Origin of the sequence: Alicycliphilus denitrificans (genome assembly GCF_044792555.1) — a bacterium.
GTDB classification, from domain to species: Bacteria; Pseudomonadota; Gammaproteobacteria; order Burkholderiales; family Burkholderiaceae_C; genus Alicycliphilus; species Alicycliphilus denitrificans_A.
Window position 1 is genome coordinate 1,796,009 of the sequence record NZ_CP126238.1, and the last position, 54,472, is coordinate 1,850,480.

Genomic DNA, 54,472 nt, shown 5'->3' on the forward strand with positions numbered 1-54,472 from the left:
GAATACCGGCGCCGCGGCTTGCACGCATACGCTATGCCTGCGCCGCAGCGCGCCCGGCGCGGCGGCCCGAGAACACGCAGTCCGCCAGCGACAGGCCGCTGATGTAGCGCGACGAGGGCAGGCCTATGGCGCTGCGCCCGGCGGCGTACAGCCCGGGAATGGCCAGGCCCGTGCCGCCCAGCACCTGGCCGTTGTCCTCGTCCACGCGCAGGCCGCCCAGGCTCAGCGTGGCCAGGGGGAACAGCGGATTGCCTATGGAGATGTCCATGGCCAGCAGCGGCCCCCGCAGCGCGTGGCACATGTCGGTGGATTTGCCAAAGGCGTCCTCGCCTTGGCCCTGCGCGGCGGCGTTGGCCGCATGGATGCTGGCCGCAAGCCGTGCCGGGTCGGCGCCTATGCGCGTGGCCAGCACCTGGGCGTTGGGCGCCTTCGCCGCCTTGAGCCACATCATCGCCAGCGCGGGCAGGGACTGGAAGGCCCACAGTCCGCCAAACAGGCATTGGCGCGTGGCCTGGCGGCGCAGGCGGGCATCCAGGATCAGCCAGGCCTTGCCGCCCTGGTGCTCGACCAGCTCGTGGCCCAGGGTGGCGCCGTAGACCTGTTCGTTGCAGAAGCGCTCGCCCCGGCGATTCACCACCAGGCCTTGCGGCCACACGGCGGGCGGGGTGATGAAGCGCCAGCAGGAAATGTTGTCCAGCCCATCGCTGGCCGCGCCCACGCTCTCGCCCAGGCGCAGGCCGCTGCCGTCGCAGCCCGCGTCGCCAATCGGCCAGCCCTTGCGCGTGTGCGGCGCATGCTGCGTGACGAGTTCGGGGTTGAAGACATAGCCGCCGGTGGACAGCACCACGCCGTGGCTCGCGCGCACCAGGCGCGGCTGGGCGGCCTGCTGCTCCAGCTCTGCGGCTTGGCGCAGGCAGGCCATGGCCTTGGCGGCGCGGAAGGTGCGGTGGCGCACATACTGGCGGTGCAGCTCGGCGTGGCGGGCGGTGCGCGGGTCGCCCGCGGGCATTTGCCAAACTTCCACACCCAGCACGCGCGCGGCCTGGCCGTCCCGCCCTTTTTCGCACACCAGGCGGCGCACCGTGGCCTGCAGCAATGTTGTCGCACCGGCGCGCAGCGTCGCCGCCTGCAGCGCGGCAAACAGCGCGGCGCCCGACTGGCCTTTGGCGACGACGCGGTGGCCGCGCGGAGCGGGCTTTTGCCCGGCGCTCAGGTGCTGGCCGTAGGCGGGCACCATTTCGTTGCCCGAGTAGTAGAGGTACTTCCCGTCCGGCGGGTAGGAGGTCTTGTGGTCGGGCATGGTGGCGTCAAAGCGCACGCCATGGCCCTCCAGCCACTCCAGGTTGGCCACGCTGTCACGGCAGAAGCGCGCCAGAGTGTCGTCGTGCACCACGCCGTTGACCTCGTGCCGCAGATAGGCGTGCATGGCCTTGGGGCTGTCGCTGAAGCCGGCCTGGCGCTGCTGCGCCGTGCCACCGCCCGCGTACACCACGCCGCCCGAGAGTGCGCTGGCGCCGCCGCCCTCGAAGCGGTCTATGACCAGTACGCTTGCGCCCTCGTGGCGCGCCTCTAGCGCGGCGCAGGCACCGGCCGCGCCCCAGCCGACGACGACCACATCGGCGCTGTCGCTCCATGCCGCGTCCTGCGCATCGCCCAGCAGCAGGGGCGGGGCGATGGGGGTGACGGTGAAGCCGCGCTGGGTGTGTCTCATACGGCCTCCAGCAGCTCCGGGTGCTCCAGCGCGATGGGCTTGCCCACGATGTGGGCGATGGCGCGGAAGGCAAAGGTCATCGCCGGGCCCAGGGTGGAGCCCGCGCCAGGGTAGGACGGGCCCATCACGGAGGCGCTGTTGTTGCCCACGCAGTACAGGCCGGCTATCGGTTGGCCGTCCTCCGTGAGCACGCGCGCATCGCGGTCGGTCAGCAGCCCGCCCTTGGTGCCTATGTCACCGGGGTGCAGCTTCATGGCGTAGAACGGGCCCTTCTCTATGGGCGCGAGGTTAGGGTTGGGCTTGACGTTGACGTCGCCGTAGTAGCGGTCGAACACGTTGTCGCCGCGGCCAAAGTCCAGGTCCTTGCCGGTGCGGGAAAATTCGCTCATGCGCCGGGCGCTGGCCAGCAGGCCCTGGGGATCGATGCCGATCTGCCCGGCCAGCTCTTGCAGGGTCTCGCCCTTCCAGTACACGGTGTTCAGCCAGCTCTTGCGCAGCTTGGCGTCGGGCACGGCGGCGGAGGGCATGAGGGGACCAATGGGGTAGTTGGCGCGGAAGGTGGCGTCAAACACAATCCACGCAGGCACAGCGCCGCCGGTCTGCGCGTGGTTGGCGTACATGGCCTGCTGGAACTCGGGGTAGGGGCCGGATTCGTTCAGGAAGCGCTCGCCGCGTGCGTTCACCACCATGCAGCCGGGCATGGAGCGCTCGACGAACATGGCGCGGTATTTTTCTTCCTTGGGCACGAACAGTGTGGGCGCGCCCCAGGTGTGGGCCATCAGGTGCAGCGCGCCGCCCACGGCGGCGCCGGCGCGGTGAGCGTCGCCGGTGTTGCCTTCGGGCGGGGTGGCGGTCCAGGCCTGGTCCGTGGGCTGGGGCAGGTATTGCTCGCGCATCTGCTGGTTGCGCTCGAAGCCGCCCGCGCCCAGCACCACCGCGCGGCGCGCGCTCACAGCCATGTCCTGGCCGTTGCGGCGCACCACCAGGCCGGTCACGCGCCCGCCCTCCTGCGTGAGCGACTGCATGGGCGTATCCAGCCACAGCGTGATGCCGCGCTGGCGCAGCGCGGCAAACAGCCCGCCCAGCAGTGCCTGGCCGCCGGTCAGGCGCCGGTCGCGCCGCGTCTTGTTGCGCCAGGGGTAATCAAGGAAGTAGCGTGCCATGATCCACATGAGCACGAACTTGCCCTTGCGCTCGCGCGCCAGCAGTGAGCGCGCCTCGAAGGCGTTGATGTGCATGCGGCCAAAGATCAACTGGCCGGGGCAGGTGGGGCGCAGCAGCTCCAGGTCCTGCGGGCCGAGCTTGCCGGCGTTGAAGTCGATCGGATCCATGGTGCGCCCGCCGGGCATGGCCCCGGCTAGCGTGGGGTAGTAGTCGGCGTAGGAGGGCACGCAGCGGTAGGGTACGCCGATGCCGGCCAGGTAGCGCGCCATGTGGCGCGCGGTCTCGACGTAGGCCAGGATGCGGTCGTCGCTGGCCAGGCCGCGTGCGCAGGTCTTGACGTAGCGGAACGCCGCCTGCACGCTATCGCTCAGACCGGCCTTGCCCATGTCGTGGTTGTCCGGGATCCAGATGCCGCCGCCGCTGGTGGCCGAGGTGCCGCCCAGCAGGGGCATCTTCTCCACCACCAGGGTCTTGAGTCCCTCGTCGGCCGCGCGGATGGCGGCCAGCAGCGCACCGGCGCCCGAGCCAACCACGACGACGTCAAATTCGTTCTGTTCCACCTTGTTTCCTTGCGTTGGTTCTTTGGGGGTGGGTTTTCCACTCCCTCTCCCCCTCGTGGGCGAGGGAGGTGCTGCTCCTGGCGCGCGCAGCGTCAGATATACGGATCGGCGTTGGGCAGGCCCAGCATCACGCCGCCGTGCGCGCGCACGTAGGCGTCGGTGTTGTTCGCGATATGGCCGCGTCCGGTGGCGATGTCGCGCAGCACGCGCTCGATGGGGTTGGTCTTGAAGGTGCCCGAGGCGGCGCAGGCACGCATCAACTCGTTGGCGCAGTCAAAAGTCAGCTTGGGTACGCTGGCCGCCTGCGCGCGCTGCAGCAGGCGCTCTTCCACGGACATGGGGTCGCCCGTCTTGGCGCAGTGCACGATGCGCGCATAGTTGCGAAACAGCACCAGCTTGAGTTGGTCGGTGGCCATCATGGCCTCGGTCACGGCCTGCTGGGCGTTCACGTCCTCGGCCATCTTGGTGCCATGCTTGCCGATGTGCGCCGCCGCGCGCTGGCGGAAGCTGTTAACCGCGCCGTCCAGGGCGCCGATGCAGGCCGACGACACGGCGCGCTGGAACACCTGGGTGAACGGGATGCGGTAGAGCCAGCCGGGGTTGGTCTCGCGCCCGGGGCAGCCTGCGTCGCTGTGGTCGTTGGTGCGCTGGGTGCGGTGCTCGGGCACGAATACGTCTTCCACCACGATGTCGTGGCTGCCCGTGCCGCGCAGGCCGATCACGTCCCAGTTTTCCTCGATGCGGTAGTCCGACTTGGGCACCAGGAAAGTGGTGTGCTCAAGCTGGCCAGAGCCGTCCTTCCTGGGCAGCAGGCCGCCCAGGAAGAGCCAGTCGCAATGCTCCGACCCCGTGGAAAAGCCCCAGCGGCCGCTGAAGCGGTAGCCGCCCTTGACGGGCGTGGCCTTGCCCGTCGGCATGTAGGTGGAGGCGATGCGGGTGCCGTTGTCCTGGGCCCATACGTCCTGCTGCGCCTGCTCGGGGAACAGCGCCAGTTGCCAGGGGTGCACGCCCAGCACGCCGTACATCCAGGCGGTGGACATGCAGCCCTCGGCCAGCGTCATCTGAATGGTGTAGAACACGCGCGGGTCGAGTTCGTAGCCGCCCCAGCGCCTGGCCTGCAGCACACGGTACAGGCCGGCATCGGCGATTTCGGCGATGGTCTCGGGCAGCACGCGGCCGTCGCGGTCTGCGGCCTGGGCGCGCTCGGCCAGTTTGGGCACGAGGGCGCGGGCGCGATCGATCAGGGTGATGGCCTCGGGGGTCAGGTAGTCGTCGTGGGCGGTGCTCATGCAATGGTCTCCGGGGATTGAAGCCATGGCAACCCAGCATCGCCATGGTGGTGCGGCTATCGTCCGCGTTGCGCGGGCTTTGCTCATCGTCCGGACGGACTAACGGGAAAAATCCTGGGTAGTCCAAGTGAGGGATTCGGGCGCCTTGCGCCGCGGGCATGCTGCATGTGCATTGGCCATAGGAGCGCACATGGAGCAACCGCAACACTTCGACCCCAAGGATTTCCGCCAGGCGCTGGGCATGTTTGCCACCGGCGTCACCATCGTCACCACCACCGCGCCCGACGGTACGCCCGTGGGCGTGACGGCCAACAGCTTTAATTCCGTCTCCATCGACCCGCCGCTGGTGCTGTGGAGCCTGGCCAAGAACGCGCGCAGCCTGGAGGCCTTCACCAGCGGCGCACACTGGAACGTGCACATCCTGGCGCAGGAGCAGGAGGCGCTGTCCAACCTGTTCGCCCGCGCGGGCGAGGACAAGTTCGGCCAGCAGCAGCTCGAGCCGGGCGTGAGCGATGCGCCCCTGCTGCCCGGCTGCAGCGCGCGCTTTCAGTGCAAGACCATGTTCCAGTACGACGGTGGCGACCACACCATCTTCGTCGGTGAGGTACTGTCCTACGACCGCACGCAGCGCCCGCCGCTGCTCTACGTCACGGGGCAGTACGCGCTGGCCTCGCGCAAGGCGCTGGCTGTTTCCACCGAGCCCCAGGCGGATACGGCGGCGAGCCTGTATTCCGAGAACCTGCTGGGCTATCTGCTGGGCCGCGCGCACTACCAGTTCCTGGGCGGCATCCGCGCGCAGCTCAACGAGCGCGGCCTGTCCGATGCCGATTTTTTCGTGCTCTCGCTGCTGAGCGTGCGCGCGCCCTTGGCTGGCGCCGACATTGCCGCGCACATCGCCTACACCGGCATCGACGTGGGCGCCGTGCTGCTGCAACAGCTGTGCGACCGCGGGTTGCTTCAAAAAAAAGAGCGTGATGCGTATGTCCTGACTTTCTCAGGACGCGATTCGATATTGCATGTGATCGCCGCCGCCAAGGCCGAGGAGGCCGACGTGGTGGAGCGCATGGGCGAGGCCGAGGCGGCCCTGCTGCGCAACCTGCTCAAGCAGTTCATCCGGGTCACCGACCCCGGCCTGCCCAAGCTGTGGACGGCCCCCGTTTCGCAATGATTCCCTACTAAGCATCTTCATGACGCATAACAGTCCCATCCCCATCGGCAAATTTGCCGACATCGCACCCGTCGCGGGCGCCGCGCAACGCATCCACTATCACGAGCAGGGCCAGGGCGAGGTCGTCATCTTCCTGCATGGCGCGGGCGGCGGCGCCAGCGGCTACAGCAACTTCAAGGGCAACTATCCGGTGTTCGCGCAGGCGGGCTACCGCTGCATCGTGCCCGACCTGCTGGGCTACGGGCTGTCGAGCAAGCCCGACATCGCGCAGTACGACCTGGACTTCTTCGTCGCCGGCCTCAAGGGCCTGGTCGATGCCCTGGGCCTGAAAAACATCACGCTGCTGGGCAATTCGCTGGGCGGCGCGGTGGCGCTGGGCTATGCGCTGGCCTACCCGGAAGAGGTCAAGCGCCTCATCCTCATGGCGCCGGGTGGCGTGGAGGATCTGGATACCTACCTGGCCATGCCCGGCATCGCCAACATGTTCAAGATCTACCAGTCGGGCAAGACCGGCGCCGCCGCCATGCGCGATGTGATGACCATGCAGCTCTTTGACCCCACGCTGCTGACCGACGACATCATCAACGAGCGCGCGCCGATTGCCGAGACGCAAACCCAGGCCGCGCGCTCCATTCTCAAGGTGCCCAACATGACGGCGCGCCTGCACGAACTCAAGTGCCCGGTGTTTGGCTTCTGGGGCGTGAACGACCAGTTCAACCCCGTGAGCGGCACCACCAAGCTGGTGGGTCATTGTCCCCAGGTGCGCATGGTGGTGCTCAACCGCTGCGGCCACTGGGTGCAGGTGGAGCACCGCGATATGTTCAACCGCGCCTGTATCGACTTCCTGCAACACGGCTGAGCCTCCACCATGGATTCCAGCCTCATCGAACAACTGGGCGATACGCTCTACCAAGCGCTGCGCGGGCGGCGCAGCCTCGCGCCACTGACGAATAGCTACCTGCTGAGCGTGGAAGACGCCTACCGCATCTCGCTGCGCTTTCTCGCGCGCCGCCAGCAGGACGGCGAGCGCGTCATTGGCAAGAAGATCGGCGTCACCAGCAAGCCGGTACAGGACATGCTGGGCGTGCACCAGCCGGACTTCGGCTTTCTCACCGACACCATGCAGTATGAGGACGGCGCCAGCGTGTCGCTGTCTGCCGCCGGCCTGATCCAGCCGCGTGCCGAGGGCGAGATCGCCTTCATGCTCAAGCGCGACCTGCAAGGCCCGGGCGTGACGCGGGACGATGTGATGGCCGCTACCGAATGGGTGGCGCCTTGCTTTGAAATCGTCGATTCGCGCATCCAGGACTGGAAGATCAAGATTGCGGATACCGTGGCCGACAACGCCAGCTGCGGCGTCTTCGTCGTCGGCCGCCAGCACACCGACCCGCGCAGCCTGGACCTGGCCGCCGCGGCCATGCAGATGTGGAAAAACGGCGCGCCCGCGGGCGGCGGCCTGGGCAACGCCGTGCAAGGCCACCCGGCCGAGGCCGTGGCCTGGCTGGCCAACACCCTGGGCGCCTTCGGCATCCCGTTCAAGGCGGGCGAGCTGATCCTGTCGGGCTCGCTGGCGCCGCTCGTGCCCGCGCAGGCGGGCGACCGTTTTCACATGGCGATCGATGGCCTGGGCGAATGCTCCATCGCCTTCACCGAATGACACAGGAAAGGATTTTCATGACACGCAAAATCAAATGCGCCCTGATCGGACCGGGCAACATCGGCACCGACCTGCTGGCCAAGCTGCAGAGGAGCCCGGTGCTGGAGCCGGTGTGGATGGTGGGCATAGACCCCGAATCCGACGGCCTGAAGCGCGCGCGCGAGATGGGCATCAAGACCACGCATGAGGGCGTGGACGGCCTGATCCCGCACATGAAGCAGGACGGCGTGCAAATCGTCTTCGACGCCACCAGCGCCTACGTGCATGCCGAGAACTCGCGCAAGGTCAACGCCGAAGGGGCGCTGATGATCGACCTCACGCCCGCGGCCATCGGCCCGTTCTGCGTGCCGCCGGTGAACCTGCCCGAACATCTGGGCAAGCGCGAGATGAACGTCAACATGGTCACCTGCGGCGGCCAGGCCACCATCCCCATGGTCGCGGCGGTGAGCCGCGTGCAGAGCGTGGTATACGGCGAAATCGTCGCCACCGTCTCCAGCCGCTCGGCAGGGCCCGGCACGAGGAAGAACATCGACGAATTCACCCGCACCACGGCCGGCGCCATCGAGAAGGTCGGCGGCGCCAGGAAAGGCAAGGCCATCATCGTCATCAACCCGGCCGAGCCACCGCTGATCATGCGCGACACCGTGCACTGCCTGACCGAGGACGAGCCCGACCAGGCGGCGATCACCGCATCCATCCACGCCATGATCGCCGAGGTGTGCAGAAATACGTGCCCGGCTACAAACTGGTCAACGGCCCGGTGTTCGACGGCAAGCGCGTCTCGGTCTACCTGGAGGTCGAGGGCCTGGGCGACTACCTGCCCAAGTACGCCGGCAACCTGGACATCATGACCGCCGCCGCCGCGCGCACCGCCGAGATGTTTGCCGAAGAGATTTTGGCCGGCAAGCTCCAACTGCAATCCGCCGCTGCCTGAAGGAGCCACACCTCATGACCAAGCACATCACCCTGCACGACATGACGCTGCGCGACGGCATGCACCCCAAGCGCCACCTGATGACGCTGGAGCAGATGAAGAGCGTGGCCCAGGGCCTGGACCAGGCCGGCGTGCCGCTGATCGAAGTCACCCATGGCGACGGCCTGGGCGGCGCCTCGGTCAACTACGGCTTTCCCGCGCACAGCGACGAGGAATACCTGGGCGCCGTGATCCCGCTGATGAAGCAGGCCAAGGTCTCGGCCCTGCTGCTGCCCGGCATAGGCACCGTGGACCACCTGAAGATGGCGCACGGCCTGGGCGTGCACACCATCCGCGTGGCCACGCACTGCACCGAGGCCGATGTCTCCGAGCAGCACATCACCATGGCGCGCAAGCTGGACATGGACACCGTGGGCTTTCTGATGATGGCCCACATGAACAGCGCGGAAGGCTTGGTCAAGCAGGCCAAGCTCATGGAAGGCTACGGCGCCAACTGCATCTACGTGACCGACTCGGCCGGCTACCTGCTGCCCGAGCAGGTGAAGGAGCGCATTGCTGCCGTGCGCGCTGCGCTCAGGCCCGAGACCGAGCTGGGCTTTCACGGCCACCACAACCTGGCCATGGGCGTGGCCAACAGCATCGCGGCGATCGAGGCCGGCGCCAACCGCATCGACGCGGCGGCCGCCGGCCTGGGAGCGGGCGCGGGCAACACGCCCATGGAGGTGCTGGTGGCCGTGCTCGACCGCATGGGCATCCAGACCGGCGTGGACGTGTGGAAGATCCAGGACGTGGCGGAAGACCTGGTGGTGCCGCTGATGGACTTCCCCATCCGCATCGACCGCGACGCGCTCACGCTGGGCTACGCCGGCGTGTACGGCAGCTTCCTGCTGTTTGCCAAGCGGGCCGAGAAGAAATACGGCATCCCCGCGCGCGACCTGCTCGTGGAGCTGGGCCGCCGCGGCATGGTCGGGGGCCAGGAAGACATGATTGAAGACACCGCATTGACCATGGCGCGCGCACGCAAGGCGGCTTGAGTCGCTCGACTCCGATAGGGACAAAGGGGCCTGAAACAGGCCCCTTTGTTATTTAAAAATCTAGATAAAAAGCCTTGAAAAGCTTTGCAGTAAAGCGCTTGAAGCTATTAAATAAGGAGTGCTGAAGTCGGACTTGCTACAGCACCTGCCGGTGGAGGCGAAAAGCCGATAGCCGCCCACGCGCCAGGTACAGCGCCTGCACGGTCGGTAGCTGTGCGCTCAGCGCAAAGCAGATGGAGCCCCGCCGCCCCACCTGCTCGGCGGCAGGGCCAGGCTGGCCGCCTGCATGAGCGTCACCAGGGAGCGTTGGGGGTGGTGGCGTTCATGCGGGGTGGCTTACATGTAGAGCATGACCAGGTCGTTGATGACCGAGGGTCTGTCCTGGCCTACGACATGGATGTTGATTTCCATGGTTACCTGCGTGCCGCTCTTGGCCTGCTCGACCGACTTGATGCGGTAGCGCGCATGGATGCGGCAGCCCGAGGGCACGGGCGTGGGAAAGCGCAGGCGGTCCGAGCCGTAGTTGACGATGTTGTGGTAGCCCGTGACCTCGAAGGCCATGGGGAGCTTGAGGCGGCTCATCAGCACCTGCACCAGAGCGCCATGGGCGATGGTGGTGCCAAACGGGCTTTCGCGGCGCGCGCGCTCGGGGTCGGTGTGGATCCAGTAGTCGTCGCCCGAGAGCGCGGCAAACTGGTCGATCAACTCCTGCGTGACGGTGATCGCGTTGGACCAGTCGGAGTAAGTCTCGGACACCAGGGCGCGCATGGCGGGCAGGTCCTTGCAATCGACCTGGGGCAGCTGCCGTGCCGGTGCGCAGGCAGCGGCCGCCTCGGGTTCGGCGTCGGCGTGGATGACGCCGGGATGGTTTGACTCCACCAGGGTGTAGCGCAGCAGGGTGGCGCTGCCCGGGCGCTCGTCGAACACCGGACGCAGGCGCTGGCCCACGCGGATCTCGCCGGGTTCCACGCCCACCAGGGTGGTGTTGATGTGTACGCCTTCGTCAAGCTCGACCACGGCCAAGAGCTGCGGCATCTCGTCGGTGAACTCGGGCAGCGTGGGCACGCGCGCCACGGTGTAGGTGTAGAGCTGGCCCGCGCCGCTGACCTGGCGCCATGCCAGCTGGCGTGAGCCGCAGGTGGGGCAGTGCGTGCGCGGGAAGAACAGCCAGTGGCCCTGCTCGCACTGCTGCAGGCGCACCTCGTGCGCCTGCAGGCCTTGCCAGTAGGGGGCGGAAATGTCGGTGGGGTGGGGCAGGGGTTTGTTCCAGGCCATGGTCTCAGGCTCCCTTCAGAATCAATGCGCCTTGTTCGCTCATCACGCCGCCGGTGCCCGACACATAGGCCAGGTCGTTGCGGCCCAGCTGGCGTGCGCCCGCGCGGCCCTGGATTTGCTGCATGGCCTCGATCACCTGCGTCATGCCGCCGGCGCTGCCGGTCTGGCCAAAGCTCAGCTGGCCGCCGTGCGTGTTCATGGGGAAGTTGCCCTTGAAGGTGAAGTCGTGCTCGCGCACGAAGCGCATGCCCTGGCCTTTGGGGGCAAAACCGGCGTCCTCCAGCGTCAGCAGCACGGTGATGGTGTAGCAGTCGTAGATTTGCGCCATGTGCATGTCGCTGGGCGACAGGCCCGCCATGGCAAAGGCCTTGCGCGAGGCCGGGCCTATGGGCGTGGCCAGCATGTCGGCGGCGTAGCTGGGCGACTTGGTCTGCACATGCTCGCCGCAACCGACGATGTGCACCGGGCGGTGCTTGCAGCCACGGGCCTTGTCGGCACGCGTGAGCACCATGGCGCCGCCGCCGGCCACGGGCATGACGATCTCCAGCATGCGCAGCGGCTCGGCCACCATGCGCGAGGCCAGTACATCGTCCACCGTGATCGGCTGGCCGTAGAACATGGCGCCGGGGTTGTGGCAGGCGTTGAAGCGCTGATCCACCGCGATGCGCGCCAGCGTCGCCGCGTCGTAGCCGTGGATGGCGGCATAGCGCTGCGCGATCATGGCGTAACCGGTGTTTTGCGCCATGTGGCCGTAGGGTAGATCCATCTCGGCCTCGGGTGCGCCAAAGCGCGTGCTGTGGCCGCCAAAGCGCGAGGCTTTCATCACCTCGGCCATGTGGTCGTCATGTTCGGACATGGGCGTCATGCGCGCCGGAATGACGCACACCACCGTGTCGCACAGGCCTAGCTCGATGGCCGCGGCCGCGCGCCAGACCATGCCCACCGAGCTCGCGCCGCCCAGGTCCACGACCTCGGCAAAATTCAGTGCCACGCCCAGGTATTCGCCCGCCATGGCGGGCACGAAGCTGCTGGCCTCATGAAAGTGTGGTCCGCTGGTGATCAGGCCATCCACGTCGGCCAGCGTAAGCCCCGCGTCGGCCAGCGCCTGCGTGGTCAGGTCCGCTACCTGCTCCAGGTGGAACATGCGCGGCGCGCTGCCGTATTTTTCCGGTTTGTACTGCGCGGCACCCACCAACGCCGCCTTCCCTTGGAGTCCCATATGAAATCCTCTCAGAATGGAGTCAATCCATTGTGAAGAAGGATGGCCGGGGTCCCATCGTCAAAGCGGACTAGCCGTTATCAAATCCTGCAGATGGGTGTTGGTGTGAAAAAGTGGCAATAACGTATATTGGTAAATCGCTGATAGCTATATTTATATGAGCGACTCGCCGGGTTTGCCGCGTGGCATTCAATCGACTTCCTCAAACACCAGGGGCGGGGGTGTTATCACGCGCGCCGTGTCGCCCAGGTGGCCGATGAGGTGATTGGCAAAGTAGCTGTTTTGCGTGTCGGGCTCCAGGGCGGCCACGGCCAGGTTGGCCAGGGGCTGGTTCAGCGGCACGTAGTAGCTGCCGGCGGGCACGTCGATGACGCTGCGTGTGGGCGTGACCTGTACGCGGATGATGGCTTGGTCACCGGCCACGCTACCGCGCACATCCTGGCGCTCTGTGGTTTCGCGGCTGGTTTCCAGGTAAATGTCGGCCAGCACGGACCCAGGCTCGGCCACGCGCATGACCTGCACGCCCAGGAGTTTCAGGCGCTCCACGGCATCGCCTGCACGGCCCGCGAGCCAGTAGCCGCAGGGGCGGGGGCGTTTTTTCAAGGTTTTCAGCTGCAGCGATGAGTTCCAGTCCACGCGCAGCGTGCGGTCGGCGCCGCTCTCGGGGTCGAGCATGATCAGCTCATGCTGGGTCGGCGTGGGGCCGGCCTCGACCACGATGTCACCGCGGCAGGCCTGGGCGGCGATGTCGCGCGCCTCGTAGGAGCGCACCTGCGCCAGGTTGTCGGCACGCTCCACCGTGCTGCGCAGAGCGCTGGAAACGGCCGTCACATGCGAATGCACGCGGCGCTGGATATGGGCGCGGCCAATGCCCACGCCCCGGGTCTCCAGCAGCATGCTGACGGCATTCTTCAGGCCGTTGACATTGCGCCCGGTGTCGGGCTGGGTGCCGCCCATGGACAGGCGCAGGTCGTCCATGCGCGTGGAGGTGGTGTAGTACCACTCCTGGCTCAGGTTCTGGGCGTCCAGGGCCTTGAGCATGGGGGCGCGGTACCACTCCAGAGCGGCCTTGGTCATGAATTCGGGCAGGTTGGCCGTGGTGGCGTGCTGCAGCAGCACGTCATAGCGCTGGATGGCCTGGAATTTCTCCAGAAAGCGCCCGGCCACCGTGTATTCATGTGCGTCGATGATGGCCATGGGGCGGTAGTCGCGCACCAGCCTGGCCAGTGCCTGTGCCTCGGGTGTCTGTAGCAGCAGGTGGTCGCGGTTCATGTCGATGCCATTGGCCGTGACGCGCTTGCCCATGTCGGCGCCATCGGGATTGGCGCGCGGCACGACGATCACGTTGATGCGCTCGAGCATGGGTTCGAGCAACCCCTGCGCCAGTTCGCGCGCCACGACCAGCAGGGCCTCGCCACCCGCGGGCTCGTCGCCATGCTGCTGGCCGATCAGCAGTACCGTGGGGCGGCGGCTGTCCTCCAGGGCCGCGGCGTCCGTGCCCGCGGCGCGCGTGAGCAGCAGGGCATGGATCGGTGCGCCGCGCTGTGACAGGCCCAGGTCGATGAGCCGCGTGCGCGTGGCGCCGCGCTGCGTGGCCGCAAGCTGGCGCAGCCACTGGGTGAGCTCGGCGTTGGTGGTGAAGGCTCGGCGGCCATCGGCCAGGCCAGGCGTTTCGTAACGCACGGATGGATCGGGAAAGCGTGCCGCCACGGCAGCGCCGTAGGGTAGTTCGGCGGCGGGCGCCCCTGCCGAAACCGGAGCGTTCGGGGCAATGGGCGTGACCGTGACCGGCGCGGTGAGCGCGTCATCACGCTGCGCCGTGGCGATTCCCGTTCCCAACGGGGGCGGCACCTGGCGCTTGGCTTGCGGTGCGGTGTGGGATGCCGGTTGCCGTGGTGGCTGAGTGGTCCAGGGCGGCAGCGGTGTGCTTGAGCATGCAACCAGTACCAGTGCGGACAGCACAGCCGCCCCGTGACGACCGGCCGACGTGCTTGCGCGCAGAGCCTTGGCAGCGGACAGCCATGGGCTGCTGTGGGTGGGGGGCTTTTGCATCATCATGATTGGCGGTATGGATGTCGTGGCCGATGTTAGCTGGCGCCTGCTGCTGCAAGGTGTGCGCAGTGCAACACTGGGGGCCAGATACGAATAAGCCCGGCACGGGCCGGGCTCATGGACGCAGCAGCAATCTGCTATGGATACGCTGTGTCAGCGGCCGAAGCCGCTGCGCGGGCCGCGCCCGCCGCCACCACCACCGCCACTGCGAAAACCACCACGGCGGCCGCGATCGGCCATGCTGTCCACGCTGGTGCGCATGGGGTCGGGCTGGCTGGCCCGGCCGCCGGCGCCGTGGCGTGGATCCAGATTCACGTGCTTGAGCTGCGTGCCCAGGTGGGCGTTTTCACTGCGTGGCTGGCTGTCGTCAAAGCGGCGGTTGCCACCGTTGCCGCCATTGGCGTTGTTGCCGCCGCGACCGCGACCAGCGCCGCCGTCGTGGGTTGGCCGCTGGCCGCGCGGGCCTGCGGCCGCGGGGCGGCCAGCACCAGCGGCATTGCCGCCACGGCCTGCGCCGCCCTGGCCATTGCTGGCGCGCTGGCCCTCACCCTGGCGGGCGCCACGTGGCTGGCCCTGACCGGCCTTGTTGGTGCGGATGCGCTCCATCATCTCCGAGCGCGCCGCCTTGGCCGCCGCCTGCATGACCTCGCGGCTAGGCGGCTTGCCGGCGCCGCCCCAGATGGTCTGGCGCCCCATGGCGATGGGTTCGGCCTTCTCGCCCTCGTCGGGGCCAAAGCCGTCGATGACCTGCACCGGGATCTCCTGCTTGGTGAAGCGTTCGATCTCCATCATGAAGCCCTCTTCGTCCATGCACACCAGGCTCACGGCCTGGCCCTCGCGGCCGGCGCGGCCGGTGCGGCCGATGCGGTGCACGTAGTCCTCGGATACGTTGGGGATTTCGTAGTTCACGACATGCGGCAGGTCGTCGATGTCGATCCCGCGTGCTGCAATATCCGTAGCTACCAGCGCCCGTATCTGGCCGGTCTTAAAGCCTTCCAGGGCTTGGGTGCGGGCGCTCTGGCTCTTGTTGCCGTGCAGCGCCATGGCGGTGACGCCGTTCTTGGTCAGATAGTCGGCCACGTTGTTCGCGCCGAACTTGGTGCGCGTGAACACCAGCACCTGGCTCCAGTCGTGCTGCTGGATGATGTGCAGCAGCACCTGCTTCTTCTTGGCCCGGCCCACGGGGTGGATGACCTGGCTGATGCGCTGCACCGTGGTGTTGCGCGGCGTCACCTGGATGCTTTGCGGGTTCTTCAAGAGGCCGCCGGCCAGCTCGCGGATTTCGTCGCTGAAGGTGGCCGAGAACAGCAGGCTCTGCTTGGAGGCAGGGAGCAGGGCCAGCACCTTCTTCACGTCGTGGATGAAGCCCATGTCCAGCATGCGGTCGGCCTCGTCGAGCACCAGGATTTCGACCGTGGACAGGTCCATGAAGCCCTGCTGCTGCAGGTCCAGCAGGCGCCCGGGTGTGGCGACCAGGATGTCCACGCCGCGCTTGATGCGCTCGATCTGCGGGTTCATGCCCACGCCGCCGAAGATCACGGTGGATTTCAGCGCCAGGTGTTTGCCATAGGTGCGCACCGATTCCTCGACCTGCGCGGCGAGTTCCCGCGTGGGGGTGAGCACCAGGGCGCGCACGCCGCGGCTGCCAAACTTGCTGGTGGCTGCGGCGGTGCCGGCCAGGCGATGCAGGATGGGCAGGGTAAAGGCCGCCGTCTTGCCGGTACCGGTCTGCGCACCGGCCAGCAGGTCATGACCTGCGAGCACGGCGGGAATGGCCTGCGACTGGATGGGGGTGGGGTTTTGGTAACCCTGTTCTTGCACGGCCTGCAAAATGGCCGGCGCCAGCTTCAGTTCTTCAAATGTCATTGTCAAGTTGGATGCGCCCATCCTGGGCGCTGGATATCGGCCTGTCGCTGGCGACTTGATGGGTCGCCAAGCCAGTTCTGTAGGCTGATGATTTCAAGGGTGGGAGCCCGGAAATGGTTTCCATCGTCCCCAGCTTGTCTAGGCTGATGCCGGGGCAACTGGAACCCGCGGCGCCCGCTATTGTCGCATGCGCCGATAATCCACGTTTGCGCGCCGCATTTTGTGGCGCCTTTCTTTGCTCATTTTTTGAAGAATCCATGGCCCAGTACGTTTTTTCGATGAACCGCGTCACCAAGACCGTGCCCCCGAAGCGGCAGATCTTGAAGGACATCTCTCTGTCATTCTTCCCCGGCGCCAAGATCGGCGTGCTGGGCCTGAACGGCTCGGGCAAGTCCTCGCTGCTGAAGATCATGGCCGGGATCGACAAGGAGATCGAGGGCGAGGCCATTCCCATGCAGGGCCTGTCCATCGGCTACCTGCCGCAGGAGCCTCAGCTCAACCCCGAACATACGGTGCGCGACGCGGTCGAGGAGGCCATGGCCGAGGTGAACAACGCCCGTGCGCGTCTCGATGAGGTCTATGCGGCCTATGCCGAGGAAGACGCCGACTTTGACGCCCTGGCCGCCGAGCAGGGCAGGCTGGAGGCCATCATCGCCGCCGCCGGCACCGACAGCGAGCACCAGTTGGAGATTGCCGCCGATGCGCTGCGCCTGCCGCCCTGGGACGCCGTGGTCGGTCAGCTCTCGGGCGGCGAGAAGCGCCGCGTGGCGCTGTGCAAGCTGCTTTTGTCCAAGCCCGACATGCTGCTGCTGGACGAGCCCACCAACCACCTGGACGCGGAGTCCGTGGAGTGGCTGGAGCAGTTCCTGCACCGCTTCCCCGGCACCGTGGTGGCCATCACCCACGACCGCTACTTCCTCGATAACGCGGCCGAGTGGATCCTGGAACTCGACCGCGGCCATGGCATTCCGTACAAGGGCAACTACACCGAGTGGTTGCTGCAGAAGCAAAACCGCCTGGAGGCCGAGCAAAAGGGCGAGGAGGCGCGCGCCAAGGCCCTGAAGAAGGAACTGGAATGGGTGCGCCAGAACGCCAAGGGGCGCCAGGCCAAGTCCAAGGCGCGTATTGCCCGCTTCGAGGAACTGTCCGACTACGAATACCAGCGCCGCAACGAGACGCAGGAAATCTTCATTCCCGTGGCCGAGCGTCTGGGCAGCAAGGTCATCGAGTTCAAGAACGTCTCCAAGGCCTTTGGTGACCGCCTGCTCATCGACAACCTCTCCATGAACATTCCCGCTGGCGCCATCGTCGGCATCATCGGCCCCAACGGCGCGGGCAAGTCCACGCTGTTCAAGCTGATTGCGGGCAAGGAACTGCCCGATTCGGGCGAGGTGGAGATCGGCCAAACCGTGAAGATGGCCTTTGTCGACCAGCATCGCGACGCCCTGGCCAACGACAAGACGGTGTGGGAGGACGTCTCGGGGGGCCTGGACATCATCAACGTCGGCAAGTTCCAGATGGCCAGCCGTGCCTACTGCGGGCGCTTCAACTTCAACGGCCAGGACCAGCAGAAGAAGGTCGGCAACCTCTCGGGCGGCGAGCGCGGGCGCCTGCACCTGGCCAAGACGCTGATCCAGGGCGGCAACGTGCTGCTGCTGGACGAGCCCTCCAACGACCTGGACGTGGAAACCCTGCGCGCTCTGGAAGATGCGCTCTTGGAGTACGCCGGCACGGTGCTGGTCATCAGCCACGACCGCTGGTTCCTGGACCGCATCGCCACGCACATCCTGGCCGCCGAGGGCGACAGCCAGTGGGTGTTCTTCGACGGCAATTACCAGGAGTACGAGGCCGACAAGAAGAGGCGCCTGGGCGAGGAGGGCGCCGCTCCCAAGCGCTTCCGCTACAAGGCGCTCAAGTAAGACGAGCGCTGGGGTGACGAGCGACGGGCCGAAAGGCCCGTTGCTCTTTCTGGCTCTGCAGTGCTGGACTACCCGGGCTGGCTGCGGCTATCAGCGCGGGCCAGATCCGCGTGGCAGGGCAGCAGCAGGCCCTGATCCGTGGTCAGCGAGCGCGCGGCCAGCACGGCGCGCACGCTGGCGCGGGCTACGGCCTCGGCCGCCATGGTGGCCAGCACCATCATGCCGGGGTGCTGCGCGTGCACGCCGGTGGCCAGGGTGAACAATGTGTCGCCGTCGCTCATGGTGTGCACGGGGTTGATGGCGCGCGCCAGGCCATCGTGCCCGGCCACGGCCAGGCGCTGCGCCTGCACCTTGGTGAGCCGCGCGTCGGTGGCGATCACGCCGATGGTGGTGTTGCTGCCCGCCAGCAGCGCGTGCGGCGGCTCGCCGGCGAGCAGGGCGCGGCGCGTGTCGCGCAACTGCCGGCCGTCCTGCGTGCGTGCGCCGGCCAGGGGCAGGCCGGTGTCGGGATGCACCACGTCGCCCACGGCGTTGCAGGCGATCAGTGCCCCGACGGTCACGCCAGCCACGCTGACCGAGGCCGTGCCCAGGCCGCCCTTCATCGCGTGCTGCATGCCGAACATCTTGCCGACCACGGCGCCGCTGCCCGCGCCCACATTGCCCTCTGCCGGTGGCGCGCCGCTGGCGGCCTGGCAGGCGGCGTAGCCGGCCGCGGCGTCCGGGCGGACCTTCATGTCGCCCAGATGCAGGTCGAACAGCACGGCCGCGGGCACCAGCGGCAGGCGGCCCACGCCTACGTCCAGGCCCACGCCCTGCTCCTCCAGCCAGCGCACGGCGCCACTGGCCGCGTCCAGCCCCCAGGCGCTGCCGCCGGCGAGCATCACCGCATGCACCTGCTGCACCAGGTTGCCGGGGGCGAGCAGGTCGGTCTCGCGCGTGCCGGGCGCCGCGCCGCGCACGTCCACGCCGGCCACCGCGCCATCGCGGGCAATGACCACGGTACAGCCGGTGGGGCGGCGGCCGTCGCTGTGGTGGCCGACGGTGATGCCCGTCACATCGGTGATGGCGCCCTGGTTCTGCTCAAGCAAGGGGTGTCGCATGGTGCGCCGATTATGTGCGCGGCCTGCATGAGCGGAAGCGGCTTCATCGGTAGCTGGTGAAGACGCGTGTGGAGACGTCGTTGTTCATCAGGTTCTTGGTGACCAGCAGCACGTCGTAGGGGTCTTTGCGGCCCTTGTATTCCGGGCCGTCCATGCCGGGGCTGCCCACGGGCATGCCAGGCACCGTCAGGCCCAGGGCCTTGGGTTTTTGCTGGAGCAGCTTCTTCACGTCGGCAGCCGGCACATGGCCCTCCAGCAGGTAGCCGCCCACCAGGGCAGTGTGGCACGAACCCAGGCGCTGGGGCAGGCCCAGCCTGGCGCGCACGGCGGCGTTGCCCGTCTCGTACACGGTGAGCGTGAAACCGTTGGCCTGCATGTGCTCCACCCAGTCCTGGCAGCAGCCGCAGTTGGGGTCTTTCCAGACCTCCACGGTGCGGTCGTTGCTGGCCCAGGCGGGCAGGGCGGCGCAGGCGGCTGCGGCGGCGATGGCCGTCATCCATTGGCGGCGGGTGGTGGTGTGTTGCATGGTGCGCTCTCGGGGCAAGGTGGTATTCATGGCGTGACGGTGAAGCTGCCGCGCATGCCGGCCTCGAAGTGGCCGGCGACCAGGCAGGCAAAGTCGAAGCTGCCGGCGCGGTTGAAGTTCCAGAGCAGGTCGTCCTTGCGGCCGGGCTTGACGTGGGCCATGTGGGCCTCGGCGTGCTCCATGCCGGGGTGCTCGCGCATCATGGCCGCATGCTGTTCCAGGCTGGCCTGTGTACCCAGCACCACTTCGTGCAGCACCTGGCCCTGGTTTTGCACGCGCAGGCGCACGGTCTCGCCGCGCTGCACGTTGAAGTGCGACGGCGTGAAGCGCATGTCGTCCGTCATGCGCAGGGTGATGGTGCGCGTGGCCTTGGCGGCCTCGCCGGCAATGCCCCAGGCCTGCTGCTGCGGCGCGGCAGCAGCTTGCCCGTGGTGGCTGGATTTTTCATGAGAAAAACTGGCTGTAGCGCTTACCAGTAAAGCGCAAACAGCTATGAATTGAAGAGCTTTCATATCGAATGATTGATGGTTTGTCGGGGTGCATGGGCGCAACAGACCATGCCGCACGCCCTGAGGGGCGCAGGCGGCTGGCGGCGGACGCACTTCGGGCGTCCGGCCTCAAACGATGGGAGGCTTGATGGCTTGCGCGGCCGGGGCGCTGGCAAACGGTGCGCTGCGCGGCGGCCGGGGCATGTGGCGCGGCCCGGTTGCCGTGGTAGCCATCCAGGCCGCAACCCCGAGCACCGAATGGCAGATGCCGCAGGCGCTGCAGCCGGCCTGGTGTGCCGGGTGCTTGTCGCCCAAGGGGTCGCAGCAATGCTGCGCCATTGCCTGGCCAGCGTGCGCGCCATGGCCTTCACCGCTGGCCAGATGCAGTACCTGCGACATCTCTGGCGCGGGCTGCACGGGCGTGATGCCCATGGCCATGGCATCGCCCAGCAGACCCCGCAGGATCAGCAGAACCACCAGGGCAAGGGACAGGGTGCGGCGCATGGCGTGAATGATACCGGCGTGGTGTCCGAAGTTGGTTCAGGCCGCCATGTAGCGCCCGGGCCGGTGATTGATGGCCAGCACCTGGTTGAGCGCCAGCGCGCCCACGATGGACCACAGCACGCGCATCGGCTCCACGGTGGCCAGGGCGGCGGCGACGATGCACAGGTCGGCCACCATCTGCACCGCGCCGGCGCGCCAGCCAAAGCGCCCCTGCAGATACAGCGCCAGAATGCCGATGCCGCCCAGGCTGCAGTGGTGGCGAAACAGCACCAGGAAACCCATGCCCATGCACAGCCCGCCCACCAGCGCGGCGTACAGCGGCTGGATGTCGGCTATCTGCATCAAGAGCGGCTGCACCTCGGTGATCAGCGCCAGCAGCGCCACGCCGGCAAAGGTCTTGAGCGTGAAACCCAGCCCCAGCTTGCGCAGCGCCAGCCAGTAAAAGGGCAGGTTGAGCACGAAAAACAGCTTGCCAAAGCCGATGCCGGTGGCGTAGTGCAGCACGAAGGCCAGGCCGGTGATGCCGCCGGTGAGCAGCCCGGCGCTGGCCACCATGGACACGCCCACCGACACCATGGCTACGCCGGTAACGATGGCCACCAGGTCCTCGCTGCGCGAATGCGGGGCCGGTGCGGGAGTGGAGACGGGGGAAGACATGGGCGTTATTTTGCTCTTGTATTAAGAGCTATTCGCGCACTTGCATCAAGTCGAATCAAGGTTTTGCGGCAGGATTTTCTGTCGCCGCGGCGCCACTGGCCTGCATGGCCTCGGCAATGCAGGCGCGCAGCAGGGCGCTGGGCACCATGGGTTGCAGGGGCGCCGCGATGGCGCGGCCGTTGTTGCCGTAGGGCATGCGCCGCACCAGGTGGCCTACGGGGGCCATGCACAGGTGGCGCAGCTGGCCCGTCACCTCGAACTTGTCGCCCAGCGCCTGGGCAAAGCGCAGCATCTGCCAGTGCGCGCGTAGGTGCAGGCCCAGGCGGTTTTGCCCCAGTACATGGGCCGCCTCCAGGTAGCGCCAGCGCTGCGCCGGGCCTTGGCCGGCGCTGGCGGCAAATTGCTGCAGCAGATAGTTGAAGGCGGCACGTTGGCGGGTTTGGCTCATGATGTTTGCGGCTCTGGTGCGTGGGGCAGCGCGCGGCGCAGCCGCAGGCCGTTGGCGACGACGAGCAGGCTCACGCCCATGTCGGCCAGCACGGCCATCCACATCGTGGCCATGCCCAGCAGCGCAAGCATAAAGAAAACCGCCTTCACGCCCAGCGCCAGGGTGATGTTCTGCCACAGCACACGGTGCGCGCGCTGCGACAGGCGGATGGTGTCGGGGATGCGGCGCAGGTCGTCGTGCAGCAGCACCACGCCGGCCGTCTCCATGGCCATGGCCGTGCTGTGGGCACCGCCCATGGCAAAGCCGACGTCGGCGCGGGCCAGGGCAGGGGCGTCGTTGATGCCGTCGCCCGCCATGGCCGTGGGGCCGCGGCTGCGCTGCAGTTCGGCCAGGGCGTCGAGCTTGTCCTGCGGCAGCAGGCCGCCGCGCGCGTCTTGAATGCCCGCCTCTGCGGCGATGGCCTGGGCCGTGGCCGGGTTGTCGCCGCTGATCACCACCGGTTGCACGCCCAGCGCGCGCAGCTGCTCCATGGCCTGGCGTGCGTGCGTGCGCAGCGGGTCGGCCACGGCGAACAGGGCGCGCACGGCCTGGCCGTCGGCCAGCAGGGTGACGCTGCGGCCCTGCTGCTCGTGCCGCGCCAGCGTGGCTTGCAGCGCGGCATCGGACAGGCCTTGCTCGTGCATCAGGCGCTGGCTGCCCAGCAGCCAGCGCTGGCCGGCGATATCGGCCTGCACGCCGCGCCCGGGCAGGGCCTGCAGGTTGCGCACGCCATTGCCCGCCGTTGCCGGCAGGCCGCTGGCGATGGCGCGTGCCACAGGATGCTCTGAGCGGCTGGCCAGCTGGCCGGCGATGGCGGCGGCACGACTGGCATCAATACCGCCCAGGGCCTGCCAGTGCACCAACGCGGGGTGGCCCGTGGTCAGCGTGCCGGTCTTGTCCAGCGCCAGCACGCGCAGGCCGCGCGCTGCCTCCAGCGCGCTGCCGCCCTTGATGAGAATGCCGCGCCGCGCCGCCGCCGTGAGCGCGCTGACCACCGTCACCGGCGTGGAGATGACCAGCGCGCAGGGGCAGGCGATGACCAGCAGCGCCAGCGCCTGGTAGGCGGCCTGGCTCCAACTCCAGCCCATGAGCGGCGGCGCCAGCAGCGCCAACAGCACGGCCAGCACGAAGACGATGGGCGTGTAGATGGCGGCAAAGCGGTCCACAAAGCGCTGCACGGGCGCCTTGCCGGCCTGGGCCTGCTCCACGGCATGCACGATGCGCGCCAGCAGCGAGCCGGCGGGCGCGGCGCTCACGCGCATCAGCAGCTCGCCATGCTGGTTCACGCTGCCGGCGTACAGGGCATCGCCCGGGGCCTTGTCGGCCAGTTGGCTCTCGCCCGTGATGGGGGCCTGGTTCACGGCGCTCGCGCCCTGCGTGACCGTGCCATCGAGCGGTACATGGGCGCCAGGGGCAATGCGCAGCAGGGCGCCCAGCGGCACCTGTTCCACGGGCAGGCGTTGCAGGCTGCCGTCCGGCTGCAGCACGTCGGCGCTGGCCGGGGCCAGCCGCAGCAGGTCGCGGATGGCATGGCGTGCGCGCTCCATGGCGCCGTGCTCTATGCGCTCGGCGGCCACGTACAGCGCCATGACCATGGCCGCCTCGGGCCACTGGCCGATCAGGAAGGCGCCGGTCACGGCCACGGCCATCAGGGCGTTGATGCCCAGGCGCAGCCGCGCCAGGTCCTTCAGCCCGCTCCGGTATACGCCCAGGCCCGCCAGCGCGATGGCCAGCACGGCCAGCGCCATGCCCGCCATGTCGTGCCGCAGCCAGTGCGCGGCCTCGGCGCCGCTGGCCAGGGCCAGGGCCGCGGCGATGCGCGGCCAGCCGGGCAGCACGTCGTGGCCCTCCTGGCCCTCGCAGGTGCAGCTACTGCAGGCAGCAGGACTGGGCGCGTGCGCATGGTCATGGGCATGCTTGTGTTCGTGGCCAGGCGCGTGTTCATGCGCCTGCTCATGGGCTCGGGCAGGGCCTTGGTCGAGGCAGCGTTGGGTGGGACTGTGGTTCATGCGATGATTGGAAACCTTCAAGCCACTTCAAGGTCAAGCATGCCGCAGCCAAGCCCGCAGCACCGCATAGGAGACGCTGCCCGGCTCTCGGGCGTGTCCGCCGCGAGTATCCGCTATTACGAGAAGGAAGGCCTGTTGCGCCGAGGCGTGCGGGGCGATAATAGCTATCGTTTTTATAGTGATGCCGACCTTCACCGGCTGCGCTTCATACGCCTGTGCCGCGCCATGGACATGTCTCTGGACGAGGTGCGCCGCCTGCTGGCGATAGACGCCAACAGCGCCCAGGCCGGCCACCAGGCCTGCGCCACGCTGGATGCACACCTGGCCCATGTGCGCGAGCGCCTGGCCGAGCTGCGCGTGCTGGAAAAACAGTTGCGCAGCCTGCGCGGCCGCTGCGACGGGGTGGCCGATCATTGTCACGTCATCGAGGCCCTGCACGACCGCGCCGAGGCCGAGCCCGTGCCGCCATTGGCACCGCTGGCGCGGCGCCATGTGTGAATCACCTTGAGTTGTCTCACGCCGTGAATTGCAGCGCCGCCAGCCGCGCATAGGCACCATTGGCGGCCACGAGTTCGGCATGCCTGCCCTGCTCGATGATGCGGCCATGCTCCAGCACGATGATGCGGTCGGCATGCTGCACGGTGGCCAGGCGGTGGGCGATGACCAGGGTGATGCGTCCGCTGGCGTGGCCCTGCAGCGCGGCGTCCAGCGCCTGCTGCACCACGCGCTCGCTTTCGGCGTCGAGCGCGCTGGTGGCCTCGTCGAGCAGCAGGATGGGCGCATCTTTCAGCAGCGCACGGGCGATGGCGATGCGCTGGCGCTGCCCGCCCGACAGGCGCACGCCATGCTCGCCCAGAAAGCTGTCGTAGCCCTGCGGCAGGGTCTCGATGAAGTCGTGCGCAAAGGCGGCGCGGGCCGCGGCCAGCACCTCGTCCCGCGTGGCGTCGGGGCGGGCGTAGCGGATGTTCTCCAGCGCGCTGCTGGAGAAGATCACCGCCTCCTGCGGCACGGTGGCGATGCATGCGCGCAACTGCTGCGGGTCGAGCCCGCGGATGTCCTCGCCCGCCAGCAGGATACGGCCACCGCTCACGTCGTAGAAGCGTTGCAGCAGCTGGAACACCGTGGACTTGCCGGCGCCGCTGGCGCCCACCAGCGCCACCACTTCGCCGGGTGTGAGCCGCAGCGTGAAGTCAGCCAGCGCCGCCCGGTCGGTGCGCGAGGGGTAATGAAAATCCACCGCCTCGAAGGCCAGGTGGAGTGGCTGCATGGTGCTGATGGAGCGCATTGCAGTGGCCTCGGGTGCGCGGATGTCGGGCTCGGTGGCGAGCAGTTCCATCAGCCGCTCCATGGCGCCGGCGGCGCGCAGCAAGTCGCCATAGACCTCGGCGAGCACGGCCACGGCGCCGGCCAGGAACAGCGCATAGGCGATGGTCTGACCCAGGTTGCCGGCGCTCATCTGCCCGGCGATCACCGCCTGGCTGCCGCGGTACAGGCCCCAGAGCAGCAGCGCCGCGTTGGCGATGATGATGAAGGCGACGAGTGCCGCGCGCACGCCGCTGCGGCGCACGGCGGTGCGAAACGCGTCCTCGGCGGCGGCGGCAAAGCGCGCGGCCTCGCGCCGCTCCGCCGTGTAGCCCTGGACCACGGGAATTGCGCCCAGCACCTCGGCGGCGATGGCGCTGGCGTCGGCCACGCGGTCCTGGCTGGCGCGCGACAGGCGCCGCACGCTGCGCCCTATCCACATCGCGGGCAGCACCACGACCAGCACCGCGGCCAGCGCCGCCGACATTACCAGCGGGTTGGTCCATACCAGCATCGCCAGCGCCCCCAGGCCCAGCACGGCGTTGCGCAGCCCCATGGAAAACGAGGAGCCGACGACGGTCTGCACCAGCGTGGTGTCGGCGGTCAGGCGCGAGAGCACCTCGCCGGTCTGCGTGGTCTCGAAGAACACCGGGCTCATGCGCAGCACATGGGCATAGACGGCGCTGCGCAGATCGGCCGTGACGCGCTCGCCCAGCCAGCTCATGGCGTAGTAGCGCGCGGCGGAGAACAGCCCGACCGCCACCGCCACGGCAAACAGCAGGCCGAAATGCGCGCGCAGTTGCCCGGCGTGGCCGCCCGCCGGCATGCCCTGATCGATGAGCTGGCGCAGCGCCAGCGGAAACGCCAGTGTCGCCAGTGCCGCCAGCAGCAGAAAGGTCAGCGCCGCCGCGATCGGCCAGCGGTAGGGCCGCAGAAAGGGCAGCAGCGCGGCCAGGGCGCGTGGCGTGGGGCGATGGGGTGGTGTGGTGGCGGGCATGGCGCACAGTGTAAAAACGCGGGATGTACCGCACCGGATTGGAAGATGAGCGACGCCAACGAGACCGCCCTGCGGGTAGCGAGGGGCATTGCCTTTGGCATGCCGGGCGTCGATCCGCTACCTGCGCCTGACCCCGACCAACAACCCATCGGCGGTTCATCCAACATCAAGCACTGCACTGACGAGGACGCCCCATGCAGCTGAGTCTTTCCCTCCTCGCCATATCGCTGGGCGCCATCGTCGGCGCCAATGCGCGCTGGGCCTTGGGCCTGCTGCTCAACAGCTACTTTCCCCACCTGCCGCTGGGCACGCTGGCGGCCAATCTGATCGGGGCGTTCATCATCGGCCTGATGGTTCCGACCTTCATCGCCACTCCCTCGCTGTTCTGGCGCCTGTTCGTGATCACCGGCTTTCTTGGCGCGCTGACGACGTTTTCGACGTTTTCGGCCGAAATTTTCGATGCATTGCAAAACGGGCGCCTGTTCTGGGCCCTCACCGGAATCCTGCTTCATGTGGGCGGCTCGCTGGCCATGACGTGGCTGGGTGCCGCCTTGTTTCTGCTGCTGCGCCAGTTTTTTGGAGGTGCGCGATGAAAGGCTGCGAAATCACGTTCATGGCGCCGCGCTCGCGCCGTCACCAGGGTGCATCGGTGCTCGACGCGGTGCTGCGCATCGCCAAGGCACATGGCATCACGCGCCACACGCGCCGCACCAATACCGAAAGCGTGGGGATCGGCGGGCGCTCGCATTCGGCGCATTTCTTCGAGTTGGCGGACGAGCCCGAAGAGCTGAGCTTCATCCTGGCGAACGGCCAGGCCGACGAGCTGATGCGCGCCGTCAAGGCCGAAGGCCTGTGCGTGTTTTGCACCCGCCACGAGATCGAGTTCTTTCAGTTCGGCGCGGATGCATCCGAGACTCCATAAGGGTTGGCTATTCAATTGATAGCTGTTGGCGCTTTGTATATGGGCGTTAGAGGCCAGTTTGTTACTTGTCCTGCGGCGGCTTCCTCTATGATGGCCGCATGATCGACAGCCTGTATCCCGCCCCCCTGGCCCGGCGCGCCTGGGCGTTGGCGCGGCGCTGGGCGCTGGCCTGGTGGCGCATCATCGACCTGGGGGCGGTGGTGCTGGTGCTGCTGTGCTCGCCGTCAAGTTACCGGCGCGCCGCGCGCGCTCGCCTGGCGCAGCAGATCTATACCGACACCGTGCCCATTCTTGCGGGCTTCACCGCGCTGGCGGCGCTGCTGAGCCTGGTCATCACCCACATCGTCGTCGTCACCGCGCTCAGCTATGGCTTGACGCGCTATGCGCTGGAGATGGTGATCCGCGTGCTGGTGCTGGAGCTGATTCCGCTGACCGCCGCGCTGTTTGTCGCCATGCGCACCACCATCCCCGGTGCCGCTCAGCTGGCGCAGCTGCGCCGCTCTGGGGCCTTGCAGGCGCTGCGTGCGCAGGGGGGCGACCCGGTGCGCATGGAGTTCCTGCCGCGCGTGCTGGCCGGTGCCTACGCCAGCGTTACGCTGGCGGCCCTGTCCTGCGTGGTGGCGCTGGTCATGGCCTATCTTGGCGTGTATGGGCTCACCACCGCCGGCCTGCCCGCATACACGCGCATGTTCGGCCAGGTGTTCACGCCCTCGGTCACGCTGGTGTTCGCCCTCAAGACGCTGCTTTCCAGCCTGGCCGTGGCGCTGATTCCCATGGCCAGCAGCCTGTATCCAGCGCATTCCAGCGCGCTGCAGCGCCGGCATGCTGCGGGGCAGGGCGGCCTGGCGCGGCTGTTTGCCGTGCTGCTGCTGATCGAGCTGGTCTCGCTGCTGGGCAATTACTACTGAAATTTTCGACGCATGACCGACCCCTTGCCGCCCCCGCCACGCGAAGATTTTCTGCCCCCCGTGCCGTATCTGCGCCTGAAGGCCGCGGCCTTGCTGCTGCTCACGCTGGCGCTGATCGCGGGCTCTGCCCTGTACCTGCTGTACGCGCGCGGCGCATTCGAGCCCACGCAGCCGCTGGTGCTGCTGGCCGACGATTCCGAGGGCGTGAGCGTTGGCATGGACATGACCTTTTCCGGCTTTCCCATCGGCCGCGTGCGGCGCATCGAGCTGGCGGGCGACGGCAATGTGCGCATCCTGATCGACGTGGCCCAGCGCGACGCGCACTGGCTGCGCGAATCCAGCGTCTTCACGCTGGTGCGCGGCCTGGTCGGCGGCACGGCCATCAAGGCCTACAGTGGCATGCTGACCGACCCGCCGCTGGCACCCGGGGCCGAGCGCCCGGTGCTGCGCGGCGATGCCACCGCCGAGATACCCCAGCTCATGGCCACGGCGCGCCAGCTGCTCGATAACCTGCAGCAGCTCACCGCGCCCGATGCGCCGCTGCAAGCCACGCTGGCCCAGGTGCGCCAGTTGAGCGAGCGCCTGAACGCACCCGGCGGGGCACTGGGCGTGCTCATGGGCAACGAGCAGGACGCGCGCAAGGTGCTGCAGGCCCTGGAGCGCAGCAACCAGCTGCTCGCGCGCATCGACGCCCTGGCGGCCCGCGCCGACCAGCAGGTCTTTGGCGCGGCGGGGGCGCCCGGCCTGGTGCCCGAGCTGCGCTCTGCGGTGGTCCAGATGAACGGCCTGCTGCAGGATGCGCGCCAGAGCCTGACCAAGGTGGACGCCGTGCTGGCCGAGGCCCAGGCCGTGGGCGCCAACGCCCGCGAGGCCACGACCGACCTGGATGCCTTGCGCGCCCAGGTCGAAAGCAGCCTGCGCAAGGTGGACGGCCTGGTCAACGAGATTCACCGCAAATGGCCGTTTGCGCGCGACACGGAGCTGCAACTGCCATGACCCGCAAGCCATCTACCGCGACCCTGTGCCGATTCCTGGCAGCCGCCTTGACCCTGTTGCTCGCCGCCTGCGGCAGCCAGCCGCCCGTGCCCGACTGGCAGATGAACGCCCACGGCGCTGCCGAGCGCGCCAGCGCCGCCCACCTGGCGGGCGAGGGCCGCGTGGCGCAGCAGGAATGGGCCCGCGCCCGCGCCGAGGTGGCGCGCACCGGCCGCCCCGAACTGCTGGCGCGTGTGGAGCTGCTGCGCTGCGCCGCCCAGGTCGCCAGCCTGGAGGGCGGGGCCTGCCCGGCCTTTGAGCCATTGCGCCAGGACGCCACGCCGCCCGAGCGGGCCTATGCCGACTACCTTGCGGGCAGGCTCACGCCCGAACAGGCCGCGCTGCTGCCTCCGGCGCAGCGCAGCGCCGCCGCCAATGTGGACGCCATTGCCGGCATTGCCGAGCCATTCTCGCGCCTGGTGGCCGCCGGCGCCGCCGTGCAGGCCGGCCGCGCCACGGCGCAGCTGTTGGTGCTGGCCAGCGACACGGCCGCCGCCCAGGGCTGGCGCCGCCCGCTGCTGGCCTGGCTGCTGCTGCGCGTGCGGCAGGCCAGGGCCGCTGGGGACGAACCGCTGGCAGCGCAGCTGGAGCGGCGGATTGCCATCGTGCAAGCAGGGGGCGCGTCACCGGCAGCAACTGGCCAAATGCCACGCTGAGCGCGGAGACGGTGTGAAAGAACTCCGCATGCCCGCCTTGACCGCCAAACCAGGATCACTGATGACCCATATTGCGCCAGCTGACGGCCCCATGGCATCGGGTATCGGTGCGGCCCGTGCCTTCCGTGATGCACCCCTGCCCAGGGAGGCCGGCATGTCCATCTCGCCCGGCATGCCCTGGGTTTGCGCATGAAGCGCCGCGCATTTTTCGTCGCTGTTGCCGGCGTGGCCTTGGTTGCCGTGGCGTGGGGGGCGGTGCAAAAGGTACGCGGGCCCTCCTTGCCTGGTTATGAGGTCGTGGCACGGCCGCTCGTGCAGACGGTCGTCGCGACGGGCCGGGTGGCGGCGCTATCGCGCGCGCAGGTGGGCAGCCAGGTGACCGGCGTGGTGCTCGAGCGGCGCGTGCAGGAAGGCGACAGGGTGCAGCCTGGCGATGTGCTGGCGGTACTGCGCGCCGACGAGCTGGAGGCGGCCTTGAAAGAGGCGCGGGCCGCCTTGGCGCAGCTGCAGGAATCGACCAGGCCGCAAGCACAGGCCGCACTGCACGAGGCGCAGGCGAAGCTGGCGCAGGCCCGCCGTGAAGTCCAGCGCCGCCAGGCGCTGTCCGAACAGCGGGCCATCGCCCACGAACAGCTGGAGCAGGCGCTGCAGGCCGAGATCGTCGCCCGCACCGCGGCCGAGCAGGCGCGGCTGGCGGCCCGTGCGCTCGCGCCCGGCAACCCCAGTGAAGCCGCGGCACGCGCCCGCGTGGCCAGTGCCCAGGCGCAGCTGGCCAAAACCACCATCCGCGCCGAGGTCGCCGGCACCGTGCTCACCCGCAACGCCGAACCCGGCGACCTGGTGCAGCCTGGCCGCGTGCTGCTCGAGATCGCCCGTCACGGCGCCACCGAGGTGCTGGTGCCGATGGATGAAAAAAACCTCGAGGTGCTGGCCATCGGACAGCCGGGCATGTGCATAGCCGACGCCTACCCCGCGCAGCCGTTCCAGGCGAGGGTCAGCTTTATCGCGCCCAGTGTGGATCCTCAGCGCGGTACGGTGGACATACGTCTCACCGTGGCCTCGACGCCCGACTTCCTGCGCCAGAACATGACCGTCTCGGTGAACGTGGAAACCGGCCGCCGCGACAGCGCCATCGTGGTGCCCAACGATGCCTTGGCTGTCATCGATCGCGGCCGCGCCGCGCTGTGGCTGGTCATGGATGGCCGCGCCAGGCGGCGCGAGGTGCGCCTGGGCCTGCGTGGCCTGACGCACACCGAGGTCACCGCGGGTCTGCAGCCCGGCGACTGGGTCCTGGCGGACGCACAGGCCGCCGTGCGGCAAGGTGACCGCGTTCGCGTGCGGGCCAGCGACCCGGCTGCCGATGCGGGGAATCCGGCCACGCCGCAAAGCCCACCGGCACAGCGGGACTGAGGCCGATGTGGATCGAATGGACCATCGCCACCCGGTTTCTGCGCGAGGGCCGGGTGCAAAGCACGCTGATCCTGGTCGGCATTGCCGTGGGCGTCGCGGTGCTTGTCTTTCTCACCGCGCTGGTGACCGGCTTGCAGAACAACATCATCCAGCGCACCCTGGGCACCCAGGCGCACATCAGGATCCAGCCACCGGAGGACCGCAACCGCATCCTGCCGCCCCCGGCGGGCAGCACGCAGCTGGTGCTGGAGGGCCGGCGGGCCCAGCGCCTGCGCTCCATCAACAACTGGCAGCAGGTGCGCGATGTGCTCGACACGCTGCCGCGGCTCACGGCCGTGTCGCCGGTGATCTCGGGGCCGGCATTCGCGCGCCGTGGCGAGGCCGCGCTGCCGGTGGCGCTGGCCGGGATCGACCCGCCCCGCTACCGGCGCATCACCCCGGTCCAGGACGCGATCATCGCCGGCGCATTCCGCATCGGTGCCGGTGACGCGGTGATCGGGCGCCAGCTGGCCGCCGATCTTGGCCTGCGCGTGGGGGACAAGCTGCGCGTGGATGGCGGCCAGGGGCGCGAGAGCGTGCTGAATGTGGCCGGCATCTTCGCGCTGGGGGTGCGCGAGCTCGATGCGCGCCACGTGTACCTGGACATGAAGCAGGCGCAGTCCCTGCTCAATCTGCCCGGTGCGGCAACGACCATCGATGTCAAGATCGACAGCATCTTCGATGCACAGGCCATGGCGGCACAGATCACCCGGCTGACCGGGCTGAAGGCGGAAAGCTGGATAGAGAACAACGCCCAGCTGATGAACGCCCTGCAGTCACAGAGCCTTTCCACGCGGATGATCGGGGTGTTCGTGGCGCTGAGCGTCGCGCTGGGCATCGCCAGCGTGCTGTCGGTGAGTGTGGTGCAGCGCACGCGCGAGATCGGCATCCTGCGTGCCATGGGCACGACAAGGCAGCAGATGCTGCGCGTATTCCTGATCCAGGGGGCCGTCTTCGGCCTGGCCGGCTCGCTGGTGGGCGGCGTGGCCGGTTATGGCCTGGTGGCTGTCTTCAATGCCTTTGTCGCGCAGCTGTTCTACATCCCGGTGGATCCGTGGCTGCTGATGCTTGCCACCGCGCTGGCCACGCTCACCGGCACCCTGTCGGCCGCCGTGCCGGCGCGGCGTGCCGCTTCGCTCGATCCGGTGGAGGCCATCCGCCATGTCTGAGCACGACAGTGGCCAGGAGGTGCTGCGCCTCGAAGGCCTGAGGAAAAGCTACAACGTCGGCAAGCCCACCGAGGTGGAGGTGCTGCACGGCCTGGATCTGCGCCTGCAGCGTCGCGACTTCACCGCGCTGGTGGGCGGATCCGGCTCGGGCAAGAGCACGCTGCTCAATCTGATCGGTCTGCTGGACCGGCCCACGGCGGGCGAGCTGTTCCTGCTGGGCGAGCCCACCCGGGGCATGCAGGATGCCCGGCGCACGGCATTGCGCGGTCGCAGCATCGGTTTCGTGTTCCAGTTCCACTATCTGATCCAGGCGTTCACGGTGCTGGAGAACGTGCTGATGCCGCTCATGGTGGCCAGCGGCAAACCCACGCGTGAGCAACTCGACCGCGCGCGCCACCTGCTGGCCGAGGTGGGCCTGGCGCAGTTCGAACAGCGCCGGCCCGATCAACTCTCCGGCGGCCAGCAGCAGCGCGTCGCCGTGGCCCGCGCGCTAGTCACCCGGCCCGCGCTGCTGCTGGCCGACGAGCCCACCGGCAACCTCGACAGCAAGTCCGCCGCCGAGGTCTTCCAGCTGTTTCGCGACTTCAACCGCGAGTTTGGCTGCGCGGTGCTGATGGTCACCCACGACCCGCGCATCTCCGCGCAGTGCGACCGCACGCTGACCCTGGTCGATGGCCGCATCGAAAGCGACGTGGCCCATGGCTGAGGGACAGGCCATGCGCGATTACAGGAAAAAGGCCAGCGTACACACCATCAACGCCGTGATGGCCGTGTAAAACAATCCGGCGATGGTGACGTAGCCAAGATTTTTGTGAATGGCCGGGAAGTTTCCCGGGAATGTCCCGGCTGCTTTTCTTTTTCGGCTGGCCATGAAAAGCTGCAGCGCCCAGGTGGCATAGGTCAGAACAGCGCCAATAATATGGGCGATCAGTATGGACTTGAAAAAAGGCTCGCTTACGTAGGTGCCGTTCGAGACAAAGTTTCCGGAGCCACCTGCGAGTCTGATCTGAATCTCGAGAATGAGCGTACCGAAAATGCAGGTCCAGAATAACCGCTTTTGTATCTTGATATGGGTTTCGTAATCTTTCCTTTTGACCAGCGATACGGCATAGAGGGCGACAAAGGGAACCAGCATCGAAAGGATGAGCATCCCCATAAGTATGAAGAATGTAATTTCCATGAATCTCTAATTATTTTCTGGTGAAGGTTTTATATTGATTTAATAAATCCGCACGCCATTTGGGAAGGCTTCAGCCGGAGCCGTCGCGGGGGCTCGCGGGCGTGTTGGCGCTGCAGGGGGAGTGGAGCGCAAGGATAGGGGATTTTGCGGGCGCTGCAGCAATGCCGGCCGGTGTCGCGGCGGCTGTGGCAGCAGCCTGGACAGCCGCCAGGGCGTTGGGGTATTTGGTCCAGCCGCCTGTGGCCGTGTCTCATTCCACGTTCAAACCATCCGTGTCGTTGTTGTTGCGTCTTGAAATGGAATCAGCAGTCCAGCGCCTGCGCCAAGCGCCCTGCTGTCAGCGCCTGTCCGCGCGGCCAGCGGTCTGCCGCGGCGCCGTGCAGCCAGCAGGCGTGGCTGGCGGCATCGAATGCAGTCATGGCGTCGGCCAGCGGCGCAGCCGCCAGGCGGGCGCCGACCAGGCCGGCCAGCACGTCGCCCGTGCCGCCCGTGGCCAGCAGGGCGTTGCCCGTGGGGTTGATGCGCGGCGGCTGCCCCGGGGTGGCGATGACGCTGCCCGAGCCCTTGAGCAGTGCGGTGCAGCCGAATCGGTCGGCGAGTGTGCGGGCGGCGGCCAGGCGGTCGGTCTGCACGGCGGGCGTGCCGCAGGCCAGCAGGCGCGCCGCCTCCAGCGGATGCGGCGTGAGCACGGTGGCGCTGCCCGGGCGCTGGCCGCGCGCGCGCAGCAGCGCTTGCAACTGCGCGTCGGCGGCGATGGCGTTGAGCGCGTCGGCGTCCAGCACCAGGCGCGGCGCCTGCTGCAGCACCTGCGGCAGCACGGCGGCCACGGCGGCGCCGCCGCCGCAGCCGCAGACCACGGTAGTCCGGTCCAGCGCCAGCGCCTCGAAGCGGCGCAGCATGAGTTCTGGCTGCTGCGGCAGGGCCGCGGTGGCGCCGTCATCCAGCAGGGCGAGCATCACGCGCCCGGCGCCGCCGTGCAGGGCCGCGCCGGCGGCCAGCAGGGCCGCGCCCGTCATGCCCATGCCGCGCGCGGCCAGGCCCTCGCCGCCGACGATGGCCAGGTCGCCATGGCAGCCCTTGTGGCTGGCGTGGGCGCGCGCCGTCGCCGGTGGCGGCCCGGCGAGCCACGCGCCGGGTGCCTCGGTGGGCGTTACGCCCAGGTCGTCGAACCAGACGCTGCCCGCCGCGTCGCGCCCATGGCCGGTGAACAGTCCACTCTTGAGCGTGAGCAGGGCCAGCGTGTGGCGCGCGGCCGCTGGGGCGCCCGCCGTGGCGGGGCCGAGCCCGGGCGCGAACTGGCCGGTGTCCGCGATCAGGCCCGAAGGCAGGTCCACGCACAGCGTGGGCGCGGGGCCGGCGTGCATCTGCGCCAGCCAGGACAGCAGGCGCGCGTCGGGTGGCTGGGGGCGGGCCTGCGCCGTGAGGCCCAGGCCCAGCAGCGCATCCACGCACAGGTCCTGCGGGCCGAGCGCAGGCGGGGTGTCGGCAAAGGGCACGCCGGCGTCGCGCGCGCGCTGCCAGGACTGGCGTGCGTCGGCGGGCAGCGCATCGGGCGTGCCCAGCCAGGTGACGAGCACGGGGTGGCCGGCGCGGTGCAGCAGCATGGCGGCCTCCAGCCCGTCGCCGCCGTTGTTGCCGCCGCCGCAGGCGATCCAGATGCAACGCGCGTGCGGCGCCAGCGCTAGGGCCAGCCGGGCCGTGGCACGGCCCGCGCGCTGCATCAGCGTATGCGGCGGCAGGGCCGCGGCGGCCGCGGCTTCGATGCGACGCGTGGCTGCGCAGTCGAACAGGGCGTGGGGATGGGCGGGTGTGATGCGCTGCATGGGCGCATTGTGGCGCCGCCCACCGTCGATCTAAAAGCGCTGCACGCCAAAGGGTTGCAGGTCGATGGCGGGCACGCGCCCGGCGACCAGGTCGGCCAGTGCGTGCGCGCTGCCGCAGGCCTGGGCCCAGCCGCAGGCGCCATGGCCGGTGTTGAGCCACAGGCCGCTCAGGCCGCTGGCGCCGATCACGGGCGCGCCGTCGGGCAGCATGGGGCGCGCGCCGCGCCAGACCTGCACCTGGGGCGATGAGGTGTGCGCGCCGCCCGGGAACCAGCCCGACAGCGCCAGGTACAGCGTCTGCAGCGTGGGCGGGTGGTGCACGGCGCCGCCATGGCCGATTTCGGCACCGCCGGAAACGCGCACGCGCTGGCCCTGGCGCGTGATGATGAGGCGATGCCGCGGGTCGATCACCGCGCCCTGGGGCGCGTGCGTGTCCTCGCGCAGCGGCGCGCTGATGGTGTAGCCATACAGGGCCGCCAGGGGCAGGCGCTGCCCCAGCGGGCGCAGCAGGGCGGCACTGGCCAGGCCCGCGCACAGCACCACGGCATCAAAGCGCCGGGGTGCGTTCTCGCCCTCGATGAGCAGGCCCGTGGGGCCGGTGGCGAGCGCGCGTACCCGGGTGCCAAACAGGAATTGCGTCCCGCTGTTCTGCGCCGCCTGGCGCAGCATTTGTGCAAACAGCCGGCAGTTGCCGGCCTCGCCATCCGGGGCGTGCAGGGCGCCGGCCAGCGGCGTGTCGGTGGACAGGCCGGGCTCGATGAGCCGGGCGGTATCGGCATCCACCTCGGCCAGGTCCATGCCCGCCTCGCGCAGCAGCTGCAGCGCGGGCTGTACGCGCTCCAGGCATTCGGGCTGGCGCAGCAGCAGCAGGGCGCCGCGGCTGGTTTCTATGTCCACGTCCAGCTGCCCGGCCAGCTGGCGCGTGTGCGCCAGGCTGTAGCGGCCCAGGCTCTCCAGCGCGGCCAGCTGGCCCAGGGCAGCGGGGCTGCGGCCGGCCTGGTGCCAGCGCCACAGCCAGCGCAGGCCGGCGCCGCCGGCCCCGCGCACCAGGCGCAGCGTGGCCTCGCTGCTCCACGGCCAGCGGCGCAGGACCGCGCCTATGGCAGGGTGGGCCCAGGGTGTGAACAGTGCCGGGGCCAGCAGGCCGGCGCTGGCAAAACTGGCTTCTTCGGCGGCTGCGCCGCGCTGCTCGAAAACGGTCACCTGGTGGCCGTCGGCGGCCAGCTCATAGGCTGTGGCCGCGCCGGCAATGCCGGCGCCCACGATGGCGATCTGCATGGAGTATGGAGAAAAATGGCCTTCAGCGCTTATGTGATAAGCGCGGAAGGCTATTGTTTTTGTAGTTCCTGCTCGATGAGCAGGCTGATATTGAGTACCGCATCGTCGCGCAGCGCGGCCTGCCAGACCATCAGGCCCACGGGCAACTCGCCCGCCTGGTGGCAGGGCAGCGACAGCGCGCAGCCGTCCAGCATGTTGACCACGCTGGTGTTGCGCAGCAGCAGGCCGTTGACGCGGAAGAACTCCGCGTCGCGCTCGCTGCCCGGCGCCACCGACGCGATGGTGGGCGCCAGAATGGGCACGGTGGGTGAGAGCAGGGCGTCATAGCCCGCCATGGCTGCCTGCATGCGCTCGATCCAGGCGCGGCGCGCGTGCAGCAGGGTGATGTAGTCGGCAGCCGACATGGCGGCGCCGCGCTCGATACGGCTTCTCACGCGCGGGTCATAGCGGCTTGCGTGCCGCTGCAGCAGCTGACGGTGCCAGGCGTAGCTTTCGGCGGCCGAAAAGCCGCCCGTGGCGTTCACCTCGGCCAGCTGTGCGGTCTCGGGCAGGGCGATCTCGGCGATGCGCGCACCGGCGCGGCGCAACTGCTCCAGCGTGCGTTCGAAGGCCCGGGCCACGGCCTCGTCCAGCCCGTCCAGAAACAGCGTGGAGGGCACTGCCAGGCGCCAGGTGGACAGCGGCGCCGGGCTGCGCGTAACGCGCCGTGCGGCCAGGATCTCGTGCACGGCGATGGCGTCGCGCACGCTGCGCGTGAGCGCGCAGGCCGTGTCCAGCGTGGTTGATAGCGGGATCGCGCCATCGGTGGGCACCAGGCGCGCCGTGTTCTTGAAGCCCACGATGCCGTTCAGGGCCGCCGGTATGCGGATCGAGCCGCCCGTGTCCGAGCCCAGGCCGATGAAGGCCGCACCCGTGGCCACCGACACCCCCGCGCCAGAGGACGAACCGCCGCATACGCGCGCCGGGCCGGGCAGGGCGCCAAAGCGCGCGTCATGGGCGGCGGGAGTGCCGAAATGCGGGTTTACGCCGACGCCGGAAAAGGCGAACTCCACCATGTGCGTGTGCCCCAGGATGGCAGCACCCGCGCGGCGCAGGCGCGCCACGGCCGTGCAGTCGGCCTGGGCCGGTGGTGCATCGGCCAGCACGGTGGAGCCGGCGGCGGTGGTCAGGCCGCGGATGTCGAACAGATCCTTGACCGACACTGCCAGGCCCGCCAACGGCAACTGCTCTATGCCCGCCGCGGTGGCTACGGCGCGCGCCTCGTCGTGGCAGGTTTGGCGAAACACATGGGCGCAGGCAGGGCCTTCGGCGGCGGTGATGCAGCGTTCAAGCTCGGCGGCCGCGTCAGATTGCCCGGCGGCGAACTGGCTGCGGGCGGAGATAAGGTCGGTCAACATGGGCGTGTGCTAGAATCTTTGGGTTTTGCTGAGTGCTGCCCGGTTGTTGCCGGCGAACGGCAAAACAAATCGCAAACCGGCCCTGTAAAGGTGTTGCGGCCTGCAAAATGCATGTAAAGAAACACATGTTGCAAGGCGCAATTATTGGGGCTGGATTTTAGACCCAACCTTCGGAGTATTTACATGTCCGTCACCATGCGCGAAATGCTGGAAGCCGGTGTCCACTTTGGCCACCAGACCCGCTTCTGGAACCCCAAGATGGCCCCCTTCATCTTCGGCCATCGCAACAAGATCCACATCATCAACCTGGAAAAGTCGCTGCCGATGTTCCAGGAGGCGCAGAAGTTCGCCAAGCAGCTGGCTTCCAATCGCGGCACCATCCTGATGGTGGGCACCAAGCGCCAGGCCCGTGAGCTGGTGGCCGAGCAGGCCCAGCGCGCCGGCGTGCCCTACGTCGACCAGCGCTGGCTGGGCGGCATGCTGACCAACTTCAAGACCGTGAAGACCTCGATCAAGCGCCTGAAGGACATGAAGGCCCAGCAGGAAGCGGGCCTGGAGTCCATGAGCAAGAAGGAACAGCTGATGTTCTCGCGCGAGCTGGAAAAGCTGGAGAAGGATATCGGCGGCATTCAGGACATGAACGCCCTGCCCGACGCCATCTTCGTGATCGACGTGGGCTTCCACAAGATCGCCGTGTCCGAGGCCAAGAAGCTGGGCATTCCGCTGATCGGCGTGGTGGACTCCAACCACAACCCCGAGGGCATCGACTACGTGATCCCCGGTAACGACGACTCGGCCAAGGCCGTGGCCCTGTACGCCCGTGGCATCGCCGACGCCATCCTCGAAGGCAAGAACAACGCCTTGAACGATGTGGTCAAGGCCGTGGCCGCCGAGGGCACGGATGAATTCGTCGAAGTGGACGAAAACGCCGCCTGACCACCAGGCCGCGCGATGCGTCGCAAAAAAAGCGGGGCCCCTGTGAGCCCCCTTTTTTTTAGCCTTCATACCTGCAACGAACCGAACTGAAACACTGGAGAAATACCGATGGCTGCTATTACCGCAAGCATGGTCGCCGAACTGCGCGCCAAGACCGACGCCCCCATGATGGAGTGCAAGAAGGCCCTGACCGAGGCCGCTGGCGACATGGCCAAGGCCGAGGAGCTGCTGCGCGTGAAACTGGGCACCAAGGCCGGCAAGGCCGCCTCGCGCGTCACGGCCGAGGGCGTGGTGGCTGCAAGCATCAGCGGCAACGTGGGTGCGCTGATCGAGGTCAACAGCGAGACCGACTTCGTGTCCAAGAACGACAGCTTCATCGCCATGGCCAACGCCGCCGCCAAGCTGGTGGCCGAGCACAACCCCGCCGACATCGCCGCATTGGGTGCCCTGGCCTACGAGCAGGACGGCTTCGGCCCCACGCTGGAAGACGTGCGCAAGGGCCTGATCGGCAAGATTGGCGAGAACATGTCCTTCCGCCGCTTCAAGCGCTTTGCCGGTACCAACCTGGCGCATTACCTGCACGGCTCGCGCATCGGCGTGGTGGTGGAGTTCGACGGTGACGCCGTGGCCGCCAAGGATGTGGCCATGCATGTGGCCGCCATGAAGCCCGCGGCACTGACCAGCGCCGACGTGCCCGCCGAGCTGATCGCCAAGGAGCGTGCCGTGGCCGAAGGCAAGGCCGAGGAGGCCAACAAGGAGCTGGTCGCCGCTGGCAAGCCCGCGCAGAGCGCCGAAATCACGGCCAAGCGCATCGACGGCGCCGTGCAGAAGTTCCTCAAGGAAGTCTCGCTGGCCGACCAGGTCTTCGTGAAGGCCGCCGACGGCAAGCAGACCGTGGCCGCCATGCTCAAGGCCGCCAACACCACCGTGAAGGGTTTCACCCTGTACGTGGTGGGCGAAGGCATCGAGAAGAAGGCCGACGACTTCGCTGCCGAGGTGGCCGCACAGGTTGCCGCCGCCAAATCGGGCGCCTGATCGCCCAAGCCCCCGTCATCCCCCCTGTTCCAGCCTTACGGAGATTTGCCCATGAACCACGCCGCACCAGCCCACAAGCGCATCCTGCTGAAGTTGTCTGGCGAGGCGCTGATGGGCGATGACGCCTTCGGCATCAACCGCAACACCATCGTGCGCATGGTCCAGGAGGTGGCCGAGGTCACGCGCATGGGTGTGCAGGTGGCGGTGGTGATCGGCGGAGGCAACATTTTTCGCGGCGTGGCCGGCGGTGCCGAGGGCATGGACCGCGCCACGGCCGATTACATGGGCATGCTGGCCACGGTGATGAACGCCCTGGCGCTGGCCGATGCCATGAACAAGCAGGGCGTGACCGCGCGCGTCATGTCCGCCATCGACATCCAGCAGGTGGTCGAGCCCTATGTGCGCCCCAAGGCGCTGCAGTACCTGGAAGAGGGCAAGGTGGTGGTGTTTGCCGCCGGCACGGGCAACCCGTTCTTCACCACCGACACGGCCGCGGCCCTGCGTGGTGCCGAGATCGGCGCCGAACTGGTGCTCAAGGCCACCAAGGTCGACGGCGTCTACACCGCCGATCCGAACAAGGACGCCACGGCCACGCGCTACTCCAAGCTGTCGTTCGACGAGGCCATCACGCGCAATCTGGGCATCATGGATGCGACGGCGTTTGCGCTGTGCCGCGACCAGAAGCTGCCGATCCGCGTGTTCTCCATCCTGAAGCCCGGCGCACTCAAGCGCGTGGTCATGGGCGAGGACGAAGGCACCTTGGTGTACGCTTGAAGGCTTTGCCGTGCCTGGCACGCTGACTGCCCGCTGAAGGATTTCACATGACGATTGCCGACATCAAGAAGAACCTGGACGCCAAGATGGACCAGTCCATCGCCGCGCTCAAGAACAACCTCTCCAAGGTCCGCACGGGCCGTGCCAACCCGCAGCTCCTCGACTCCATCCATGTCGAGTACTACGGCTCCATGGTGCCGCTGTCGCAGGTGGCCAACGTGTCGCTGCTGGACGCGCGCACCATCAGCGTGCAGCCCTGGGAAAAGAACATGGGCGCCAAGATTGAGAAGGCCATCCGCGAGAGTGACCTGGGCCTGAACCCGGCCAGCCTGGGCGACCTGATCCGCGTGCCCATGCCGCCGATGAGCGAGGAGCGCCGCAAGGAAATGACCAAGCTCGCGCGCAACGAGGGCGAGGCCTCCAAGGTGGCCGTGCGCAACCTGCGCCGCGACGCCAACGAGGCCGTGAAGAAGTTGGTCAAGGACAAGCTTGCGTCCGAGGACGAGCAAAAGCGCGCCGAGGCCGACATCCAGAAGACCACCGACAAGCACATCGCAGAGATCGACTCCCTGGTCGCGGCCAAGGAGCAGGACATCCTGGCCATCTGATACGGGCCTCATGTCCACAGCACCGACCGCCAGGCCCCACCACATTGCCATCGTCATGGATGGCAACGGCCGCTGGGCCACGCGGCGTTTTCTGCCGCGCCTGGCGGGGCACCGCCAGGGCGTGGAGTCGCTGCGCCGCTGCGTGCGTGCCTGCGTGGCACGCGGTGTCGGCGTGCTCACCGTATTCGCGTTTTCCTCCGAGAACTGGAACCGCCCGCATGACGAGGTCTCGGGCCTGATGGAGCTGATGGGCAAGGCCCTGGTGCGCGAGGTGCCGCAGCTCGCCAAGGACGGCGTGCGCCTGTGTTTCGTCGGCGAGCGCGCCGGCCTGTCTGCCGGCATGCGCGGCGCGCTGGAGCAGGCCGAGGCCCTCACTCCCGCCAACACGCGCTTGACGCTGAACGTCTGCTTCAACTACGGCGGCCGCTGGGACATCGCCCAGGCCGCCGCCAAGCTGGCCGCGCGTGGCGAGCCCATCACCGAGGCCAGCTTGCACGCGGCCATGGCCATGGCCCATGTGCCCGACCCCGACCTGCTGATCCGCACCGGCGGCGAGAAGCGCATCAGCAACTTTCTGCTGTGGCAGGCGGCGTATGCCGAGCTATATTTCAGCGACCGCCTGTGGCCCGACTTTGACGAGGCCGCGCTCGACGAGGCCATTGCCGACTATGCCGCGCGTGAACGCCGCTTCGGCCGCACCTCCGAGCAGCAGCAGCCGGCGCAACCCGATCCGCTGTGCGCCTGAGCGTTTGAGCGCCTCGCTTCCCCATCTCGCGAAAGGGCTTTGATGCTCAAGCAACGTGTCATCACCGCCCTGGTCTTGCTGGCGATCTTTCTGCCGGCCTTGTTCCACCCCTCGTTCGTGCCATTCGCCGCGGTCACGCTGGTGTTCATGGCCGCCGGCGCCTGGGAATGGGGACGGCTGAACGGCCTGGGCGCCGGCGCTAGTCTGGCCCTGGGTGCGTTGTGCCTGGCTCTGTGCGGCCTTGCCTGGGGCGATGGCTGGCTGCAGCGCCCGCTGCCCTGGCTGTGGGTCCTGGGCGGTGGCGCCTGGGTACTGGGCGGTGCCTGGTTGCTGCGTGTCGGCGTGGCGGGCTGGCCGCGCGTGCCGCGGCTGGTGCGTGTCGCCGGCGGCGTGCTGGCGCTGTGGCTGGCCTGGCTGGCCGTGGCGCAGGCGCGTGTGGCGGGCGTGAACTTCCTCTTGTCCGTGCTGACTCTGGTCTGGACGGCAGACATCTGTGCCTACTTCGCCGGCCGCGCCTTCGGCCTGCGCTTTACCCGGGCCAAGCTTGCGCCCGGCATCAGCCCCGGCAAGAGCTGGGAGGGTGTGTGGGGCGGCATGGCCGGCGTGCTGGCGCTGGCCCTTGCCTGGGTGGCGGGGGATGCGCACTGGCAGGCGGCCGTGCCCAGCCTCTACACGCACCTGGCGCGCCAGGGCTGGTGGCTGCTGGCCATCGGCGCGGTCTTCATGGCGGCCATGAGTGTGGTGGGCGACCTGGTGGAATCGCTCATCAAGCGCAGCGCCGGCGTCAAGGACAGCTCGGGCCTGCTGCCCGGCCACGGCGGCGTGCTCGACCGCATCGATGCGCTGCTGCCCACGCTGCCCCTGGCCATGATGCTCACTCATTTTTAGTGCATGAAACAACGACTCACCATCCTTGGCTCCACGGGCTCCATAGGCACCAGCACCCTGGACGTGGTGGCGCGCCACCCCGACCGCTACGAGGTCTTCGCCCTGAGCGCCGCCACGCAGGTGGACCTGATGCTGGCGCAGTGCGCGCAGTTCCGCCCGCGCTATGCCGTCATGGCCAGCGCCCCGCACGCGCGCCTGCTGGCCGAGAAAATCAAGCAAAATGACCTTGCAACGCAGGTACTGAAAGCGCCTGATGCTATACAAGAAATAGCGTCGCACGAACAGGTGGACACCGTCATGGCCGCCATCGTGGGAGCCGCGGGCCTGGCGCCCTGCCTGGCGGCGGCGCGCGCCGGCAAGCGATTGCTGCTGGCCAACAAGGAGGCGCTGGTCGTCGGCGGCGAGGTCTTCATGTCCGCCGTGCGGGACGGCGGGGCGACGCTGCTGCCCATAGACAGCGAGCATTCCGCGATCTTCCAGAGCCTGCCCGAAGACCCGGCCACCTGGGCGCGGCGCGTCGATCATGTGCTGCTCACGGCCTCGGGCGGGCCGTTTCGCACGCGCGATCCGGCCAGCCTGCGCGACGTGACGCCGGCCGAGGCCTGCGCCCACCCCAATTTCTCCATGGGGCGCAAGATCTCCATCGACTCGGCCACCATGATGAACAAGGCGCTGGAGGTGATCGAGGCGCGCTGGCTGTTCGACCTGGCGCCCGAGCAAATCAAGGTGGTGATCCACCCGCAGCAGATCATCCACTCGATGGTGCAGTTCCGGGACGCGTCCGTCATCGCCCAGCTGGGCACGCCCGACATGCGCGTGCCCATCGCCTGCGGCCTGGCCTGGCCCGAGCGCGTGGAGAGCGGCGCCGCCGCGCTCGACTTCACCCAGCTGGCGGCGCTGACCTTCGAGCAGGCCGACGCACAGCGCTTTCCCGGCTTGCACCTGTCCTGGCAGGCGCTCGCCGCCGCGCCCGGCACCACGGCCGTGCTGAATGCGGCCAACGAGGTCGCCGTGGAGGCCTTCCTGCAGCAGCGCATACGCTTCGACCAGATCCATGCGCTCAATCTTGCAACTTTGGAGGCCGTGCAGCCCTCCAAACCGGACACGCTGCAGGCCTTGCTGGAGCTGGATGCGCAGACGCGCGCGATGGCCCAGGAGCTGGCGCAGCGTTTCAATTAAGTGAGCCGCTTGCGCATGTATGGCAAGGTTTTCACACAATTTTCATTGTGAAAATATTGCCTGCAAAGCGCAAGTAGCTATGATTTTTAAGAAAGCAGGCCCATGCTCACCATCGTTGCCTTCGTCGTCGCGCTCGGCCTGCTGATCGCCGTGCATGAATATGGCCACTACCGCGTGGCCGTGGCCTGTGGCGTGAAAGTGCTGCGCTTCTCGGTGGGCTTTGGCCGGCCGCTCGTGCGCTGGCAGCCCAAGGGGTCAGCCACGGAATTCGTCATTGCCGCCTTCCCGCTGGGCGGCTACGTGCGCATGCTCGACGAACGCGAGGCGCCCGTGGCGCCCGAGGAGCGGCACCTGGCCTTCAACACCCAGCCGCTGCGCGCACGCGCGGCCATCGTGGCCGCAGGGCCGCTGGCCAACCTGCTGCTGGCCGTGCTGCTGTATGCCTTGGTCAACTGGAGCGGCGTGGATGAGCCCAAGGCCCTGCTGGCCAGCCCCGTGGCCGGCTCCATCGCCCAGCGCGCCGGCCTGCAGGGCGGCGAGCTGGTCGTGGGCGCGGCCATCGGCGATCAGGAGAGCGAGCCCGTGCGCTCGTTTGAAGACCTGCGCTGGACCCTGACGTGTGGCGCGCTCGATGGCGAGAACGTGCGCCTGCTGCTGCGGCCCATGCGCGGCAATTCCGAGCGCCAGCTGGTGCTGCCCCTGAGCGAGCTGGAGGTGCGCGACGCCGATGCGCACCTGTTTCGCAAGATAGGCGTCGTCGGCCCATGGACGCGCCCCGTGCTGGGCGAGCTCGTGGCCGGCGGCGCGGCCGAGCGTGCGGGCCTGCGTGCCGGCGACCTGGTGCTGCGCCTGGGGGCGAGCGATGTGGTCGATGGCGGGCAACTGCGCGATCTCATCCGCGCCAGCGTGCGCGGCGACCAGCCTTTGGCGCAGGACTGGCGCATAGAGCGTGATGGGCGGATGCTAGATCTGCATGTCACGCCCGACGTGGTGCAAGAGGCGAGCGGCCCCGTGGGCCGCATAGGCGCCTATGTGGGCGCCGCGCCCGAGCTGGTGAACGTGCGCTACGGCGCCATGGAAGGCCTGTGGAAGGGGGTCGAGCGCACCTGGGAGGTCTCGGTGCTCACGCTGCGCATGATGGGGCGCATGGTGATAGGCGAGGCATCCGTGAAGAGCCTGAGCGGGCCGCTGACCATTGCCGACTATGCGGGCCGCTCCGCCAGCATGGGCCTGACGCAGTACCTGACGTTCCTGGCGCTCATCAGCGTGAGCCTGGGGGTGCTGAACCTGCTGCCGCTGCCCGTCCTGGATGGAGGACACCTGATGTATTATCTTTGGGAAGGGCTGACGGGGCGCAGCGTATCCGAAGCCTGGATGGAACGCTTGCAGCGCGGGGGCGTCGTGGTGCTCCTTCTCATGATGTCCATCGCCCTGTTCAACGACCTCACCCGGCTATTTGGCTAACCTTTTCGACGCTACTGCACCGTGGTAGCGGCTCCAGCTTCACTCATGAGAAAACACATCAATCGCCTGGGCGTGCGCACCGCATCGGCCGTCGTGGCCATGGTTTTTGCCTCCCATGCCGCCTGGGCCCTGGCGCCCTTCAAGGTGCAGGACATCCGTGTCGAAGGCCTGCAGCGCGTGGAGCCCGGCACCATCTTCGCGTCGCTGCCGCTGCGCGTGGGCGATGACTACAACGACGAAAAGGGCGCGGCCGCCATCCGCGCGTTGTTCGCGCTGGGCCTGTTCAAGGACGTGCGCCTGGAGGCATTGGGCAACGTGCTGGTCGTGGTGGTCGAGGAGCGCCCCACCATTGCCGACGTGGAGTTTGCCGGCACCAAGGAGTTCGACAAGGACACCCTGAAGAAAGCCATGCGCGACGTGGGCCTGACCGAAGGGCGCCCGTTCGACAAGGCGCTGGCCGACCGCGCCGAGCAGGAATTGAAGCGCCAGTACATCAACCGCAGCCTGTACGGCGCCGAGGTGGTGACCACCGTCACGCCGATCGAGCGCAATCGCGTGAACCTCACCTTCACCGTGACCGAGGGCGAGCCCGCCAAGATCAAGGACATTCGCGTCGTCGGCAACAAGGCCTTCAGCGAATCCACGCTCAGGGGCCTGTTCGACCAGGACACGGGCGGCTGGATGAGCTGGTACACCAAGTCCAACCGCTATGCGCGCGCCAAGCTCAACGCCGACCTGGAGACGCTGCGCTCGTACTACCTGGCGCGCGGCTACCTGGAGTTCCGCATCGACTCCACGCAGGTGGCGATCTCGCCGGACAAGCAGGACATCTCCATCACCATCAACGTGACCGAGGGCCAGAGCTATGTGGTCTCGGGCGTGAAGCTGGAGGGCAACTACCTCGATCGCGACGACGAGTTCAAGTCCCTGGTCACCATCCGCCCGGGCGAGCCCTACAACGCCGACAAGGTGGCCGAAACCACCAAGGCCTTCACCGACCACTTCGGCAATTTCGGCTTCGCCTTCGCGCGCGTGGAGGCGGTGCCCGAGATCGACCGCGAGAGCAGCCGCGTGGCCCTGGTGCTGCGTGCCGAGCCCTCGCGCCGCGCCTATGTGCGCCGCATCCAGGTCAGCGGCAACAACCGCACGCGCGACGCCGTCATCCGCCGCGAGTTCCGCCAGTACGAGGCCTCCTGGTATGACGGCGACAAGATCAAGCTGTCGCGCGACCGCGTGGACCGCCTGGGCTTCTTCACCGAGGTCAACGTGGAGACGCAGGAGGTGCCGGGCTCGCCCGACCAGGTGGATCTGGTCATCAACGTGGTCGAAAAGCCCACCGGCTCGCTGCAGCTGGGCGCGGGCTTCTCCAGCGCCGAGAAAATCTCGCTGTCCTTTGGCATCAAGCAGGAAAACGTCTTCGGCTCGGGCAACTACCTGGGCGTGGACGTGAACACCAGCAAGTACCGCCGTACGCTGGTGTTCTCCACCACCGATCCCTACTTCACGCAGGACGGCATTTCCAGAACCCTGGACCTGTACTACCGCACGGCCAAGCCCTACCAATACCAGGGCGGCGACTACGAGCTGGTCACGGCCGGCACCAGCGTGCGCTTTGGCGTGCCGTTCAGCGAGACCGATACCGTGTTCTTCGGCGGTGGCCTGGAGCAGACGCATATCAAGTCAGGCACGAACATCCCCGCGGCGTACCTGGCGTATGCGCGCGAGTTTGGCGACACCAGCTGGTCCCTGCCTCTCACCGTTGGCTGGTCGCGCGACGACCGCGACAGCGCCCTGGCGCCCAATTCGGGACGCTACCAGCGCCTGAATACCGAATGGTCCGTGGCCGGCGATGCGCGCTACATCCGCGGCAACTACCAGTACCAGCAGTACATACCGCTGAACAAGCAGTACACCATCGCCTTCAACGGCGAACTGGGCCTGGGCAAGGGCATGAACGGCCAGCCCTTTCCCGTGTTCAAGAACTTCTATTCGGGCGGCCTGGGCTCGGTGCGTGGTTTCGACCAGGGCACGCTGGGTCCGCGCGACGTGACCGGCGCGTCTTTGGGCGGCCCCAAGAAGATCACGCTGAATGCCGAGCTCATCGCGCCGTTCCCCGGTGCCGGCAACGACCGCACGCTGCGCTGGTTCGCGTTTGTTGACGCAGGCAACGTGTACGGCGAGGATGACAAATGGGAACTGAGCGAGCTGCGCGCCTCCGCAGGTCTTGGCCTGAGTTGGATTTCCCCACTTGGCCCGCTGCGTTTGGCCTATGCGCAGCCGATGCGCAAATTTGCCGGCGATAGAATCCAGAAACTGCAATTCCAGATCGGAACGTCTTTCTAATGAAACCCTTTTCCCGCCATATTCCCCTGGCCATTCTGCTGGGCTGCCTGGCAACCGCCGTACCTGCCCAGGCCCAGGAGTTCAAGGCCGGCTTTGTGAATACCGACCGCATCTTCCGCGAGGCCAGCACCGCCAAGGCGGCACAGGCCAAGCTGGAGCAGGAGTTCTCCAAGCGCGAGAAAGAGCTCGTGGACATGGGCAATACCTTGAAGAGCGCCACCGAGAAATTTGAGCGCGAGGCACCCACCATGGCCGAGACCCAGCGCGTGACGCGCCAGCGCCAGCTGGTGGATCAGGATCGTGATTTCCAGCGTAAGCGCCGCGAGTTCCAGGAAGACCTGAACGCACGCAAGAACGAGGAACTGGGCCAGGTGCTCGAGCGCGCCAACAAGGTCGTCAAGCAGGTGGCCGAGGCCGAGAAGTACGACGTCATCCTGCAGGAAGCCGTCTACATCAACCCCAAGCACGACATCACCGACAAGGTGATCAAGGCCATGAACGCTGCCGGCAACGCCGGCAAATAAGCCGCTGGCGCATACGAACGGGTCAGGCGTGAGTTTGCAACTCGGGCAGATCATCGATGCACTCGGAGGCAGCCTTGAAGGAGCCGGCAGAGACACCGAAATCCGGCGCATCGCGCCGCTGGATTCGGCCGGCAGCGGTGACCTGGCCTTCCTGAGCAACCCACGCTACCAGTCGCAACTGGCCGCCTCCCGGGCGGCCTGTGTCATTGTGGGCCCGGGCATGCGCGCCGCGGCGCTGGCGCGTGGCGGCTGCATCGTGGCCGACGACCCCTACGCCTACTTTGCGCGGCTCACGCAGTTATGGGTGCGTGCACAGGGGCAGGGCGCGCCGGCCGGCGTGCATCCGAGCGCCGTCGTCGATGCGCAGGCGCAGGTCCACCCCACGGCTTGCATAGGGCCGCTGTGCGTGGTCGAGCGCGGCGCCGTGATTGGCGCGCACACGGTTCTCAAGTCCCGCGTCACGGTGGGCGAGCGCTGCTCCGTGGGCGCGCGCTGCATCCTGCATCCGGGCGTGGTGATAGGGGCGGACGGCTTTGGCTTTGCACGCCAGCAGGGCGAGTGGATCAAGATCGAGCAGCTCGGCGCCGTGCGCATCGGCGATGATGTGGAGATCGGTGCCAACACCTGCATAGACCGTGGCGCACTCGAAGACACGGTGATCGAGGATGGCGTCAAGCTCGACAACCTGATCCAGATCGCGCACAACGTGCACATAGGCCGGCACACGGCCATGGCTGGTTGCTCGGCCGTGGCCGGCAGCACGCGCATCGGCGCGCATTGCACCATTGCGGGGGCCGCTTCCATCGTCGGACACCTGCAGTTGGCGGACAATGTGCACATCTCCACCAACACGGTGGTCACCCATTCGATCACCAAGCCCGGCCAGTACACCGGGGTGTTTCCCATGGATGACAACGCCAAGTGGGAAAAGAACGCGGCCACGCTGCGCCAGCTGTACAAGCTGCGCGAACGTATCAAGGCGCTGGAACAAACACTCAAGGACGGCTAGGCCGCAATACAACAATGATGGACATTCACGCAATCCTCAAGCAACTGCCACACCGCTACCCCTTTCTGCTGGTGGACAGGGTGGTCGAGCTCGAGCGCAACCAGCGCATCCGGGCGGTCAAGAACGTGACCTTCAACGAGCCGTATTTCACCGGCCATTTCCCGGGACGCCCGGTCATGCCCGGCGTGCTCATCCTGGAGGCCCTGGCTCAGGCGGCGGGCCTGCTGGCCTTTGATGCCATGGGCCAGGTGCCCGACGAGAACAACATCTATTACTTCGTCGGTATCGACGGAGCGCGCTTCAAGCGCCCGGTGGAGCCGGGTGACCAGCTCATCCTGGAGATCACCATAGACCGCGTGCGCGGCGGTGTCTGGAAGTTCAACGGCGTGGCCCGCGTGGGCGATGAGGTCGCCTGCGAGGCGCAGCTCATGTGCACCATGCGCAACGTCGGTGGTTGATGACGCAGCCTGTGAGCAATATCCACAGCACGGCCATCATCGCGCCAGGGGCCGAGATCGACCCCAGCGCTACGGTGGGACCCTATGCGCTCATCGGTGCCCATGTGCGCATTGGCGCGCGCACCACGGTGGGCGCGCACTGCGTGATCGAGGGCCACACCTGCATCGGCGCGGATAACCACATCTTTCAGTTCGCCTCGCTGGGCGCGGCGCCGCAGGACAAGAAGTACGCGGGCGAGCCCACGCGCCTGGTGATCGGCGAGCGCAACACCATCCGCGAGTTCTGTACCTTCAACACCGGCACGGTGCAGGACCAGGGCGAGACCCGCATCGGCGACGACAACTGGATCATGGCCTACGTGCACATCGCGCACGACTGCGTGGTGGGCAACCAGGTCATCCTGGCCAACAACGCCACCCTGGCCGGCCATGTGCATGTGGGTGACCAGGTCATCATTGGCGGCCTGACGGGCGTGCACCAGTTCTCCAAGATTGGCGCCCATGCCATGGCGGGCTTTGCCAGCCATGTCTCGCAGGACGTGCCGCCCTTCATGATGGTCGATGGCAACCCCCTGGCCGTGCGCGGCCTGAACCTGGAGGGGCTGCGCCGCCGCGGCTTTTCGGCCCAGCGCGTGGCGGCCCTCAAGCAGGCCTATCGCCTGCTGTACCGCCAGGGCCTGACACTGGAGGCAGCCCTGTCGGCCCTGGCCGAGCTGTCGCAGTCGCACCCCGAGGCCGAGGGCGACATCACCCTGCTGTGCGATTTCGTCGCCGCATCGCGGCGCGGCATTGCCCGCTGATCAGCCGCCCTGCGCCATGGCTTCCAATCCCCCTCGTGTCGCCATGGTGGCCGGCGAGACCTCCGGCGACCTGCTGGCCGGCCTGCTGCTCGACGGCCTGCGCGCCCAATGGCCTGGCGTGGCCAGCGTGGGCATAGGCGGACCGCGCATGCAGGAGCGCGGCTTTGACGCCTGGTGGCCCAGCGAGCGCCTGGCCGTGCATGGCTACAGCATTGAGCTGGTGCGGCGCCTGCTGGGCATCCTGAAGATGCGCAAGGCCTTGCGCGCACGCCTGCTGGCCGACAGGCCCGACGTGTTCATCGGCGTGGATGCGCCCGACTTCAACCTGGGCCTGGAGGCCGACCTGCGCGCAGCCGGCGTCAAGACCGTGCACTTCGTCTGCCCGTCGATCTGGGCCTGGCGTGCCCACCGCGTCGAGAAGATCCGCGCCGCTGCCGACCATGTGCTGTGCATCTTCCCGTTCGAGCCCGCGCTGCTCGCGCGCCACGGCATCGCCGCCACCTACGTAGGCCATCCTCTCGCCAGCGTCATCCCCATGCAGCCCGACCGGCTGGCCGCGCGCGCCCTGCTGGGCCTGGCGCCGCAGGACGAGGTGCTGGCCATCCTGCCGGGCAGCCGCTCGGCCGAGGTCGCCTATATCGCAAAACCATTCTTTCGGGCTGCAGCGCTTATCAGTAAAGCGCGGCCAGCTATCAAAATGGTTGTTCCTGCGGTGCCCGCCCAGCGCGCGCGCATCGAGCAGATCGCGCGCGAATGTGGCGTGCTGGACCGCCTCACCATCGTCACCGGCCAGTCGCACCAGGTGCTCGCCGCCTGCGATTGCACGCTGATCGCCAGCGGCACGGCCACGCTGGAGGCGGCGCTGTTCAAGCGCCCCATGGTCATCGGCTACCACATGCACCCCATCAGCTGGCGCCTGATGCGCGGCAAACAGCTGCAGCCCTGGGTGGGCTTGCCCAACATCCTGTGCCAAGAGTTCGTCGTGCCCGAGCTGCTGCAGGACGCCGCCACGCCAGAGGCCCTGGCCGCGGCCGTGCAGCAGTGGCTGGATGCGCCCACACAAGACCCCGGGCGCATCGCGCGCCTGGAGCAGCGCTTCACCGCGCTGCATGAACAACTACAGCGCGACACCTCCCGCCTTGCCGCCGATGCCCTCCAAAAAATCCTTGCCTGAGCAAGCCTGCTTCCAATGGCATGCGAGCGGCCTCGTGGCCGGTGTGGACGAGGCCGGCCGAGGCCCGCTGGCCGGGCCCGTGGTCGCGGCCGCGGTGATCCTGGACGAACTGCAGCCCATTGCCGGCCTGGCCGATTCCAAGACCCTCACGGCCACGCGGCGCGAGGCTCTTTTCAACGAGATCCGCGCCAAGGCCCTGTGCTGCAGCATTGCCGAGGCCACGGTGGAGGAAATCGACCGCCTCAACATCCTGCAGGCCACGCTGCTGGCCATGCGCCGCGCCGTGCAGGGCCTGCGCCTGAAGCCCACGCTGGCGCTGGTGGACGGCAATCGCCTGCCGCAACTGGACATACCGGCCGAGGCCATCGTCAAGGGCGACGCGCGCGTGGCGGCCATCTCGGCGGCCTCCATCCTGGCCAAGGTCACGCGCGACCGCTGGTGCGCCGAGCTGCACACGCAATACCCCCAGTACGGCTTTGCCGGCCACAAGGGCTACGGCACCGCCGAGCACCTGGCGGCCCTGCAGGCACATGGGATTTGCCCGCAGCACCGCCGCTCCTTCGCACCCGTGGCGCGCGCCCTGCAGGCCGTGCCCGCATGCCCATGACCCCTACGCCCACCACCATCCATTCGCGCGACAACGCGCTGCTCAAGGACCTGCGCCGCCTGTCGCAGGACAGCACGGCCTACCGCAAGCAGGGCCGCGCCTGGCTGGAGGGCGACCACCTGTGCGGCGCCGCGCTGGCGCGGGGGCAACGCCCGGTCATTGCCGTATTTTCTGAATCTTTTTGGCCTGAAGCGCCGGTGCAATATGCGCAAGCAGCTACTAAAAACGTAGTCATTGCCGACGCCCTGTGGCGGGACATCAGCGGCCTCGAATCCCCCGCGCGCATGGGCTTCGTGCTGGCGCTGCCGGCAGAGCAGGGTCTTGATGCGCAGGCGCCCACGGTGGTGCTCGACCGCCTGCAGGACGCGGGCAACGTGGGCTCCATCCTGCGCAGCGCCTCGGCCTTTGGCTTTACCCAGATCGCCGCGCTCAAGGGCACGGCGGCGCTGTGGTCGCCCAAGGTGCTGCGCGCCGGCATGGGCTCCCACTTTGCGCTGCGCCTGGTGGAGGGGCTGGACGTGGCAGACATCGACGGCCTGGCCGTACCCCTGCTGGCCACCAGCTCGCACCAGGGCGACTGGCTGCACCGCGCCCGGCTTCCCTGGCCCTGCGGCTGGATCATGGGCCACGAAGGGCAGGGCGTTTCGCCCGAGCTGCAGCGGCGCGCACGCCAGCACATCCGCATTGCGCAGCCGGGCGGCGAAGAGTCGCTCAACGTCGGCGCGGCTGCCGCCATTTGCCTGCATGCCAGCGCCGCGGCGCGCGGGTGAAGAACTCGCCAGAAACTCGAAAAAATGATAGACGCCCTGATTTCCGGCAAGCTGCATGCTCACCCTGAGCAGCGCACCAGCAAGACCGGCAAGACCTACGCCACCGCCAAGATGATGGCGGCCGGCGGCGACGGCCAAAGCCTGTTCGTCAACTGCATTGCCTTCGACGAAGCGCCGGTGGAGGCATTGCTGGCACTGGTTGCCGGCGACAGCCTGGCCGTGGCCGGCAGCATCACACCCAAGGTCTGGATCGACCGCGACGGCCACCACCGCCCGGCGCTGGACGTGGTGGTGTCCCGCGTCCTGACCGCCTACCACGTCACTCACAAACGCCGCGCCATGCAGTCCCAGAGCAGCAGCCCACAGGTCCGGCAGCAGCCCATGGATGACGGCGATCCGTTGGATTTCTGAAGACGCGCAGAAAAGTAAAAAGCCCTGACTCTTGCGAATCAGGGCTTTTTATTTGGTGCCGGAGAGATGAATCGAACACCCGACCTTCTCATTACGAATGAGCTGCTCTACCGACTGAGCTACACCGGCTAAGCCTCGAATTATATACCGTTGTGGTAGCTGGTCACGCGTTCGACCTCATTTTTTGAGCCCAGGATCACGCTCACGCGTTCGTGCAGCTGGGTGGGCTGGATGTCGAGGATGCGTTGTTTGCCGTTGGTGGCGGCGCCGCCGGCTTGCTCGATGAGCCAGCCCATGGGGTTGGCTTCGTACATCAGGCGCAGCTTGCCGGGCTTGTGGGGTTCGCGCTTGTCCCAGGGGTACATGAAGATGCCGCCGCGGCTCAGGATGCGGTGTACGTCGGCCACCATGCTGGCGATCCAGCGCATGTTGAAGTCCTTGCCGCGCGGGCCTTCCTTGCCGGCCAGGCATTCGTCGATGTAGCGCTTGACCGGTTCGTCCCAGTGGCGCATGTTGCTCATGTTGATGGCGAATTCCTTGGTGTCCTCGGGAATGCGCACGTTTTCGCGGATGAGCACGAAGGAGCCTTGCTCGCGGTCCAGCGTGAACATGGCCACGCCGTCGCCCACGGTGAGTACCAGCGTGGTCTGCGGCCCATAGACGCAGTAGCCGGCCGCCACTTGGTTGGAGCCGGGCTGCAGGAAGTCGTCGTCATGCACGCCGGGGTGGCCCTCGGGCTTCTTCAGCACGCTGAAGATAGTGCCTATGCTCACGTTCACATCGATGTTGGAAGAGCCGTCCAGCGGGTCGAACATGAGCAGGTATTCGCCCTGCGGGTAGCGGTTGGGCACGACGTAGATGCCCTCCATCTCCTCGCTGGCCATGGCCGCCAGGTGGCCGCCCCATTCGTTGGCCTCAATCAGGGTCTCGTTGGCGATGATGTCGAGCTTCTTCTGCACCTCGCCCTGCACGTTCTGGCTGCCGGCGGTGCCCATCACGTCGCCCAGTTCGC

Annotated in this window: 54 protein-coding genes, 1 tRNA gene and 1 pseudogene (1 of these 56 only partly in view); 34 read left to right on the plus strand and 22 right to left on the minus strand. The window is 67.9% G+C overall.

Features of this window, described 5'->3' with window-relative positions:
* Positions 1-31 precede the first annotated feature (31 nt).
* From P7644_RS08550 to P7644_RS08560, 3 genes are all read right to left on the minus strand, one after another.
* Positions 32-1,711 carry an FAD-binding protein gene (locus P7644_RS08550; RefSeq protein WP_404302793.1) on the minus strand — a complete coding sequence of 560 codons (1,680 nt, stop codon included), beginning with the start codon at positions 1,709-1,711 and terminating at the stop codon, positions 32-34.
* Positions 1,708-3,435 (minus strand): FAD-binding protein, encoded by a 1,728-nt coding sequence (locus P7644_RS08555; RefSeq protein WP_404302795.1) that lies wholly within the window; start codon positions 3,433-3,435, stop codon positions 1,708-1,710. The genes P7644_RS08550 and P7644_RS08555 overlap by 4 nt, the downstream gene beginning before the upstream one ends.
* 92 nt (positions 3,436-3,527) lie before the next feature.
* A complete protein-coding gene (locus P7644_RS08560) occupies positions 3,528-4,724 on the minus strand; it encodes an acyl-CoA dehydrogenase family protein (RefSeq protein WP_404302796.1) in 1,197 nt (398 codons plus the stop codon).
* Positions 4,725-4,914: 190 nt separating this feature from the next.
* On the opposite strand from P7644_RS08560, the gene P7644_RS08565 reads away from it, so the two are divergent.
* From P7644_RS08565 to aphG, 5 genes and pseudogenes are all read left to right on the plus strand, one after another.
* Positions 4,915-5,892, plus strand: coding sequence for a flavin reductase (locus P7644_RS08565; protein WP_404302798.1), 978 nt, complete (start codon positions 4,915-4,917; stop codon positions 5,890-5,892).
* 19 nt (positions 5,893-5,911) lie between these two features.
* The gene (locus P7644_RS08570) at positions 5,912-6,751 is read left to right on the plus strand and encodes an alpha/beta fold hydrolase (RefSeq protein WP_404302799.1); all 840 of its coding nucleotides are present in this window, start codon (positions 5,912-5,914) and stop codon (positions 6,749-6,751) included.
* 9 nt (positions 6,752-6,760) lie between these two features.
* Positions 6,761-7,549, plus strand: a complete 789-nt coding sequence (locus P7644_RS08575) for a fumarylacetoacetate hydrolase family protein (protein ID WP_404302800.1) — start codon at positions 6,761-6,763, stop codon at positions 7,547-7,549.
* Between the two features lie 17 nt (positions 7,550-7,566).
* A pseudogene (locus tag P7644_RS08580) lies at positions 7,567-8,483 on the plus strand (acetaldehyde dehydrogenase (acetylating)).
* 14 nt (positions 8,484-8,497) lie between these two features.
* Entirely contained in the window at positions 8,498-9,517 is a 1,020-nt protein-coding gene (aphG, locus tag P7644_RS08585) for a 4-hydroxy-2-oxovalerate aldolase AphG (RefSeq protein WP_404302801.1), read from the plus strand.
* Positions 9,518-9,853: 336 nt separating this feature from the next.
* Here the strand turns inward: aphG and P7644_RS08590 are convergent, their stop codons facing one another.
* The 5 genes from P7644_RS08590 to P7644_RS08610 form a co-directional block, all read right to left on the minus strand.
* Positions 9,854-10,792, minus strand: a complete 939-nt coding sequence (locus tag P7644_RS08590; protein ID WP_404302802.1) for an OB-fold domain-containing protein — start codon at positions 10,790-10,792, stop codon at positions 9,854-9,856.
* A gap of 4 nt (positions 10,793-10,796) precedes the next feature.
* Entirely contained in the window at positions 10,797-12,011 is a 1,215-nt protein-coding gene (locus tag P7644_RS08595) for a thiolase family protein (protein WP_404302804.1), read from the minus strand.
* 189 nt (positions 12,012-12,200) lie between these two features.
* The gene (locus tag P7644_RS08600) at positions 12,201-14,069 is read right to left on the minus strand and encodes a M14 family zinc carboxypeptidase (protein ID WP_404302805.1); all 1,869 of its coding nucleotides are present in this window, start codon (positions 14,067-14,069) and stop codon (positions 12,201-12,203) included.
* Between the two features lie 147 nt (positions 14,070-14,216).
* Entirely contained in the window at positions 14,217-15,929 is a 1,713-nt protein-coding gene (locus P7644_RS08605) for a DEAD/DEAH box helicase (protein ID WP_404302807.1), read from the minus strand.
* The gene (locus tag P7644_RS08610) at positions 15,919-16,260 is read right to left on the minus strand and encodes a hypothetical protein (RefSeq protein ID WP_404303274.1); all 342 of its coding nucleotides are present in this window, start codon (positions 16,258-16,260) and stop codon (positions 15,919-15,921) included. Before P7644_RS08610 ends, P7644_RS08605 begins: the two co-directional genes overlap by 11 nt.
* Between P7644_RS08610 and ettA the strand changes: the two genes are divergently transcribed.
* Complete coding sequence (gene ettA, locus P7644_RS08615; RefSeq protein ID WP_404302809.1) at positions 16,187-17,848, plus strand: energy-dependent translational throttle protein EttA; 1,662 nt, start codon at positions 16,187-16,189, stop codon at positions 17,846-17,848. The genes P7644_RS08610 and ettA overlap by 74 nt on opposite strands.
* Before the next feature lie 68 nt (positions 17,849-17,916).
* Here the strand turns inward: ettA and P7644_RS08620 are convergent, their stop codons facing one another.
* The 7 genes from P7644_RS08620 to P7644_RS08650 form a co-directional block, all read right to left on the minus strand.
* Entirely contained in the window at positions 17,917-18,948 is a 1,032-nt protein-coding gene (locus P7644_RS08620) for a P1 family peptidase (protein ID WP_404302811.1), read from the minus strand.
* A gap of 43 nt (positions 18,949-18,991) precedes the next feature.
* Positions 18,992-19,474 (minus strand): DUF411 domain-containing protein, encoded by a 483-nt coding sequence (locus P7644_RS08625; RefSeq protein WP_404302813.1) that lies wholly within the window; start codon positions 19,472-19,474, stop codon positions 18,992-18,994.
* A gap of 26 nt (positions 19,475-19,500) precedes the next feature.
* Positions 19,501-19,986 carry a plastocyanin/azurin family copper-binding protein gene (locus tag P7644_RS08630; protein WP_404302814.1) on the minus strand — a complete coding sequence of 162 codons (486 nt, stop codon included), beginning with the start codon at positions 19,984-19,986 and terminating at the stop codon, positions 19,501-19,503.
* Between the two features lie 105 nt (positions 19,987-20,091).
* Positions 20,092-20,466, minus strand: a complete 375-nt coding sequence (locus tag P7644_RS08635) for a hypothetical protein (protein ID WP_404302815.1) — start codon at positions 20,464-20,466, stop codon at positions 20,092-20,094.
* 36 nt (positions 20,467-20,502) lie between these two features.
* A complete protein-coding gene (locus P7644_RS08640; RefSeq protein ID WP_404302816.1) occupies positions 20,503-21,123 on the minus strand; it encodes a YitT family protein in 621 nt (206 codons plus the stop codon).
* A gap of 55 nt (positions 21,124-21,178) precedes the next feature.
* On the minus strand, positions 21,179-21,571 hold the full coding sequence (locus tag P7644_RS08645; RefSeq protein WP_404302818.1) for a DUF3703 domain-containing protein: 393 nt from the start codon (positions 21,569-21,571) through the stop codon (positions 21,179-21,181).
* On the minus strand, positions 21,568-23,619 hold the full coding sequence (locus tag P7644_RS08650; protein WP_404302819.1) for a heavy metal translocating P-type ATPase: 2,052 nt from the start codon (positions 23,617-23,619) through the stop codon (positions 21,568-21,570). Before P7644_RS08650 ends, P7644_RS08645 begins: the two co-directional genes overlap by 4 nt.
* A gap of 39 nt (positions 23,620-23,658) precedes the next feature.
* On the opposite strand from P7644_RS08650, the gene P7644_RS08655 reads away from it, so the two are divergent.
* Entirely contained in the window at positions 23,659-24,117 is a 459-nt protein-coding gene (locus P7644_RS08655) for a Cd(II)/Pb(II)-responsive transcriptional regulator (protein ID WP_404302820.1), read from the plus strand.
* Positions 24,118-24,133: 16 nt separating this feature from the next.
* On the opposite strand, the gene P7644_RS08660 is transcribed toward P7644_RS08655, so the two are convergent.
* A complete protein-coding gene (locus tag P7644_RS08660) occupies positions 24,134-25,918 on the minus strand; it encodes an ABC transporter transmembrane domain-containing protein (RefSeq protein WP_404302822.1) in 1,785 nt (594 codons plus the stop codon).
* 45 nt (positions 25,919-25,963) lie between these two features.
* Here P7644_RS08660 and P7644_RS08665 point away from each other — a divergent pair, with 45 nt between their 5' ends.
* The 10 genes from P7644_RS08665 to P7644_RS08710 all read left to right on the plus strand — a co-directional run bounded on the left by P7644_RS08665 (position 25,964) and on the right by P7644_RS08710 (position 32,763).
* On the plus strand, positions 25,964-26,122 hold the full coding sequence (locus P7644_RS08665) for a hypothetical protein (RefSeq protein WP_404302823.1): 159 nt from the start codon (positions 25,964-25,966) through the stop codon (positions 26,120-26,122).
* Positions 26,119-26,511 (plus strand): fluoride efflux transporter CrcB, encoded by a 393-nt coding sequence (gene crcB, locus P7644_RS08670; protein ID WP_404303163.1) that lies wholly within the window; start codon positions 26,119-26,121, stop codon positions 26,509-26,511. The genes P7644_RS08665 and crcB overlap by 4 nt, the downstream gene beginning before the upstream one ends.
* Positions 26,508-26,840: a hypothetical protein gene (locus P7644_RS08675; RefSeq protein WP_404302825.1), complete on the plus strand. Its 333-nt coding sequence runs from the start codon at positions 26,508-26,510 to the stop codon at positions 26,838-26,840. Before crcB ends, P7644_RS08675 begins: the two co-directional genes overlap by 4 nt.
* A gap of 98 nt (positions 26,841-26,938) precedes the next feature.
* Complete coding sequence (locus P7644_RS08680; protein ID WP_404302826.1) at positions 26,939-27,748, plus strand: MlaE family ABC transporter permease; 810 nt, start codon at positions 26,939-26,941, stop codon at positions 27,746-27,748.
* A gap of 12 nt (positions 27,749-27,760) precedes the next feature.
* Positions 27,761-28,744, plus strand: coding sequence for an MlaD family protein (locus tag P7644_RS08685; RefSeq protein ID WP_404302827.1), 984 nt, complete (start codon positions 27,761-27,763; stop codon positions 28,742-28,744).
* Positions 28,741-29,439: a hypothetical protein gene (locus P7644_RS08690; protein ID WP_404302829.1), complete on the plus strand. Its 699-nt coding sequence runs from the start codon at positions 28,741-28,743 to the stop codon at positions 29,437-29,439. Before P7644_RS08685 ends, P7644_RS08690 begins: the two co-directional genes overlap by 4 nt.
* 61 nt (positions 29,440-29,500) lie before the next feature.
* Positions 29,501-29,632, plus strand: a complete 132-nt coding sequence (locus P7644_RS08695) for a hypothetical protein (protein WP_404302830.1) — start codon at positions 29,501-29,503, stop codon at positions 29,630-29,632.
* A complete protein-coding gene (locus tag P7644_RS08700; protein ID WP_404302831.1) occupies positions 29,629-30,849 on the plus strand; it encodes an efflux RND transporter periplasmic adaptor subunit in 1,221 nt (406 codons plus the stop codon). Before P7644_RS08695 ends, P7644_RS08700 begins: the two co-directional genes overlap by 4 nt.
* Before the next feature lie 5 nt (positions 30,850-30,854).
* Complete coding sequence (locus tag P7644_RS08705) at positions 30,855-32,057, plus strand: ABC transporter permease (protein WP_404302833.1); 1,203 nt, start codon at positions 30,855-30,857, stop codon at positions 32,055-32,057.
* The gene (locus P7644_RS08710) at positions 32,050-32,763 is read left to right on the plus strand and encodes an ABC transporter ATP-binding protein (protein WP_404302834.1); all 714 of its coding nucleotides are present in this window, start codon (positions 32,050-32,052) and stop codon (positions 32,761-32,763) included. Before P7644_RS08705 ends, P7644_RS08710 begins: the two co-directional genes overlap by 8 nt.
* Positions 32,764-32,781: 18 nt before the next feature.
* Here P7644_RS08710 and P7644_RS08715 read toward each other — a convergent pair whose 3' ends face one another.
* The 4 genes from P7644_RS08715 to P7644_RS08730 form a co-directional block, all read right to left on the minus strand.
* Complete coding sequence (locus P7644_RS08715) at positions 32,782-33,237, minus strand: DUF420 domain-containing protein (protein ID WP_404302835.1); 456 nt, start codon at positions 33,235-33,237, stop codon at positions 32,782-32,784.
* Positions 33,238-33,539: 302 nt separating this feature from the next.
* Positions 33,540-35,060 carry an NAD(P)H-hydrate dehydratase gene (locus tag P7644_RS08720; RefSeq protein ID WP_404302836.1) on the minus strand — a complete coding sequence of 507 codons (1,521 nt, stop codon included), beginning with the start codon at positions 35,058-35,060 and terminating at the stop codon, positions 33,540-33,542.
* A 30-nt stretch (positions 35,061-35,090) separates the two neighbouring features.
* Positions 35,091-36,338: an FAD-dependent oxidoreductase gene (locus P7644_RS08725; RefSeq protein WP_404302837.1), complete on the minus strand. Its 1,248-nt coding sequence runs from the start codon at positions 36,336-36,338 to the stop codon at positions 35,091-35,093.
* 50 nt (positions 36,339-36,388) lie between these two features.
* Positions 36,389-37,735: an amidase gene (locus P7644_RS08730; protein ID WP_404302839.1), complete on the minus strand. Its 1,347-nt coding sequence runs from the start codon at positions 37,733-37,735 to the stop codon at positions 36,389-36,391.
* A gap of 183 nt (positions 37,736-37,918) precedes the next feature.
* Here P7644_RS08730 and rpsB point away from each other — a divergent pair, with 183 nt between their 5' ends.
* From rpsB to P7644_RS08815, 17 genes are all read left to right on the plus strand, one after another.
* Positions 37,919-38,671 (plus strand): 30S ribosomal protein S2, encoded by a 753-nt coding sequence (gene rpsB, locus P7644_RS08735; RefSeq protein WP_404302840.1) that lies wholly within the window; start codon positions 37,919-37,921, stop codon positions 38,669-38,671.
* A 108-nt stretch (positions 38,672-38,779) separates the two neighbouring features.
* Complete coding sequence (gene tsf / locus P7644_RS08740) at positions 38,780-39,706, plus strand: translation elongation factor Ts (protein WP_404302841.1); 927 nt, start codon at positions 38,780-38,782, stop codon at positions 39,704-39,706.
* Between the two features lie 51 nt (positions 39,707-39,757).
* On the plus strand, positions 39,758-40,480 hold the full coding sequence (gene pyrH, locus P7644_RS08745; RefSeq protein ID WP_404302842.1) for a UMP kinase: 723 nt from the start codon (positions 39,758-39,760) through the stop codon (positions 40,478-40,480).
* A gap of 47 nt (positions 40,481-40,527) precedes the next feature.
* A complete protein-coding gene (gene frr / locus P7644_RS08750; RefSeq protein ID WP_404302843.1) occupies positions 40,528-41,088 on the plus strand; it encodes a ribosome recycling factor in 561 nt (186 codons plus the stop codon).
* Positions 41,089-41,098: 10 nt separating this feature from the next.
* A complete protein-coding gene (gene uppS / locus P7644_RS08755) occupies positions 41,099-41,833 on the plus strand; it encodes a polyprenyl diphosphate synthase (RefSeq protein ID WP_404302844.1) in 735 nt (244 codons plus the stop codon).
* Between the two features lie 42 nt (positions 41,834-41,875).
* On the plus strand, positions 41,876-42,721 hold the full coding sequence (locus P7644_RS08760; protein ID WP_404302845.1) for a phosphatidate cytidylyltransferase: 846 nt from the start codon (positions 41,876-41,878) through the stop codon (positions 42,719-42,721).
* A 3-nt stretch (positions 42,722-42,724) separates the two neighbouring features.
* Positions 42,725-43,900: a 1-deoxy-D-xylulose-5-phosphate reductoisomerase gene (gene ispC / locus P7644_RS08765; RefSeq protein WP_404302847.1), complete on the plus strand. Its 1,176-nt coding sequence runs from the start codon at positions 42,725-42,727 to the stop codon at positions 43,898-43,900.
* A 102-nt stretch (positions 43,901-44,002) separates the two neighbouring features.
* Positions 44,003-45,364: an RIP metalloprotease RseP gene (gene rseP, locus P7644_RS08770; protein WP_404302848.1), complete on the plus strand. Its 1,362-nt coding sequence runs from the start codon at positions 44,003-44,005 to the stop codon at positions 45,362-45,364.
* A 45-nt stretch (positions 45,365-45,409) separates the two neighbouring features.
* Positions 45,410-47,707 carry an outer membrane protein assembly factor BamA gene (gene bamA / locus P7644_RS08775; RefSeq protein ID WP_404302849.1) on the plus strand — a complete coding sequence of 766 codons (2,298 nt, stop codon included), beginning with the start codon at positions 45,410-45,412 and terminating at the stop codon, positions 47,705-47,707.
* The gene (locus tag P7644_RS08780) at positions 47,707-48,231 is read left to right on the plus strand and encodes an OmpH family outer membrane protein (protein WP_404302850.1); all 525 of its coding nucleotides are present in this window, start codon (positions 47,707-47,709) and stop codon (positions 48,229-48,231) included. Before bamA ends, P7644_RS08780 begins: the two co-directional genes overlap by 1 nt.
* A gap of 28 nt (positions 48,232-48,259) precedes the next feature.
* On the plus strand, positions 48,260-49,240 hold the full coding sequence (lpxD, locus tag P7644_RS08785; RefSeq protein WP_404302851.1) for a UDP-3-O-(3-hydroxymyristoyl)glucosamine N-acyltransferase: 981 nt from the start codon (positions 48,260-48,262) through the stop codon (positions 49,238-49,240).
* A 14-nt stretch (positions 49,241-49,254) separates the two neighbouring features.
* The gene (fabZ, locus tag P7644_RS08790) at positions 49,255-49,698 is read left to right on the plus strand and encodes a 3-hydroxyacyl-ACP dehydratase FabZ (protein ID WP_404302852.1); all 444 of its coding nucleotides are present in this window, start codon (positions 49,255-49,257) and stop codon (positions 49,696-49,698) included.
* An 11-nt stretch (positions 49,699-49,709) separates the two neighbouring features.
* Positions 49,710-50,498 carry an acyl-ACP--UDP-N-acetylglucosamine O-acyltransferase gene (lpxA, locus tag P7644_RS08795; RefSeq protein WP_404302853.1) on the plus strand — a complete coding sequence of 263 codons (789 nt, stop codon included), beginning with the start codon at positions 49,710-49,712 and terminating at the stop codon, positions 50,496-50,498.
* Between the two features lie 16 nt (positions 50,499-50,514).
* Positions 50,515-51,672 (plus strand): lipid-A-disaccharide synthase, encoded by a 1,158-nt coding sequence (lpxB, locus tag P7644_RS08800; protein WP_404302854.1) that lies wholly within the window; start codon positions 50,515-50,517, stop codon positions 51,670-51,672.
* A complete protein-coding gene (gene rnhB, locus P7644_RS08805) occupies positions 51,647-52,279 on the plus strand; it encodes a ribonuclease HII (protein WP_404302855.1) in 633 nt (210 codons plus the stop codon). The genes lpxB and rnhB overlap by 26 nt, the downstream gene beginning before the upstream one ends.
* A complete protein-coding gene (locus P7644_RS08810; RefSeq protein ID WP_404303164.1) occupies positions 52,276-53,049 on the plus strand; it encodes a TrmH family RNA methyltransferase in 774 nt (257 codons plus the stop codon). The genes rnhB and P7644_RS08810 overlap by 4 nt, the downstream gene beginning before the upstream one ends.
* A 24-nt stretch (positions 53,050-53,073) precedes the next feature.
* Positions 53,074-53,460 carry a single-stranded DNA-binding protein gene (locus P7644_RS08815; RefSeq protein ID WP_404302856.1) on the plus strand — a complete coding sequence of 129 codons (387 nt, stop codon included), beginning with the start codon at positions 53,074-53,076 and terminating at the stop codon, positions 53,458-53,460.
* Between the two features lie 53 nt (positions 53,461-53,513).
* On the opposite strand, the gene P7644_RS08820 is transcribed toward P7644_RS08815, so the two are convergent.
* Both P7644_RS08820 and P7644_RS08825 read right to left on the minus strand, forming a co-directional pair.
* Positions 53,514-53,589: transfer RNA gene (locus tag P7644_RS08820), tRNA-Thr, on the minus strand.
* 11 nt (positions 53,590-53,600) lie between these two features.
* Positions 53,601-54,472: the 3' portion of a class 1 fructose-bisphosphatase gene (locus P7644_RS08825; protein WP_404302857.1), read on the minus strand. It continues 136 nt past the right edge of the window; 872 of the gene's 1,008 nt are visible here — the last part of the coding sequence; the start codon falls outside the window, past its right edge — the gene reads right to left on this strand; its stop codon occupies positions 53,601-53,603.

What these genes read in the sequence shown, in the direction of transcription:
- P7644_RS08550 (WP_404302793.1), bottom strand. Translation starts at nt 1,711, where the DNA reads ATGAGACACACCCAGCGCGGCTTCACCGTCACCCCCATCGCCCCGCCC.
- P7644_RS08560 (WP_404302796.1), bottom strand. Translation starts at nt 4,724, where the DNA reads ATGAGCACCGCCCACGACGACTACCTGACCCCCGAGGCCATCACCCTG.
- P7644_RS08565 (WP_404302798.1), top strand. Translation starts at nt 4,915, where the DNA reads ATGGAGCAACCGCAACACTTCGACCCCAAGGATTTCCGCCAGGCGCTG.
- P7644_RS08570 (WP_404302799.1), top strand. Translation starts at nt 5,912, where the DNA reads ATGACGCATAACAGTCCCATCCCCATCGGCAAATTTGCCGACATCGCA.
- P7644_RS08575 (WP_404302800.1), top strand. Translation starts at nt 6,761, where the DNA reads ATGGATTCCAGCCTCATCGAACAACTGGGCGATACGCTCTACCAAGCG.
- aphG (WP_404302801.1), top strand. Translation starts at nt 8,498, where the DNA reads ATGACCAAGCACATCACCCTGCACGACATGACGCTGCGCGACGGCATG.
- P7644_RS08590 (WP_404302802.1), bottom strand. Translation starts at nt 10,792, where the DNA reads ATGGCCTGGAACAAACCCCTGCCCCACCCCACCGACATTTCCGCCCCC.
- P7644_RS08595 (WP_404302804.1), bottom strand. Translation starts at nt 12,011, where the DNA reads ATGGGACTCCAAGGGAAGGCGGCGTTGGTGGGTGCCGCGCAGTACAAA.
- P7644_RS08600 (WP_404302805.1), bottom strand. Translation starts at nt 14,069, where the DNA reads ATGATGATGCAAAAGCCCCCCACCCACAGCAGCCCATGGCTGTCCGCT.
- P7644_RS08605 (WP_404302807.1), bottom strand. Translation starts at nt 15,929, where the DNA reads ATGACATTTGAAGAACTGAAGCTGGCGCCGGCCATTTTGCAGGCCGTG.
- ettA (WP_404302809.1), top strand. Translation starts at nt 16,187, where the DNA reads ATGGCCCAGTACGTTTTTTCGATGAACCGCGTCACCAAGACCGTGCCC.
- P7644_RS08610 (WP_404303274.1), bottom strand. Translation starts at nt 16,260, where the DNA reads ATGTCCTTCAAGATCTGCCGCTTCGGGGGCACGGTCTTGGTGACGCGG.
- P7644_RS08620 (WP_404302811.1), bottom strand. Translation starts at nt 18,948, where the DNA reads ATGCGACACCCCTTGCTTGAGCAGAACCAGGGCGCCATCACCGATGTG.
- P7644_RS08625 (WP_404302813.1), bottom strand. Translation starts at nt 19,474, where the DNA reads ATGCAACACACCACCACCCGCCGCCAATGGATGACGGCCATCGCCGCC.
- P7644_RS08630 (WP_404302814.1), bottom strand. Translation starts at nt 19,986, where the DNA reads ATGAAAGCTCTTCAATTCATAGCTGTTTGCGCTTTACTGGTAAGCGCT.
- P7644_RS08635 (WP_404302815.1), bottom strand. Translation starts at nt 20,466, where the DNA reads ATGCGCCGCACCCTGTCCCTTGCCCTGGTGGTTCTGCTGATCCTGCGG.
- P7644_RS08640 (WP_404302816.1), bottom strand. Translation starts at nt 21,123, where the DNA reads ATGTCTTCCCCCGTCTCCACTCCCGCACCGGCCCCGCATTCGCGCAGC.
- P7644_RS08645 (WP_404302818.1), bottom strand. Translation starts at nt 21,571, where the DNA reads ATGAGCCAAACCCGCCAACGTGCCGCCTTCAACTATCTGCTGCAGCAA.
- P7644_RS08650 (WP_404302819.1), bottom strand. Translation starts at nt 23,619, where the DNA reads ATGAACCACAGTCCCACCCAACGCTGCCTCGACCAAGGCCCTGCCCGA.
- P7644_RS08655 (WP_404302820.1), top strand. Translation starts at nt 23,659, where the DNA reads ATGCCGCAGCCAAGCCCGCAGCACCGCATAGGAGACGCTGCCCGGCTC.
- P7644_RS08660 (WP_404302822.1), bottom strand. Translation starts at nt 25,918, where the DNA reads ATGCCCGCCACCACACCACCCCATCGCCCCACGCCACGCGCCCTGGCC.
- P7644_RS08665 (WP_404302823.1), top strand. Translation starts at nt 25,964, where the DNA reads ATGAGCGACGCCAACGAGACCGCCCTGCGGGTAGCGAGGGGCATTGCC.
- P7644_RS08675 (WP_404302825.1), top strand. Translation starts at nt 26,508, where the DNA reads ATGAAAGGCTGCGAAATCACGTTCATGGCGCCGCGCTCGCGCCGTCAC.
- P7644_RS08680 (WP_404302826.1), top strand. Translation starts at nt 26,939, where the DNA reads ATGATCGACAGCCTGTATCCCGCCCCCCTGGCCCGGCGCGCCTGGGCG.
- P7644_RS08685 (WP_404302827.1), top strand. Translation starts at nt 27,761, where the DNA reads ATGACCGACCCCTTGCCGCCCCCGCCACGCGAAGATTTTCTGCCCCCC.
- P7644_RS08690 (WP_404302829.1), top strand. Translation starts at nt 28,741, where the DNA reads ATGACCCGCAAGCCATCTACCGCGACCCTGTGCCGATTCCTGGCAGCC.
- P7644_RS08695 (WP_404302830.1), top strand. Translation starts at nt 29,501, where the DNA reads ATGACCCATATTGCGCCAGCTGACGGCCCCATGGCATCGGGTATCGGT.
- P7644_RS08700 (WP_404302831.1), top strand. Translation starts at nt 29,629, where the DNA reads ATGAAGCGCCGCGCATTTTTCGTCGCTGTTGCCGGCGTGGCCTTGGTT.
- P7644_RS08705 (WP_404302833.1), top strand. Translation starts at nt 30,855, where the DNA reads ATGTGGATCGAATGGACCATCGCCACCCGGTTTCTGCGCGAGGGCCGG.
- P7644_RS08710 (WP_404302834.1), top strand. Translation starts at nt 32,050, where the DNA reads ATGTCTGAGCACGACAGTGGCCAGGAGGTGCTGCGCCTCGAAGGCCTG.
- P7644_RS08715 (WP_404302835.1), bottom strand. Translation starts at nt 33,237, where the DNA reads ATGGAAATTACATTCTTCATACTTATGGGGATGCTCATCCTTTCGATG.
- P7644_RS08720 (WP_404302836.1), bottom strand. Translation starts at nt 35,060, where the DNA reads ATGCAGCGCATCACACCCGCCCATCCCCACGCCCTGTTCGACTGCGCA.
- P7644_RS08725 (WP_404302837.1), bottom strand. Translation starts at nt 36,338, where the DNA reads ATGCAGATCGCCATCGTGGGCGCCGGCATTGCCGGCGCGGCCACAGCC.
- P7644_RS08730 (WP_404302839.1), bottom strand. Translation starts at nt 37,735, where the DNA reads ATGTTGACCGACCTTATCTCCGCCCGCAGCCAGTTCGCCGCCGGGCAA.
- rpsB (WP_404302840.1), top strand. Translation starts at nt 37,919, where the DNA reads ATGTCCGTCACCATGCGCGAAATGCTGGAAGCCGGTGTCCACTTTGGC.
- tsf (WP_404302841.1), top strand. Translation starts at nt 38,780, where the DNA reads ATGGCTGCTATTACCGCAAGCATGGTCGCCGAACTGCGCGCCAAGACC.
- pyrH (WP_404302842.1), top strand. Translation starts at nt 39,758, where the DNA reads ATGAACCACGCCGCACCAGCCCACAAGCGCATCCTGCTGAAGTTGTCT.
- frr (WP_404302843.1), top strand. Translation starts at nt 40,528, where the DNA reads ATGACGATTGCCGACATCAAGAAGAACCTGGACGCCAAGATGGACCAG.
- uppS (WP_404302844.1), top strand. Translation starts at nt 41,099, where the DNA reads ATGTCCACAGCACCGACCGCCAGGCCCCACCACATTGCCATCGTCATG.
- P7644_RS08760 (WP_404302845.1), top strand. Translation starts at nt 41,876, where the DNA reads ATGCTCAAGCAACGTGTCATCACCGCCCTGGTCTTGCTGGCGATCTTT.
- ispC (WP_404302847.1), top strand. Translation starts at nt 42,725, where the DNA reads ATGAAACAACGACTCACCATCCTTGGCTCCACGGGCTCCATAGGCACC.
- rseP (WP_404302848.1), top strand. Translation starts at nt 44,003, where the DNA reads ATGCTCACCATCGTTGCCTTCGTCGTCGCGCTCGGCCTGCTGATCGCC.
- bamA (WP_404302849.1), top strand. Translation starts at nt 45,410, where the DNA reads ATGAGAAAACACATCAATCGCCTGGGCGTGCGCACCGCATCGGCCGTC.
- P7644_RS08780 (WP_404302850.1), top strand. Translation starts at nt 47,707, where the DNA reads ATGAAACCCTTTTCCCGCCATATTCCCCTGGCCATTCTGCTGGGCTGC.
- fabZ (WP_404302852.1), top strand. Translation starts at nt 49,255, where the DNA reads ATGATGGACATTCACGCAATCCTCAAGCAACTGCCACACCGCTACCCC.
- lpxB (WP_404302854.1), top strand. Translation starts at nt 50,515, where the DNA reads ATGGCTTCCAATCCCCCTCGTGTCGCCATGGTGGCCGGCGAGACCTCC.
- rnhB (WP_404302855.1), top strand. Translation starts at nt 51,647, where the DNA reads ATGCCCTCCAAAAAATCCTTGCCTGAGCAAGCCTGCTTCCAATGGCAT.
- P7644_RS08810 (WP_404303164.1), top strand. Translation starts at nt 52,276, where the DNA reads ATGACCCCTACGCCCACCACCATCCATTCGCGCGACAACGCGCTGCTC.
- P7644_RS08815 (WP_404302856.1), top strand. Translation starts at nt 53,074, where the DNA reads ATGATAGACGCCCTGATTTCCGGCAAGCTGCATGCTCACCCTGAGCAG.